Annotated in this window: 52 protein-coding genes (1 of these 52 running past the window's edge); 20 read left to right on the top strand and 32 right to left on the bottom strand. The window is 40.7% G+C overall.

Annotated elements, in window-relative coordinates; genetic code table 11:
- The 4 genes from Aso01_RS06205 to Aso01_RS06190 all read left to right on the top strand — a co-directional run.
- Window positions 1-638 carry the 3' portion of an SDR family NAD(P)-dependent oxidoreductase gene (locus Aso01_RS06205; RefSeq protein WP_004937420.1) on the top strand. It extends 367 nt beyond the left edge of the window, so only the last 638 of its 1,005 coding nucleotides appear in the window; its start codon lies beyond the left edge, outside the window; it ends in the stop codon at window positions 636-638.
- Between the two features lie 122 nt (window positions 639-760).
- A complete protein-coding gene (gene fumC / locus Aso01_RS06200; protein ID WP_004937423.1) occupies window positions 761-2,155 on the top strand; it encodes a class II fumarate hydratase in 1,395 nt (464 codons plus the stop codon).
- Window positions 2,156-2,252: 97 nt separating this feature from the next.
- Window positions 2,253-2,744 (top strand): hypothetical protein, encoded by a 492-nt coding sequence (locus tag Aso01_RS06195; RefSeq protein WP_004937427.1) that lies wholly within the window; start codon window positions 2,253-2,255, stop codon window positions 2,742-2,744.
- A gap of 130 nt (window positions 2,745-2,874) precedes the next feature.
- Entirely contained in the window at window positions 2,875-3,477 is a 603-nt protein-coding gene (locus tag Aso01_RS06190; protein ID WP_004937430.1) for a nitroreductase family protein, read from the top strand.
- A gap of 64 nt (window positions 3,478-3,541) precedes the next feature.
- On the opposite strand, the gene Aso01_RS06185 is transcribed toward Aso01_RS06190, so the two are convergent.
- A complete protein-coding gene (locus Aso01_RS06185; protein ID WP_004937433.1) occupies window positions 3,542-4,471 on the bottom strand; it encodes a LysR family transcriptional regulator in 930 nt (309 codons plus the stop codon).
- A gap of 87 nt (window positions 4,472-4,558) precedes the next feature.
- Between Aso01_RS06185 and Aso01_RS06180 the strand changes: the two genes are divergently transcribed.
- Genes Aso01_RS06180 through Aso01_RS06165 form a run of 4 tightly spaced genes read left to right on the top strand, consistent with a single transcriptional unit; the run spans window position 4,559 to window position 8,397 of the window.
- The gene (locus tag Aso01_RS06180) at window positions 4,559-5,803 is read left to right on the top strand and encodes an acyl-CoA dehydrogenase family protein (RefSeq protein ID WP_004937435.1); all 1,245 of its coding nucleotides are present in this window, start codon (window positions 4,559-4,561) and stop codon (window positions 5,801-5,803) included.
- A 16-nt stretch (window positions 5,804-5,819) separates the two neighbouring features.
- A complete protein-coding gene (locus tag Aso01_RS06175; RefSeq protein WP_004937438.1) occupies window positions 5,820-6,941 on the top strand; it encodes a phosphotransferase family protein in 1,122 nt (373 codons plus the stop codon).
- Window positions 6,938-7,636: a histidine phosphatase family protein gene (locus tag Aso01_RS06170; protein WP_004937441.1), complete on the top strand. Its 699-nt coding sequence runs from the start codon at window positions 6,938-6,940 to the stop codon at window positions 7,634-7,636. The genes Aso01_RS06175 and Aso01_RS06170 overlap by 4 nt, the downstream gene beginning before the upstream one ends.
- Window positions 7,637-7,650: 14 nt before the next feature.
- Window positions 7,651-8,397 carry an SDR family oxidoreductase gene (locus Aso01_RS06165; protein WP_004937442.1) on the top strand — a complete coding sequence of 249 codons (747 nt, stop codon included), beginning with the start codon at window positions 7,651-7,653 and terminating at the stop codon, window positions 8,395-8,397.
- A gap of 60 nt (window positions 8,398-8,457) precedes the next feature.
- Here the strand turns inward: Aso01_RS06165 and Aso01_RS06160 are convergent, their stop codons facing one another.
- Complete coding sequence (locus Aso01_RS06160; protein WP_004937445.1) at window positions 8,458-8,901, bottom strand: GNAT family N-acetyltransferase; 444 nt, start codon at window positions 8,899-8,901, stop codon at window positions 8,458-8,460.
- Window positions 8,902-9,022: 121 nt separating this feature from the next.
- Here Aso01_RS06160 and Aso01_RS06155 point away from each other — a divergent pair, with 121 nt between their 5' ends.
- Window positions 9,023-9,622, top strand: a complete 600-nt coding sequence (locus Aso01_RS06155; RefSeq protein ID WP_004937447.1) for a uracil-DNA glycosylase family protein — start codon at window positions 9,023-9,025, stop codon at window positions 9,620-9,622.
- Window positions 9,623-9,624: 2 nt separating this feature from the next.
- Here Aso01_RS06155 and Aso01_RS06150 read toward each other — a convergent pair whose 3' ends face one another.
- A complete protein-coding gene (locus Aso01_RS06150) occupies window positions 9,625-11,109 on the bottom strand; it encodes a phospholipase D family protein (RefSeq protein ID WP_228127997.1) in 1,485 nt (494 codons plus the stop codon).
- 262 nt (window positions 11,110-11,371) lie between these two features.
- Between Aso01_RS06150 and Aso01_RS06145 the strand changes: the two genes are divergently transcribed.
- Together Aso01_RS06145 and Aso01_RS06140 are read left to right on the top strand one after the other, a co-directional pair.
- Window positions 11,372-11,647, top strand: a complete 276-nt coding sequence (locus Aso01_RS06145; RefSeq protein WP_004937454.1) for a metal/formaldehyde-sensitive transcriptional repressor — start codon at window positions 11,372-11,374, stop codon at window positions 11,645-11,647.
- Window positions 11,648-11,660: 13 nt separating this feature from the next.
- Window positions 11,661-12,770, top strand: a complete 1,110-nt coding sequence (locus Aso01_RS06140; RefSeq protein WP_004937456.1) for an S-(hydroxymethyl)glutathione dehydrogenase/class III alcohol dehydrogenase — start codon at window positions 11,661-11,663, stop codon at window positions 12,768-12,770.
- Window positions 12,771-12,818: 48 nt separating this feature from the next.
- On the opposite strand, the gene Aso01_RS06135 is transcribed toward Aso01_RS06140, so the two are convergent.
- Window positions 12,819-14,402, bottom strand: a complete 1,584-nt coding sequence (locus Aso01_RS06135) for an ATP-binding cassette domain-containing protein (protein WP_004937460.1) — start codon at window positions 14,400-14,402, stop codon at window positions 12,819-12,821.
- Between the two features lie 573 nt (window positions 14,403-14,975).
- On the opposite strand from Aso01_RS06135, the gene Aso01_RS06130 reads away from it, so the two are divergent.
- Window positions 14,976-16,031 (top strand): 3-deoxy-7-phosphoheptulonate synthase, encoded by a 1,056-nt coding sequence (locus Aso01_RS06130; protein WP_004937463.1) that lies wholly within the window; start codon window positions 14,976-14,978, stop codon window positions 16,029-16,031.
- Window positions 16,032-16,083: 52 nt separating this feature from the next.
- Here Aso01_RS06130 and gcvH read toward each other — a convergent pair whose 3' ends face one another.
- The 7 genes from gcvH to Aso01_RS06095 all read right to left on the bottom strand — a co-directional run bounded on the left by gcvH (window position 16,084) and on the right by Aso01_RS06095 (window position 23,004).
- A complete protein-coding gene (gcvH, locus tag Aso01_RS06125; protein ID WP_004937465.1) occupies window positions 16,084-16,458 on the bottom strand; it encodes a glycine cleavage system protein GcvH in 375 nt (124 codons plus the stop codon).
- Between the two features lie 73 nt (window positions 16,459-16,531).
- Window positions 16,532-17,557, bottom strand: coding sequence for a helix-turn-helix transcriptional regulator (locus Aso01_RS06120; RefSeq protein ID WP_039909924.1), 1,026 nt, complete (start codon window positions 17,555-17,557; stop codon window positions 16,532-16,534).
- A gap of 91 nt (window positions 17,558-17,648) precedes the next feature.
- Window positions 17,649-18,101, bottom strand: a complete 453-nt coding sequence (locus tag Aso01_RS06115; RefSeq protein WP_004937471.1) for a MaoC family dehydratase — start codon at window positions 18,099-18,101, stop codon at window positions 17,649-17,651.
- On the bottom strand, window positions 18,101-19,948 hold the full coding sequence (locus Aso01_RS06110) for an ABC transporter ATP-binding protein (RefSeq protein ID WP_004937474.1): 1,848 nt from the start codon (window positions 19,946-19,948) through the stop codon (window positions 18,101-18,103). Before Aso01_RS06110 ends, Aso01_RS06115 begins: the two co-directional genes overlap by 1 nt.
- A 152-nt stretch (window positions 19,949-20,100) precedes the next feature.
- Window positions 20,101-20,919: a formate/nitrite transporter family protein gene (locus tag Aso01_RS06105; RefSeq protein ID WP_370685126.1), complete on the bottom strand. Its 819-nt coding sequence runs from the start codon at window positions 20,917-20,919 to the stop codon at window positions 20,101-20,103.
- A gap of 381 nt (window positions 20,920-21,300) precedes the next feature.
- A complete protein-coding gene (acuI, locus tag Aso01_RS06100; protein ID WP_004937481.1) occupies window positions 21,301-22,278 on the bottom strand; it encodes an acrylyl-CoA reductase (NADPH) in 978 nt (325 codons plus the stop codon).
- 81 nt (window positions 22,279-22,359) lie between these two features.
- Window positions 22,360-23,004, bottom strand: a complete 645-nt coding sequence (locus Aso01_RS06095; RefSeq protein WP_004937485.1) for a TetR/AcrR family transcriptional regulator — start codon at window positions 23,002-23,004, stop codon at window positions 22,360-22,362.
- A 254-nt stretch (window positions 23,005-23,258) separates the two neighbouring features.
- Here Aso01_RS06095 and Aso01_RS06090 point away from each other — a divergent pair, with 254 nt between their 5' ends.
- The gene (locus Aso01_RS06090; RefSeq protein ID WP_003651786.1) at window positions 23,259-23,495 is read left to right on the top strand and encodes a VF530 family protein; all 237 of its coding nucleotides are present in this window, start codon (window positions 23,259-23,261) and stop codon (window positions 23,493-23,495) included.
- Window positions 23,496-23,612: 117 nt separating this feature from the next.
- Here the strand turns inward: Aso01_RS06090 and Aso01_RS06085 are convergent, their stop codons facing one another.
- The 7 genes from Aso01_RS06085 to Aso01_RS06055 form a co-directional block, all read right to left on the bottom strand.
- Window positions 23,613-24,965, bottom strand: coding sequence for an MFS transporter (locus tag Aso01_RS06085; protein WP_004937491.1), 1,353 nt, complete (start codon window positions 24,963-24,965; stop codon window positions 23,613-23,615).
- Between the two features lie 77 nt (window positions 24,966-25,042).
- On the bottom strand, window positions 25,043-26,104 hold the full coding sequence (locus Aso01_RS06080; RefSeq protein WP_004937492.1) for an enoyl-CoA hydratase/isomerase family protein: 1,062 nt from the start codon (window positions 26,102-26,104) through the stop codon (window positions 25,043-25,045).
- Window positions 26,105-26,129: 25 nt separating this feature from the next.
- Window positions 26,130-26,903, bottom strand: a complete 774-nt coding sequence (locus Aso01_RS06075; RefSeq protein ID WP_004937494.1) for an enoyl-CoA hydratase — start codon at window positions 26,901-26,903, stop codon at window positions 26,130-26,132.
- 22 nt (window positions 26,904-26,925) lie between these two features.
- Window positions 26,926-28,053, bottom strand: a complete 1,128-nt coding sequence (locus tag Aso01_RS06070) for an acyl-CoA dehydrogenase family protein (RefSeq protein ID WP_004937496.1) — start codon at window positions 28,051-28,053, stop codon at window positions 26,926-26,928.
- Window positions 28,054-28,099: 46 nt separating this feature from the next.
- On the bottom strand, window positions 28,100-29,749 hold the full coding sequence (locus tag Aso01_RS06065; RefSeq protein ID WP_004937502.1) for an AMP-binding protein: 1,650 nt from the start codon (window positions 29,747-29,749) through the stop codon (window positions 28,100-28,102).
- 85 nt (window positions 29,750-29,834) lie between these two features.
- Complete coding sequence (mmsB, locus tag Aso01_RS06060; protein ID WP_004937505.1) at window positions 29,835-30,725, bottom strand: 3-hydroxyisobutyrate dehydrogenase; 891 nt, start codon at window positions 30,723-30,725, stop codon at window positions 29,835-29,837.
- A 10-nt stretch (window positions 30,726-30,735) separates the two neighbouring features.
- A complete protein-coding gene (locus Aso01_RS06055; RefSeq protein ID WP_004937509.1) occupies window positions 30,736-32,265 on the bottom strand; it encodes a CoA-acylating methylmalonate-semialdehyde dehydrogenase in 1,530 nt (509 codons plus the stop codon).
- A 174-nt stretch (window positions 32,266-32,439) separates the two neighbouring features.
- Between Aso01_RS06055 and Aso01_RS06050 the strand changes: the two genes are divergently transcribed.
- Entirely contained in the window at window positions 32,440-33,324 is an 885-nt protein-coding gene (locus tag Aso01_RS06050; protein WP_004937514.1) for a LysR family transcriptional regulator, read from the top strand.
- Window positions 33,325-33,386: 62 nt separating this feature from the next.
- Here Aso01_RS06050 and Aso01_RS06045 read toward each other — a convergent pair whose 3' ends face one another.
- Window positions 33,387-33,686, bottom strand: a complete 300-nt coding sequence (locus Aso01_RS06045; RefSeq protein ID WP_004937517.1) for a DUF1330 domain-containing protein — start codon at window positions 33,684-33,686, stop codon at window positions 33,387-33,389.
- Between the two features lie 201 nt (window positions 33,687-33,887).
- On the opposite strand from Aso01_RS06045, the gene Aso01_RS06040 reads away from it, so the two are divergent.
- Window positions 33,888-34,613, top strand: a complete 726-nt coding sequence (locus Aso01_RS06040; protein ID WP_004937520.1) for a DUF1826 domain-containing protein — start codon at window positions 33,888-33,890, stop codon at window positions 34,611-34,613.
- Here the strand turns inward: Aso01_RS06040 and Aso01_RS06035 are convergent.
- From Aso01_RS06035 to Aso01_RS05990, 10 genes are all read right to left on the bottom strand, one after another.
- The gene (locus Aso01_RS06035) at window positions 34,599-34,910 is read right to left on the bottom strand and encodes a helix-turn-helix domain-containing protein (protein ID WP_004937522.1); all 312 of its coding nucleotides are present in this window, start codon (window positions 34,908-34,910) and stop codon (window positions 34,599-34,601) included. The two genes, Aso01_RS06040 and Aso01_RS06035, sit on opposite strands and share 15 nt — an antisense overlap.
- The gene (locus tag Aso01_RS06030) at window positions 34,907-36,238 is read right to left on the bottom strand and encodes a type II toxin-antitoxin system HipA family toxin (RefSeq protein WP_004937525.1); all 1,332 of its coding nucleotides are present in this window, start codon (window positions 36,236-36,238) and stop codon (window positions 34,907-34,909) included. Before Aso01_RS06030 ends, Aso01_RS06035 begins: the two co-directional genes overlap by 4 nt.
- Window positions 36,239-36,404: 166 nt before the next feature.
- Window positions 36,405-37,799, bottom strand: a complete 1,395-nt coding sequence (locus Aso01_RS06025) for a methylenetetrahydrofolate reductase C-terminal domain-containing protein (protein ID WP_004937528.1) — start codon at window positions 37,797-37,799, stop codon at window positions 36,405-36,407.
- Window positions 37,800-37,935: 136 nt separating this feature from the next.
- Window positions 37,936-38,412: a winged helix-turn-helix transcriptional regulator gene (locus Aso01_RS06020; protein WP_004937531.1), complete on the bottom strand. Its 477-nt coding sequence runs from the start codon at window positions 38,410-38,412 to the stop codon at window positions 37,936-37,938.
- 135 nt (window positions 38,413-38,547) lie between these two features.
- Window positions 38,548-40,344: an acyltransferase family protein gene (locus Aso01_RS06015; RefSeq protein ID WP_004937532.1), complete on the bottom strand. Its 1,797-nt coding sequence runs from the start codon at window positions 40,342-40,344 to the stop codon at window positions 38,548-38,550.
- A gap of 268 nt (window positions 40,345-40,612) precedes the next feature.
- Entirely contained in the window at window positions 40,613-41,977 is a 1,365-nt protein-coding gene (locus Aso01_RS06010) for an MFS transporter (protein ID WP_004937537.1), read from the bottom strand.
- 94 nt (window positions 41,978-42,071) lie between these two features.
- Complete coding sequence (locus Aso01_RS06005) at window positions 42,072-43,415, bottom strand: DcaP family trimeric outer membrane transporter (RefSeq protein WP_004937541.1); 1,344 nt, start codon at window positions 43,413-43,415, stop codon at window positions 42,072-42,074.
- 291 nt (window positions 43,416-43,706) lie between these two features.
- Complete coding sequence (locus Aso01_RS06000) at window positions 43,707-44,399, bottom strand: class I SAM-dependent methyltransferase (protein WP_004937543.1); 693 nt, start codon at window positions 44,397-44,399, stop codon at window positions 43,707-43,709.
- A gap of 62 nt (window positions 44,400-44,461) precedes the next feature.
- Window positions 44,462-46,156, bottom strand: a complete 1,695-nt coding sequence (locus tag Aso01_RS05995) for an AMP-binding protein (RefSeq protein ID WP_004937549.1) — start codon at window positions 46,154-46,156, stop codon at window positions 44,462-44,464.
- 108 nt (window positions 46,157-46,264) lie between these two features.
- Complete coding sequence (locus tag Aso01_RS05990) at window positions 46,265-46,882, bottom strand: TetR/AcrR family transcriptional regulator (RefSeq protein ID WP_004937551.1); 618 nt, start codon at window positions 46,880-46,882, stop codon at window positions 46,265-46,267.
- A 145-nt stretch (window positions 46,883-47,027) separates the two neighbouring features.
- Between Aso01_RS05990 and Aso01_RS05985 the strand changes: the two genes are divergently transcribed.
- The 5 genes from Aso01_RS05985 to Aso01_RS05965 are packed head-to-tail and all read left to right on the top strand — an operon-like array spanning window position 47,028 to window position 53,534.
- Window positions 47,028-48,200 carry an isovaleryl-CoA dehydrogenase gene (locus Aso01_RS05985; RefSeq protein WP_004937556.1) on the top strand — a complete coding sequence of 391 codons (1,173 nt, stop codon included), beginning with the start codon at window positions 47,028-47,030 and terminating at the stop codon, window positions 48,198-48,200.
- Between the two features lie 24 nt (window positions 48,201-48,224).
- On the top strand, window positions 48,225-49,826 hold the full coding sequence (locus Aso01_RS05980; protein WP_004937560.1) for a carboxyl transferase domain-containing protein: 1,602 nt from the start codon (window positions 48,225-48,227) through the stop codon (window positions 49,824-49,826).
- Window positions 49,827-49,835: 9 nt separating this feature from the next.
- Window positions 49,836-50,639, top strand: a complete 804-nt coding sequence (locus Aso01_RS05975; protein ID WP_004937562.1) for an enoyl-CoA hydratase/isomerase family protein — start codon at window positions 49,836-49,838, stop codon at window positions 50,637-50,639.
- 13 nt (window positions 50,640-50,652) lie between these two features.
- The gene (locus Aso01_RS05970; protein ID WP_004937565.1) at window positions 50,653-52,644 is read left to right on the top strand and encodes an acetyl/propionyl/methylcrotonyl-CoA carboxylase subunit alpha; all 1,992 of its coding nucleotides are present in this window, start codon (window positions 50,653-50,655) and stop codon (window positions 52,642-52,644) included.
- A complete protein-coding gene (locus Aso01_RS05965; RefSeq protein WP_004937566.1) occupies window positions 52,641-53,534 on the top strand; it encodes a hydroxymethylglutaryl-CoA lyase in 894 nt (297 codons plus the stop codon). The genes Aso01_RS05970 and Aso01_RS05965 overlap by 4 nt, the downstream gene beginning before the upstream one ends.
- Before the next feature lie 142 nt (window positions 53,535-53,676).
- On the opposite strand, the gene Aso01_RS05960 is transcribed toward Aso01_RS05965, so the two are convergent.
- From Aso01_RS05960 to Aso01_RS05950, 3 genes are all read right to left on the bottom strand, one after another.
- Window positions 53,677-54,600 (bottom strand): hypothetical protein, encoded by a 924-nt coding sequence (locus tag Aso01_RS05960; RefSeq protein ID WP_004937568.1) that lies wholly within the window; start codon window positions 54,598-54,600, stop codon window positions 53,677-53,679.
- A complete protein-coding gene (locus Aso01_RS05955; RefSeq protein WP_004937570.1) occupies window positions 54,600-56,102 on the bottom strand; it encodes a hypothetical protein in 1,503 nt (500 codons plus the stop codon). Before Aso01_RS05955 ends, Aso01_RS05960 begins: the two co-directional genes overlap by 1 nt.
- The coding region (locus Aso01_RS05950) for a DUF2345 domain-containing protein (protein WP_042065253.1) at window positions 56,102-57,671 on the bottom strand (1,570 nt) is incomplete at its 5' end. The genes Aso01_RS05955 and Aso01_RS05950, both read right to left, overlap by 1 nt.

The following is a 57,671-nucleotide window of genomic DNA, read 5'->3' as shown; positions in this document are numbered from 1 at the left end:
GCTTAGCGGTGTATGGCGCTTCTGGATTAAATCTTACAGAAGATACGTCTTTTAATACCACTTATCCCAATCCATATATTAAATCTCAGCAAATGATTGAAGAAATCATACGAGATACGTATAAAACTGATCATGAATGGAAAATCGCCATCTTGAGACTTTCCAATATTGCCGGTGCTTTTGAACATGGGGTACTCGGAGAAATGGTGCCTCAATTACCAAAAAATATTATTCCACTCGCGATGCAGGTTGCCGCCATGCAACGGGATTATCTGGAATTACAGCATCAGGCTCTTACCGATGATCAAACTGTAGATCGAAGTTTTTTGCATGTGCTCGATGCATGTGAAGCCGTACTTGCAAGTTTATACTGGCTCAACCATCAAGAGCATACGTGTGAAGCATTTAATATCGCACATGATCATGTGACTTCAATTCAATCTCTACTTGAGCAAATAAGTACCATTACTCAAACTCAGATTAATACACACGATGCCATGTTTCCTATAGACGAATTGGCACAACTTGGTGCAGATATCAGCAAAGCTGAAAAAACATTGAACTGGAAACCGAAACGTACTCTACAGCAAATGCTTGAGCACCAATGGCAGTTCTATCAAAATACACTTAAAATGTAATAAAAATGATTCTTATTTACAAAGTGAGCTGGCTTTATTAGTATTTCATGACCAGCCAAGTAATCGTATCGGTTGCTCTAGCCCGTACTTGTCATTAATCATTATGGATAATAGAGGTTTTTATGCAAACTCGAATTGAACACGACACGATGGGTGAAGTCGAAGTCCCAAACGATGCAATGTGGGGAGCTCAAACGCAACGTAGTTTGCAAAACTTTAAAATTGGTCAAGAGCGTTTACCTCGTGCCATGATTCGTGCGATGGGTTTAGTGAAAAAATCTGCAGCCATCACCAATGCAAGCTTGGGCCAATTACCTCAAGACTTATCTGCTTATATTGTTGATGCGGCAGATGATGTAATTGAAGGGAAGTGGGACTCACAATTTCCACTGGTGGTCTGGCAGACAGGATCTGGTACGCAAAGCAATATGAACTGCAACGAAGTGATTGCAAATATTGCCAATCAAAAATTGGGAAATGCATTAGGATCACAGTCACCTGTACATCCTAACGATCACGTCAACCGTGCTCAATCGACCAATGATTCGTTTCCAACCGCGATTCATGTGGCTGCAAGCCTTCAGATCAATGAATTGCTTATTCCTGCAGTAACACGACTAAAAGCGACGTTGCAACAAAAGTCTGATGAATTCAATGACATTGTTAAAATCGGACGCACTCATTTACAAGACGCAACCCCACTCACACTCGGGCAAGAGTTTTCTGGTTATGTTTCTCAGCTTGAACATGGTTTGCACCGTTTAAAACAAGCACTGGAAGGCTTATACGAATTACCTTTAGGTGGAACGGCTGTAGGCACTGGCTTAAATGCTCATCCTGATTATGCAGTTCAGGCTGCTGCCGAGTTGGCCAAGCAAACAGGTTTACCTTTTGTCACTGCACCAAATAAATTTGAAGCACTCGCAGGGCGCGATGCGGCTGTATTTGCATCGGGTGCGCTTAAAACATTGGCAGTGAGTTTAAACAAAATTGCCAATGATATTCGCTGGCTGGCGAGCGGTCCACGCTGTGGTTTTGGTGAAATTCGTATTCCAGAAAACGAACCAGGATCAAGTATCATGCCAGGTAAGGTTAATCCGACACAAAGTGAAGCCATGACTATGGTGGTTGCTCAGGTACTTGGTAATGACACTACGATCAATGTAGCAGGTGCATCTGGTAACTTTGAGCTGAACGTATTTATGCCAGTAATTGCATTTAACTTATTACAGTCTATTCAGCTTTTAGGCGATGCATGTAATAGCTTTAATGATCATTGTGCGGTGGGTATTGAGCCAAATCGAGATAAGATCGATCACTTCTTGCATAATTCATTGATGCTGGTCACTGCATTAAACCCTGTAATTGGATATGAGAATGCAGCGAAGGTCGCCAAAACTGCCTACAAAGAAAATAAAACCCTTAAACAAGTGGCAGTTGAACTTGAATTGGTGAGCGAACAACAGTTTGATGAAATTGTTCGTCCAGAAAAAATGGTTTCACCTAATGCAAAATAACTTGCAATTGCACTGAAATCACACATCAGCAGTTTTTATCTGACGAGCAAACACGTACAATGTGACATCCTGATAAAGACTGCTGATGAAATTTCCCATGCTTGACGTGTATTTAACAGATATTCAAAAAAATGTTCAATTTCGTGATTATCCGAGTGATCAACCTGTTAAATTTTTAATTAATCTAAAAAAAATATTTCCAAGTACCGCTGATTTACTACTTCCTGTATTACCCGAAGACAATAATCTTGAAAATGTTACATGGGAATCTACATCGAAAGATTTCACCACATTCAAGAAACTTGTAGAGGCATGGGGTGTAATCGAATTACGCCTTAATGCATTAACAGCATATAAAGATAAAGAATTTACCAATCAGGTGCTTAAACAAGCACAAACCAAACGTAAGCAAATGGGCGGCAGTCATACAAAACTAAATATGGTCGAGCTGGACTACATTTTTATTCATGAAGTACACACTTTAATCGATGCAGAACTATCCGAGATTGGTGAAAAATTTTATTTACCAACATTACGCGAACTCTGGAAAGATGAAGTGAGCTCGAATGTTCTACTTGTAAAACTTTAATCGTTGAACAAAAAGTAAAAAATATATCGTATAAATTCAAATACCTTGTGCAGCGATCTGGCATAAATCATGCTATAAAAATAGTGGTTTTTCCATTTATTACCATTGCTGCAGCAAGGAATTTGAGCACATGACCAATCCAGTAATATCCTTACTTCAAAATCGTCGCACCATATACGCTATCGGCAAAAATATTCAGCAAACGCCAGAACAATTAACTGAACTCATTCAAGAAGCAATACGCCAAAGCCCATCTTCGTTTAATTCTCAGTCTTCTCGAGCAGTTATCTTATTTGATGCAGAACATGAAAAATTTTGGGGATTCGTCAAAGAAAAACTCAAAGAATACGCCACAGATGAAGCCGCAGCAGAAAAAACCAGCAAAAAAATGGATAGCTTTGCAGCAGGGGTGGGAACTATTTTATTTTTTGAAGATCAAAATGTCATTCAGGAGCTTCAAGAGAAATTTGCCTTGTATGCAGATAATTTTCCGGTTTGGTCCGAGCATTCGACTGCTATGGCGCAACTTGCAGTATGGACAGCACTTGCAGCTGAAAATGTGGGGGCATCTTTACAGCACTATAATCCTATCGTCGATGACAAAGTCCATGCTGAATGGGCTGTTCCATCGAGCTGGAAACTACGTGCACAATTGGTGTTTGGTTCAATTGAGGCACCAGCTGCCGAAAAGTCATATATTGACGATGAAACACGCTTTAAAATTTTCAAGTAACTGATCAAAATGATAAATCGAGATAGTTGAAATAATCTATACTCGATTTATCATTTAAAATAGCCTAAGTAAATAATGAAATAATTTCTTTTTTTAAAAACTCATATCTCAAATTATCAATCAATGCATCTGACCAATAAATACCAATCGTAAAAGTGGGCAATTCAAAAGGTATTGAATGAATCGTCAAATTGGTTGCGTAAGACAAATGGCTCAATACTGCACTTGGTAAAGTTAATATTGCATCGCGGTTATATTCTAAAATTTTGAGTGCTGTCGAATAATGCTGGCAACGTAAAAAAATTTCACGATGAATACCTTGCCGATGAAGATACACATCTTCAAGCAATGTACCTGTACGGCGTGAAGACACCCCAATATGTAGACCAGATCGGTAAATCTCAGCATTCATGACAGATTGTTGGCTGCAAATAACATAATGATCTTTCAGTAAAGCTTGAAAACCAATGCTGTCATGCGTTGGCGACTCTACATCAATAATAAAATCGAGCTGTTGATTTAATAGATCATTTTGAATGGTATTTCGATTGAGTTTGATACTACTAAATTCAATATTTTGATCGATCTGCTCAAAATGCTGAATGATTTTAGGCAAAACAAGTGGTTCAATCTCGTCATGGATAGCAATTCTTAATGTTTTAATGAGGCTCGGATCAAAACTCTTTTTTTGTTGACTAATATTTTGAAAAAGAATCAGTGCGTTTTTAATGACAGGATAGATATGTTCTGCAAATGGTGTAGGTTGCATGCTATTGCCGAGACGTATAAATACCTCATCTTCAAGTTGAACTCTTAAACGCTGTAAAGCATGACTGGCAGCCGATTGACTAATGGATAAACTTTGCGCGGCTCTCGAAATACTTTTTTGTTCAAAAATTGCAACAAACAGTGGATATAAGTTGATATCAATGCGATGAAATAAGCTTAGATCTAGGTAGGGTTGCGCAGTATCAAACTTATGAATTTCATTCATAGTGAAGTATTTAATAAAATCATTTCATGCATAATAAATTTACGTTTATGGTGAGTAAAGGATAAACACAACGAATTAGGAATAAAAATGTTTAAACTTTCAGAGCGTGCTCAAGATTTTGTGAATAGAACACGAGACTTCATTCATAACGAAATAGAACCGATTGAATTAAAGTTTTGGGATGATGTACATCAAATGAATCCCAACGGCGACTGGACGACTTGGGTTTGGCCAGAGCAGCTTGAAGTATTGAAAGCCAAAGCCAGAGCGGCGGGTTTATGGAATCTTTTCTTACCCGACAGTGAGCTTGGCGCAGGGCTATCTGTTCATGAGTATGCACACATAGCAGAGTTAACAGGTAGAAGCCTTTTGGCACCGATTGTATTTAACTGTAGTGCACCAGACACCGGCAACATGGAGTTGCTATGGCGCTATGGTACTGAGCAGCAAAAAAATGATTGGCTCATGCCGCTTTTAAACGGCAAAATTCGTTCCGTTTTTTGTATGACTGAACCTGATGTTGCTTCAAGTGATGCAACTAATATGCAAGCAACCGCGGTGATTGAAGGTAATGAAATTGTACTCAATGGCCGAAAGTGGTGGTCATCGGGTTTGGGTGATCCAAATGCAAAACTTATCATTTTTATGGCACATACGCCTGATACCAGTAAAGATCGACATCATCAGCATTCGATGGTGCTGGTACCGCTTGATACACCCGGTGTCAAAATCCAGCGAATGTTGTCTGTTTTTGGGGAGTATGATGCACCGCATGGTCATGGAGAAGTTATTTTTGATCAGGTGCGAGTCCCTATAGAAAATTTTATCGGCGGTGCAGGTCAAGGTTTTGAAATTGCACAAGGGCGATTAGGCCCCGGGCGTATTCACCATTGTATGCGATGCATTGGAGCCGCAGAAAAGTCACTCGAGTTAATGATTGATCGGGGTATGTCACGTAAGGCGTTTGGTAAAGAGTTGCTCAAACTGGGCGGAAATCTCGAACGCGTCGCAGAGGCACGCGTTGCAATTGATCAAGCACGCTTACTTACCTTATATGCTGCATTCAAAATGGATACTTATGGAACTTTGGCTGCGCTCACAGAAATTTCAGCCATCAAGTTGGTTGCACCCAATGTACTAGAAAAAGTAGTAGATATGGCCATCCAGATCCATGGCGGAGCTGGGCTTTCACGCGATACCATGCTATCTGCCTTTTTTATTCATGCACGAAGTCTAAGATTGGCCGATGGGCCAGATGAGGTGCATAAAGGCATGATTGCTCGGTTAGAGCTTGCGAAACATGGCTATGGCCGGTCGAAACCTTCACAATAAAAAATAAGGAAAATTTATGTCAGTTATTGATTTGGGTGGTTCGGTTCAAGAGGGAGAAGAGTTAGACATCCATGCGGTTGAATCATGGTTAAAACAGCAAGGAATCGTACTTGAAGGACAGGTAGAGCTGACACAATACACGGGCGGCGCATCCAACTGGACCTATCGGCTGAAATACCATAATGTGGATCTGATCTTACGGCGCCCACCCAACGGTACTAAAGCGAAATCTGCTCATGATATGGCACGAGAATTTTTTGTACAAAAACACTTGGCAGCCTATTATCCAGTAGTGCCTGAGATGATTGCATTGTGCCAAGATCCGCATGTGATCGGTTGTGACTTTTATGTGATGCGGCGTATCGAAGGAATTATACCTCGTGCAAAACTTCCGCCGGAACTTCAATTAAATGAAGAACAAATCAATCAACTCTGTCGAAATGTACTGGATCGATTAATTGAACTTCACCAAGTGCCTTATGAAGCGACTGAGTTAAAAGATCTGGGCAAAGGTGAAGGCTATTGCCAGCGGCAGGTCGAGGGATGGGATAAGCGTTATGAAAAAGCAAGAACCATCAATGTGCCATCGTTTGGATATGTTCGACAGTGGCTAAAAGACAACACACCTAGAGAATCAAAAATTTGCATTATTCATAATGACTGGCGATTTGATAATGTAATCCTTGATCCTGAGTCACCAACAAATGTGATAGGCGTACTCGATTGGGAAATGGCGACACTGGGCGATCCACTCATGGATTTGGGAAATGCGTTGGCTTACTGGGTAGAAGAAACAGACAACATGATTTTCAAATCGACTCGTCGTCAGCCCACACATTTAAAAGGAATGTTCACTCGCAAACAAGTGGTGGACTACTACATACGTCAGACCGGTTTAGATACAACGAACTGGACGTTTTATGAGGTATTTGGTGTTTTTCGCCTGGCTGTGATTGCACAGCAAATTTATTACCGATATTTTCATAAACAGACAAAAAATCAGGCTTTTAAGGATTTCTGGATTGTGATTCACGCACTTCATATCCGTGCTTTAAAATTAATTGCTGCCGAAAAGTTCAAACACAGCAAGATCAACACCAAATATCTTCACAAAGTTCAAGGAATCTTAAAGAAATGACCACAATTTATCTGGTTCGTCATGGTCAGGCTTCCTTTGGTAAAGCAAATTATGATGAGTTATCTCCTACAGGACAGTCTCAGGCAGAATTACTGGGCCAGTATTTCAAACAAATTTTAAGTGAAGCGCCTTATGTGGTGGCAGGTACAATGAAACGCCATATGCAAACGGCGCAAGGTGCGCTTAAGCAGTGTTTTCCTGAAGCGAATATTCATACCCATGCGGGCTGGAATGAGTTTAATCATCAACAGGTATTTGCAAATTACGACCCACGCTTTAAACAACCTGAATTACTTAAACAAGAGGTCACCAAAGCATCTAATCCGAGAGACTATCTAGGGCAAATTTTTGAAAATGCAGTTTCCAGATGGACAGATGGCGGGTTTCATCACGAGTACGAAGAATCGTGGCCAGATTTCAAATCTCGAGTTGAAACAACTTTAGCGCAACTATGTAATGAGCTTTCAGCTTTAAAGCCCAGATATGCTGTCGTATTCACCTCTGGGGGTGTGGTATCAGTTGCTGCTGGAAAAATTCTCGAACTCAATCCCAGCCGGACCTTTGCACTGAATTGGGCCATTACCAATGCCAGCATAACAACCTTAAGACTAGTAGGGAATGAACCACAACTTTTAAGTCTCAATGAGCATCATTTTATAAAAGCAAAAAATCGTGACTTACTCACATGGATATAAAGGATACTTTTTAAATGGCAAAAACAATACTGATTACAGGTGCAAGTTCAGGTTTAGGCGCAGGCATGGCGCGAGAGTTTGCAAAAAAAGGGTATAACCTTGCGATTTGCGCACGGCGGCTTGAGCGACTCGATGTATTAAAAGCAGGATTGGAGGCACAATACGGTATTATCGTAAAAACCCGATCACTCGATGTAACTGACTACCAGCAGGTATTTGAAGTCTTTAAAGCTTTCCAGCATGACTTTGGTCGTTTGGAGCGAATTATTGTAAATGCAGGTGTAGGAGAAGGACGTCGTATAGGAAAAGGACATTTTGAAGTCAATCGTGCCACAGCAGAAACCAATTTCATTTCAGCTTTGGCACAATGCGAGGCTGCAGTTGAAATTTTTAGACAGCAAAATGCAGGACACTTGGTGGTGATTTCATCGGTCAGTGCCATTCGAGGGCTTCCAAAGCATCTTTCTGCTTATGCTGCCAGTAAGGCGGGTATTGCACATTTAGCAGAAGGTATTCGAGCTGAGTTAATTGATACGCCTATTAAGGTTTCGACCATATTTCCGGGATATATTCGAACAGAGCTGAATGAAGGCGCAAAACATTTACCATTTGAGGTTGATGAAGCAACTGGCTCACGCCTTTTAGTAAAGGCCATCGAAAAAGAACCGGTTAAAGCCTACGTACCGGAGTGGCCATGGCGACCAATTGCATTGGCTATGAAAGTATTACCGCTTAGAGTGGTAAATAAACTCAGTGGATAAATGAAAATACAAAAAGATCGCGCTGCTCATTGAATGCAACGCGATCGGTAGTTGATGAGTTTAATGAAATAATTTTCTGTATTGAATAAAGCCAGAATTGTCTGCGATTCGATCATAGAGCATTCGAGCTTGATAATTGGTTTCTTGCGTGAGCCAGTAAACGCGTGAGCATTTCTTTTCTTCTGCAATCTTATACACTTCTTCGATGAGTTTACGACCAATACCTGAAGCTCGTTGTGCAGGATCGACAAATAGATCTTGTAAGTAACAGTAATTGCCTTCTGACCATGTACTACGATGAAAAATATAATGTACAAATCCAATGATCTTTTGTGATTCATCTTCAATCACTAAACAGTACACCGGTTCTTGTTCTGAAAGAAAACGTGAGAAGGTGCTGCGTGTCACTTGATCATCAATCGATGATTGATAAAATGCTTGATAACCTTTCCAAAGAGTCAACCAAGTCTCAAAATCATTGGCTTCAACAAACCGAATTGTCATTTTAAAGTTACTCACTTTCTTGTATTAACGTATTTAAGACTAAAAATTACGATTTGAACTTGAGAAAAATAAGGCGATGATCAGTTAAAATACCCAATAACTTACTTATATCTTAAGCTTTATGAGCATAGACGAAATTTCACAGATTGAAACACATCCGCTCGCGCCATTTTTACCCGTCAACGCAAATTTATTGATGTTGGGTAGCTTCCCACCTCCAAAGGAACGTTGGAAAATGGACTTTTATTATCCTAATTATCAAAATGACATGTGGCGTATTTTTGGTCTAATCTTTTTTAATAATAAAGATTACTTTTTAAATCTTGAACATAAAAATTTTCATGAAGATAAAATCCGGCATTTTTTGACAGAAAAAGGAATTGCCATTTTTGATACGGCCTATCAAGTAAAACGATTGAAAGGCAATGCTTCGGATAAGTTTTTAGACATTGTGACACCCACTGATCTTGAGCAGTTACTGTGTCAGATTCCAGTGTGCAGCACTATCGTGACCACTGGAGACAAGGCCACCGACACCTTGATGCAGTCTTTTGAGCCATCTACCACAAAACCTGTCATTGGTACGCCCAGTCAAACGATATTTTTACAGCGTAAATTCAATTTATATCGAATGCCATCATCTTCTAGAGCATACCCACTGGCATTAGAAAAAAAAGCACACGCTTATGCAGCACTATTTGAAGCTACAGGCTTGCTCTAGAGTTACATCATCCACTCAATTGGTAAATAAGCCACCCATTTCATAATCCAGCGCTGAAAGCGAGTGGTTTGCGGGTCATGACGATAAACGATAGTCTGACCATTGGCTTGGTGATCGAGCCAGATCAATTCACCTGAAGCATCTAATTTAAGCTCATAGGCAATCACGGGTAAATACTCATCTAAAACCTGTTGAATTTGGGCTTGCAGTGCTTCCGACTCAACCACTAGTCCGACCTCTGTATTGATATAGGCAGATCGAGGATCAAAATTAAATGATCCAATAAAGACTTTCCCATCTACATCAAAAAATTTGGCATGCAAGCTTGAGCTTTTTTTGCCTTTTGCCGGAATGACGCGGCCGGTCATTTTTTCGTACCATGTTGGGCGTGTACGCTCAATAATCGGTTTAAACTCATAAAGTTTGATGCCGTTTTGAAGCAACTCCCGACGATACTGACTATAAAATGCATGCACAATCGCCACGTCGTTGGCGGCAAACGAATTGGTCAGCACGCGTATATCGACCCGCTTCTGACTCAATTGACCCAAATAATCTGCACCGGCTTGAGTAGGGACAAAGTAAGCCGATACCAGCTCCAGATGCTGTTTTGGATGGCCCATGAGTGCAAAAATCTGATTATAAATCAGCTCTTGACCTTTGGCCGTCCGTGAGATTTTCTTGGGTGAGTCGGCTACAAAATGTGCTTTGGCCCAATTTACAGTATAACCTTGTTTTAAGAGCTGATTTAGCTCTGCTTGCGCGTCATTGATTTTATCTTCAGTCGGCGTATCAATACGTTCATTTTCTTGGTAGGTTTGACGTAAATTGATTAAATCTTGAGGTGTAGACGTTTTTAATATATGTGTTGCATTGACGGAGCGGGAAGACGTCCAAAAATTTTCAAAAGTCTGCTTTGCTTGCGCTGCTGCCGTGCCGTAAAACAGAATATCTAGATCAGTGAACTGAAACTTGTAGCTGGCTTCAAAATATTCACTACTGATATTGCGTCCACCTGTTACAGCAATCAGATCATCAGCAACAATGAGCTTGTTGTGCATGCGGTGATTAATCTCATATGGCCGCAAGACAAAATCTAAAGCTCTAAAACGTCGAAATCGATAGGGATTAAAAAATTTAAACTCAATGTTTGGATGTTGTGCCAGCGCCTGAATTGTTGAATCAAGCTGTGTACCGTTTTGATCATCAATCAAAAGCCGAACTTTTACACCGCGATCTGCTGCCTTGAGTAATTCGTGAAGCATTAACTGACCCACAAAGTCATTGTGCCAAATGTAATACTGCAAATCGATCGTATGTTTGGCCTTTCGAATCAGATAAATCCGTGAGGCAATACTAATAAAGGCATCATCGAGTGCAACATAGGCCGTGAGGCCTTGCTGAATCTTTTGTTGGGCAGATGGATCGTTAAGCCACGTACTTTGTTCAATCAAATTTTTCTCGCTTTGTGAAGCTTGTGATCCCATCGAGATCAAGCTAAAACTTAAAATCAAAAAATATCTTAAAAAGTTTTGAGTTTGATGAATCCACCACATGATATTTTCCAGAATTAGAACATCAGTTTATATTTTTATTGTCAATTCAACGCTATTTTCATCTTAAGCATATCAAGTCAGACATCAAGGATCAAAAATTTCCGTTCTTCATAAATAAATTTCTTACAAGTTTTATATTTTACTTATTACTATACTTGGGTATAGTATATGAATCAGTGCAAAGTGATTGTTTATGCCAAAGCAAATTGAAGACAAGAAAAAAATTATTCTTCGTGTAAAAAAAATTCAGGGCCAAGTGCAGGCCATTGAGCGCGCGCTTGAAGGCGATACGGCTTGTGCCGATATTCTTCAGCAGATCTGTGCGACACGTGGTGCAATGAATGGCTTAATGAATGAAATGCTCGAGGTACATTTGAAAGATACGCTGGTTGCTGGCGATACCACCGAGCAAGAACGAAGTAACGAGCTTGTCGAAATTAGTAAGATCTTAAAATCCTATTTAAAATAATCAGGAGATACACATGAAATCACGTGCGGCCGTAGCGTTTGGACCGGGACAACCTTTACAGATTGTAGAAGTCGATGTAGCACCACCTCAGGCAGGGGAAGTGCTAATTAAAGTGACACATACAGGCGTGTGTCATACCGACGCTTTTACTCTTTCAGGTGATGATCCTGAAGGTGTATTTCCTGCCATTTTGGGGCATGAAGGTGCTGGTGTGGTAGTCGAGGTGGGAGAGGGTGTCACCAGTGTAAAACCGGGAGATCATGTAATTCCACTTTACACAGCAGAATGCGGTGAGTGCCTATTTTGTAAATCGAATAAAACCAATCTGTGTGTATCTGTTCGTGCAACACAAGGTAAAGGTGTTATGCCAGATGGCACCACGCGTTTTTCTTATAATGGAGAGCCAATCTATCATTATATGGGTTGCTCAACTTTTAGTGAATATACGGTGGTGGCTGAGGTTTCACTGGCGAAAATTAATCCTGAAGCCAATCATGAACAAGTGTGTTTACTTGGATGTGGCGTCACAACTGGAATTGGTGCCGTACACAATACAGCAAAAGTACAAGAAGGTGATTCTGTTGCCGTATTTGGTTTAGGCGGTATTGGTCTGGCTGTGGTTCAGGGTGCACGTCAGGCCAAAGCTGGACGAATCATTGTTGTAGATACCAACCCAGATAAATTTGAATTGGCTAAAGAATTTGGTGCAACAGACTTTTTAAACCCAAAAGAATACGACAAACCGATTCAGCAAGTGATTGTTGAAATGACAGGTTGGGGTGTAGATCACTCGTTTGAATGTATTGGCAACGTCAACGTAATGCGTTCTGCTCTAGAGTGTGCACATCGTGGCTGGGGACAGTCTGTGATTATTGGTGTTGCGGGTGCTGGGCAGGAAATTTCAACTCGACCATTTCAGTTAGTGACCGGCCGTAAATGGATGGGAACTGCCTTTGGTGGTGTAAAAGGTCGTAGTCAACTGCCAAAAATGGTTGAAGATGCGATGAAGGGTGATATTCAACTTGAACCTTTTGTCACTCATACCATGCCACTCGATGAGATTAATCATGCATTCGATTTGATGCATGAAGGTAAATCTATTCGTAGTGTCATTCATTTTTAAGACTTCTGGTCTGTTAAATCCAACTCAAGGCTTAGGTACAAAATGTACTTAAGCCTTTATAACATCTGACATATGAATTTCTTGGTGAATACTACATTGACGAACGAAATCCACATCATGTGAGACTAAAATAACAGCACCTTTAAAATCGCGTATTGCACATGCAAGTAGCTCCCTTGATACAATATCGAGATAGTTTTCGGGTTCATCCAATAGTAATAGATCAATTGATTCAGCAGGATAGGCAAGAGCCGTCAGTGCCACTTTGAGTTGTTCTCCGCCACTTAATTGGCCAATAGGTCTGAGTGTGCTATCTCCCCGCAGACGCAACTGACCTAACTTGTTTCGCCAGAATCCTTCGTCATATTCAGAATTCAGTAAACGTAAATTTTCTACGGCAGAATATCTTGAATCGAGGAAACTAAATCTTTGGTCAAGGTACAAACAGCGCGCCCGTTTAAAAAAAAGAGAATCATCAGAAGTATGAAGACGAGCAATCAAATGTAATAAGGTCGATTTGCCAGCACCGTTCTCACCACATAGATGCAATTTTTCATGTGCTAGTAATGCAAAATGAAAGGTTAGATTGCAGTGGTATGGATGTAACACACCATTAAGACGTACCAATTCTCCTGATTGGGGTTGGGTAGATGAAAATTCGAATTGCTGCGCTTTGATGACTTCAAGTCGAGAAGTTTTGTCTCGTAGCGCCTCTTTCTGAAATTCAAGCTGACGATGCTGCTGTCGAGTGATCTGTCCTAACTGTTGATCGGCCTTATTTTGTTTAAAATCTAAAATTACTTTTGCTTGGGAGCCGCTATTACGTTTTTTCTTTGCAGTGCTTTGCTTTTTTTGTTGCTTCATTAATGTTTCATGCTGCTTGATCGTTTGCTGCTTAAGCTCTCGTTTGTGTTGATTAATCGAAAGCTCAAGTGCAGTTTCAACTGTATCTGTAATTTGCTTGTAATGGGCATAATTTCCACTATGTGCATGCAGGCCAAAATTATCCAATGCCAATATATGTTGCATTTGATTGAGTAGTTGTCGATCATGACTCGCTACAAGTGCTCCCATAGGATGCGCCAGTAAGCTGGAAATTAACCAATCGCGACCAGATGCATCGAGATGATTACTCGGTTCATCCAATAGCAAATAGTGATCTTTTAAATTAAAAAGTCGACATAAGGCCAGTTTAGTTTTTTGTCCTTCACTCAAAGCTGTGACCGGAAAGTCAAATGCTGTGGTTAAACCCGCTTTACTCAATTGCTCTTGCCAGTATTGAGGCAAATTCCAGTTACCTTCAGCCAGATCATAATCTTCAAATGTTGCTTGCCCGCACTCGATACGTTTTAAGGCTTTGAGGGTATCTTCAATCTGTAATACTTGCGCGATCGTTTGATTAGTGAGTTGATGTTGTTGAGGTAAAAAAGCATAAGCACAGTTCCAAGCGACTTGTCCGGTAATATTTTTTTGAGTTAAAAGACATTGTAAAAGTTGACTTTTTCCCTGCCCATTACGTCCAATTAAGCCTGTTAGCTTGTGTCTATTCAATTGGAAATCAAGTTGATCAAAGAGAACTGTAGAACCAAGTTCAAAATGAAGTTGATGAATAATACATGCCTGTTGGGTCATAAGACCTCCAAAAAAAACAGGATGTACAAAAGTAGAGCCAAGTGAACCATGAATAGATATAGCGTTCTATTTTGTACATCAAATAAAAATGACGTTAAACAAAAAAGAACTTAATTCATCGGCAGAGACTCGAGATAAAGAAGGGTATGGCTAGATATTAATCAATTAAGAACATGCTCGTCAATTAATTATTTTTTACTAAAACACTTGTCAAATGTTTTGAGTCCGCGTATGTTAGAGGCAAGATACGTTTTACCTGATTGAAACAGACATGTTAAAACAACCTGTACATCACACTGCTTATTTTTATTTTTGGCAATATAGATAGTTGCCTGTTTGCATTCGGGCAACAAAAAGGTTGCCCTTCAAGTTAATACCTGATCGGCAACCCCGATCAGGTTTTTTTATGGCTGTTTTATTTAACTTTTTTGGAGAATACATCATGTTTAATTTCAACTCGACTTATTTTAGCAACGTTTATTGGTTTTACTTTAGCCAGCAATCTCAATCCAATAGTCCCACATCGCTCAAATAAAAGATCGGACTGAACGACTCAGTCCAAAGGAAGTTACAATGAACGCGCTAAATAATCTGATTGAAAAAACCACTTCAAAAGAAATCGAACTTCGTTTACCACAACAAATAAAAGCACAATATCCGCTCTCATCGCCACTTGTGAAGCAAATTGCCGAGCACCGTCAAACCATTGAAAATATTTTATCGGGTCAAGATCCAAGACTATTGGTGATTACTGGGCCTTGTTCGATTCATGATCCAGTTTCTGCATTGGACTACGCATCACGATTAATTGAATTACAACAACAAGTGAAAGACCAGATTTTTCTGGTGATGCGTGCGTACATCGAAAAACCGCGGACCACAGTAGGTTGGAAGGGTTTTATGTACGATCCGGATCTCGATGGATCGGCTAATATGCAGCGTGGTATTGAGCAGTCACGTGCTTTATATCTTGATATCATTGAAAAAGGTCTACCAATTGCCAGTGAAATTTTAAATCCAATGGCTACAGCATATTTTGATGATTTGTTGGCTTGGGGAGCAATTGGCGCACGTACCAGCGAATCACAGATTCATCGAGAAATTTCGAGCCATATGCCATTTGCAATTGGTTTTAAAAATGGCACTGATGGTTCAATTCAAATTGCATTAGATGCGATTCAGTCGGCGAAAAATGAACATCAATTTTTTGGGATGAGCCAATCAGGTTTACCTGCGGTGTTGATGAGCAATGGAAATCGTTTACCCCACCTGATTTTACGTGGTGCAAACAAAGGACCAAACTTTGATCTTGACGCAATTGATCAAATGAAATTAAAGCACAATGGCACATTGCCTGCGTTGGTGATTGACTGTAGCCATGGCAATAGTTCAAAAAATCCATTGAATCAGCCACAGGTATTGGAACAAATTATTTTAGAGCGTTTAGAAAGCAATGTACGTGGCGTGATGCTTGAGAGTCATTTAGTGGATGGTCAGCAGAAAATCTCTTGTGACATGACGTATGGGCAATCAGTAACGGATGGTTGCTTGGGGTGGGACAAAACCGAGCGCCTACTTTTGCGCGCAGCGCAGCAATTGAATGCACAGCAGTTACTCGAATCGGCATAAGCAATAAAATGCAAGGCAGGCACTACTTTAGAAGAAGTGCCTGTTTTTTATGTTATAAACCTGCTTCGTAATCTGTATTCGATAAAAGATTATCTACATCCGACAGGTTGTCTGGTTTGATTTTATAAATCCAGCCTTTAGCATAGGGCTCATCATTAATAAAATCAGGATCATCTTCAAGTGCGGTGTTGACTTCAACCACAACACCAGACACCGGCGCATGAATGTCAGAAGCCGTTTTAACCGACTCAACTACACCTGCCTGTTCACCAGCAGTAACACGGCTACCCACTTCAGGAACTTCAACATATACAAGATCACCTAGTGCATCTTGAGCGTGATCGCTAATTCCTGTCACAACCAAATCGCCTTCGATTCTGGCCCATTCATGAGTACGTGCATACTTTAATTCAGAAGGATGGTTCATAACAGCTCCTCACAATCCTAAAGTTCAATATTTTTGATAGCGGTTATACAGGTTTTTTAAGCAAATGAAAAGCTTATAGATAGGGGTCTTTGCGCCAGTTACTTGGACTTCGTCCACTCCAGCGCTTAAACGCACGGCTAAAATTGGCAACATCTGAATATCCAAGTTCATCTGCGATTTGCTCAAGACTGTAATCGGTTCGAGACAGTAGCGAGGTCGCGTGTCGATAACGTACTTCATCAACCAGTGTCGAAAATGACGTACCTTCGGCTGCAAGTTGTCTTTTAAGGGTACGATCAGACATGTGCAACAGTTCGGCCACACTCTCAATACTCAAATAATGTTGTTCGGAGTTGGTCAAAATATCACGTACACGCATGGCTAAACGACGACGTTCACCCAGAGCAGACAATTCACTTTCGCATTGATTAATCGCGATTTGACTGGCAATCGGATCTGCATTGACCATTTTTAAACCAAGATATTGTTTATCAAAGCTTGAAATCAGATGTGGTTGATCAAATCGCATGTTGATGGCCATTTTATTTAAATATTTTTCAAATCCAAAGGGCTGTTCAAAATCCAGATCAACTTCACCGGTTAAATCATCACGCCCAGTGAGTGCTCTGGCCATGCTCATAATACCGATGGTCAAACTTAAAATAATTTCTGTGCGTAAAGGCTCTAAATCAAAATCACATTGCAATTGAAGAGTAGCCTTTGGGCCGAAGGTAGAAAAGTAAAGCTGTAAAAAGGGCATACGAAGCTGAATAAATCGCGTTGCCAAAGCCAGTGCATCGGTAATGTCATTTGCAGTCATGATGGCATAACCGATAAACCCATGAATAGAGATACGCATCTGATGGCCAAGGTGGTATCCCAGTGTATTTTCACCGGTAAGACGTAATGCATGTTTCACCAGTTCATTGGCGATATGAATGGGAATACGATACTCCGGATCTGCAAGCTGCTCACTGGTCAGATGAAAAGGAGCAAACAATGTCTGATCGTTGTATCCCCATCGAGACACAACGTCTAAAAGTAATAGGCCATAAACACCAGGTATTCCTTGATCCTGACGCGCTGAATTTATTTTCATTCCTAATCCGTTATGCGTATAGACTACAGTCATCCGTTTGTTATAGTTACATGAAAATTATTTTAAAAAATAAAAATTGTCAGACAAAATTTTAACTAATGACTGAATTATCTCGTTTGAAGACAAGAATTTTGGTGGTTGAAATGAGTAATACATCGCCATGTTGATTAAGTGCTTGTGTGATGTAGCTCACGATACCACGATCTGGTTTGGATTTTGAAGGGGTAATACTGGCGATTTCAACTTCGACATGCACCAGATCACCCACACGCGTAGGACGTGGCCAGCGCAAACTGGTTTCAGAGCCAATGAGACCACCTGCAACCTGAAAGCACTCAGTCCATAAACGCATCACCACCGCAGAGGTGTGCCAACCACTGGCTGCCAACCCCTGAAAGACAGGATGCTTCTGTGCAGCTTTTTCATCGAGATGAAAAGGCTGAGGATCGTAAAGCTGGGCAAATTGTGTGATTTCTTCAAGGGTCATTTCATAATCACGACTAATAAAACGATCACCCACTTTAAGATCTTCCAGATACAACATTATTCTTTTTCCTCTGTTTCTAATTCATCGACCAAGAAGCCACCTGTTTGTCGTTTCCACAAATGTGCGTATAAACCATTTTGGGCGATCAGTTCGTCGTGGGTTCCTTGCTCTACAATATGTCCTTGATCTAAAACAATCAAACGATCCATTTGGGCAATTGTAGATAATCGATGTGCAATTGCAATCACTGTTTTATCTTCCATGAGCGCATCTAAACTCGATTGAATGGCTGCCTCAACTTCCGAGTCTAGAGCACTCGTGGCTTCATCTAGAATTAAAATCGGTGCATCCTTTAAGAATACACGGGCAATTGCAATTCGCTGACGCTGTCCACCAGAGAGTTTAACACCACGTTCACCGACATAAGCCTCATAGCCCTGACGGCCGCGTAAGTCACTTAATTGTGGAATAAATTCATCCGCTTGCGCTTTAGATACAGCATGGAACATTTCTTCATCTGAAGCATCTGGCTTGCCGTATTTAATATTTTCAGCAACAGTACGATGCAGTAACGAAGTATCTTGCGTGACTAGGGCTATGTTGGCGCGTAGGCTGTCTTGAGTAACGTCGTTGATATCTTGGCCATCAATTAAGATTCGGCCTTGATTCAGCTCATAAAAATGCAGTAATAATTGAATCAAAGTCGATTTACCCGCACCAGAGCGGCCCACCACACCTATTTTTTCACCCGGACGAATGGTTAAATCAAATTGGCTGATCACGTTTTTATCTGAATAGGCAAAACTGACATTTTCAAAACGAATTTCACCTGATTTTACCTGTAATGGTTTGGCATCTTCTTTGTCTTGAATACTTACCGGCCGACCCAAAGTACGCATACCATCTTGAATGGTGCCTACATTTTCAAATAGCATAGACATTTGCCACATCATAAACTCAGACATGCTGTTGAGTTTTAAAATCATGGCTGTGGTGGCAGCAATCACACCCAGTGCAGCTTGACCATTGAGCCATAACCAGACAGCTGTTCCAATCACACCAATAAATAAGACTGCACTTAAAAACGTGGTACTGATTTCAAACTGTGTACCCAAACGCATCTGACGAAATACAGTCTCCATAAACTCGACCATGGACTGTTTCGCGTATTTGCTTTCACGGCCCGCATGTGCAAATAATTTAACCGTTTGAATATTGGTATAGGCATCGGTTACACGGCCAGTCATCACTGCGCGTGCATCCGCCTGTTGTTGAGATACTTTAGATAAACGCGGAATAAAGTACCATGCACTCAAAATAAAAAGCCCTAACCATAGCGCTAAAGGAATCAGTAAAATTGGTGAAATAGACCCAAGTACTACACTGATGGTAATAAAGTAAATGGTGACATAAACCAGCATATCACCCAAAATCATCCAGAATTCACGAATAGCCAATGCAGTTTGCATCACTTTGGCAGACAAACGACCAGCAAAGTCGTTATGGAAAAAATCGATACTTTGCTGAAGTAACAGATTATGAAACTGCCAGCGCAAACGCATAGGAAAGCTGCTGTATAGAATTTGGTGTTTAACAATCGACTGTAAACACACAAAAAAGATATTGGCGAATAAAACACTGGCCAAAATAGTCAGGTTCTCAGTGTGCCGGTCTAAAAAATTACCTGGCGTACTGGTACTGAGCCAATCGACCAGATGACCAATTTTTGAAAATAAAATTGCTTCAAAAGTTGCGGCACCGGCGGTACACAAAATCAAAATAAATAGAAAAGGACGTACGCCTTGTGTCGATTTCCAGATAAATGCAAAAAAACTGCTAGGCAATGGTTCGTTTAAACCACGAGTAGGATAGGGGTCTACGAGTTTTTCAAACCATTGCAACATATATGTTCCTAAATATTAGCGTTACATGAGCTTATTATAAGTAATATCGATTATTTTAGATATAAGCAGCTAAAATTGTTATACATACTTTAAAATTACAGTATTTAATGATTTTAAGCTGACTTATTGATACTTAAGATTGTAAGTAATTATTATTCCTCTAATTCTTCATTTACTTGACCATAAATTAACAGGGTGAAAACACCTGTACCACCTAAAATATTACCAAGCGTGGTTGGAAGTAAGAACTGAAAACAAAACTCACTCAGAGAAACCTGACCTTGCCAAACCAAATACGCAACTTCAACAGAGCCAACAACTACATGGGTAAAATCACCTAAACCAATCAGATAGGTTAATAAAAAAATCAATAAAATCTTATTGTTAACAGAAGGTAACATCCAAACTAGTGCAGCAATGAGTAAACCAGACATTGTACCTTTAAGAAAGTTTTCCCAAGCAGAAAATGAAGCAACATGATGCGCAATCTCATTTAGTGCATGATCTACTTCAGGCGTAAATAGTGCTGTTGTGAGAAAAAATAGACTCGATAAAAAAGTTCCGACCACATTGGCAGTAATAACAATACTCCAAAGCCGACCCACGGCTTTAAGTTTTGCGAAGCTAAAGGGTTTAAATAACGGAATGACAGTTGTGATGGTATTCTCTGTGAAAAGTTGCATGTGTCCTAAAATTGCAATAATAAATCCGATGGTATATCCAATATTCGTGACTAAATCTTTCCAAACAGCATCTACCGGTAAATAAGAACCAATTACAGCTTTAAACACGAAGGAAAAACTCATGACTAATCCAGCTGTGATACCAGAGAAGATGAGTGCATTTAACGGACGACTCAATTCTTCAACACCATCACGACGGATAATTTCATAGACCAGCCGTGGTGATAATTTTTCTTGTTCCTCAACGGCTAATTTTTCTTGCCAACTTAGCTTAGGATCAATTTCCATTTCAGCTTTAACTTGTTTTCGTTCAGCATCACTCATTTTTTTCATCCTTGTATTTAGTCATATACTTATAGTTGGTCAGCGCAATTTGTGAAGCGTTTCAATTTATAGATTAAACCAAAAAAGAAGGAATTACGTGAGGAAATTAGAACGTATAGATCACAGAAAACTCTAGGATAATAAAATACATATGATTTCGCATAATGTATATTATGTTAAATAGAATATCTAAGACTGTGGCCTACACAATACTGTTTGTTGCCACAGATCAGCAACGTGAATTATGATCGTATAGATTCACGTTGCTGAGTATCCTAATGAACATAGTACAAGTTATGCAGAAATCCTTTGACCAATATATCTATAACTACAAATAAATTCGAATTATAGTTTTACAACAACTCTCCCTCGAACTTTTCCATCTAAAATATCATTTGAAATATTTAAAGCTTCTGTTAACTGAATTTCAGTCGTTACTGTTTCCAATTTCGTTTGATCTAATTCTATAGCTAAACGTTCCCATGCTTCTTTTCTTAATTCAATTGGTGCCATCACACTATCAATTCCATATAAGGTAATCCCTCTCAGGATAAATGGAGCAACTGTCGCTGGAAAGTCCATTCCACCTGCCAAGCCACACGCAGCGACCGCACCACGATATTTTGTACTAGCACATGCATTGACTAAAGTTTGGCTTCCAACAGTATCAATCACACCAGCCCAAATTTCTTTGTTTAATGGCTTTCCTTGTGAAGATAATTCAGCGCGATCAATAATTTCACTTGCACCTAAATAGGTTAAATACTCTGACTCTTGAGGTCGACCAGTTGAAGCTGTAATCTCATAACCAAGATGGTTCAAAATAATAATCGCAATACTACCGACACCACCATTTGCACCTGTTACTAAAATTTTCCCATCACTTGGTTTAAGACCATGCTTTTGCAAAGCCATAACACACAACATTGCGGTATAACCTGCTGTACCAATAATCATGGTATCTTTAAAAGAAAAAGCAGAAGGTTTCTGTATAAGCCAATCGCCTGAAACAGTCACTTGTTCAGCTAATCCGCCTGAATATTTTTCACCAACACCCCAGCCATTTAATAGAGCTTCATCGCCTTTTTTCCATGCTGGATGTTTTGATTCAATTACAACACCTGAAAAATCTATCCCTGGTGTTAGTGGAAAACTACGCACTACTGGAGAGCGCCCAGTAATGGCTAAAGCATCTTTATAATTTAGTGTTGAATATTTAACTTCAACTCTAACCTCTCCTTCTTCTAAAGTCTTTGATGCAATCTCTGTAATTTTTGATGTGTAACCTGCATCATCTTTATTAATTACGATACCTTGGTACATAGAATTTCCTCTCTATTTAATTAGACTGCTTGTCTAGAATTAATTAAAAAATAAATACAGACGTCTGCATTTATTTTTTAATTAAATTTTTACGTGATTTTGTTGTTTTACAGCTAAAGTAAACAAGCGATAAAATGCATCTAAGGGACTTGTTGATTTGACCAAACGTGCTCTTAGAACTGCACCTTCCCACCCAATCCAAAACTGATAAGCAGCTTCATCACAATCAGTTACGCTATATTGTGAATTTGACCGATATAAAGAATCTGAAACCAGTTTCTCCCATACCTTAAAGATACTTTCAATTCGAGCGATGATCTCTGGTGGCAAATACGAAACTTCTTGTCCTAAGTTACCTAAAATACAACCTCGTTTAAAATCATATTTTTCCAGTTTTTCACCGGCATCTTTTACAAAATTTTGCAGTCTTTCTAATGGGGAAAGATCAATTTGACTTAAAAACTTATTCAACCGCTTCACAAAATAAAGTTCATAAGTATCTAGAACTTCTAAAATAAAAGCTTCTTTATTTGCAAAATAATGATAGAAAGATCCTTTAGGAACTTGGACTGATTTCATGAGATCGTCCAAGCTCATAGCATTCATTCCACGTTCGGTTAGTAACTCGATACCTCGGCGGATTAACACTTCTTTAGTGTCTGCATAGTTACAACCGTGTTTGGTTGGTCGACCACGTGGTCTTTTGGGTAAGGAAGAATAATTCATAAAATAAAAATAGACTATGTGACTAGAAATATCAACAATAAAATTATTTGATTGAAATTTTATCTAAATAGCATCTGTTTCTTTTCTGGGAGAACTTAATCTTTATGTAAATGTACTCAAAAACTCTATGGGTTTATGAACTCATTTTTGAGAAGCTCTAATTTTCTATGTTAATTACGTTTAAATTCTAAACCTCTCATTTTTCTATTTGCTCAGGTTATAATAATAGCCTTCCCAAACGTGATTGATCTATTATGAACGCCTCCAATGACCCTCTACATGGCAAAAAACTTGCTGACATTCTGGATGAATTATTGGATTACTATGGTGGCTTTGAGGGTTTGAGTCGTAAAATAGAAATTAGATGTTTTTGTATAGATCCAAGTGTTAAGTCATCATTACGATTCTTACGTACTACTCCATGGGCGCGTGAAAAAGTTGAAAGCTTATATTTGTATGTCTTACGCCAAAAAGCCAAACAGAAATCGTAACTATCAGAATTGTAATGCCTTCACTGATCTATTTATAACAATGTCTCAGCAACGTGAATCTCCACAATCATCATTCACGTTGCCAAACATTCAAAACGACATAGTGCGTGTTTTGTATTAAGGTCGAGATAAGTCAGTTTTTGTTGTATTGTTTATAGTTGCTTTAGTAGAACGAATAGATAACTTGTCACGCTTCATAAAACAAGTACAGAAAATCGCAAATATTGCCATACCTATAATATAGTTAATAATTAAATGAGGACTTCCCTCGCCTATACTCAAAAGCTTGGTCGCAATTAAAGGTGCTAAGCCTCCACCAATAACGCCAGCAAACTGCACAGAAATTGAAATACCACTGTATCGGATTTCAGTTGGAAATTGTCGAGCAAACAACTGAGATTGCGGTGCGTACATGAGTGGGAAAACCACACCAATGGCCAATACAATTGCAAGCCAAACCAGAAAAGGATCTTTGGTATCCAACATACTAAAGAATGGATAACAATAGAGTGCGAGTACCAATAAGCCAGACATAAACATATTTCTTTGGCCTACTTTATCAGACAGATGTCCAAATAAAGGAGTCATTATCATAATCAAGCCACCTCCACAAATTGTGGCAAATAGAATATCTTGACGCGCAATGCCAAGTTTAGTGGTGGTATAGGCAAGTGCGAAGGTAGAAGCTATATAGAACCATGCATTTTCAGCAGCGCGGGCAAAAATAATGGTAAGAAGCTCTTTAGGATGATTTTTGAAAACCTGCAAAGCCGGTACTTTAATTTCTTTTGCCTGATCCTTCACTTTTTCAAAATCAGGGGATTCTGGTACTTTAACTCTTATATACCAACCCACACCGAGTAAAACAATACTGATCAGAAATGGGATTCTCCAGCCCCAACTAAATAATGCAGCCTCTGGTAGCATAGATACCAGTCCTAAAGCAATTGATGCAAGCATGAGTCCACCACCTGCACTGGCTTGAGGTAAGCTTCCCCAAAATCCTTTGCCGCCTTCGGGTGCGTGTTCAACTGCCATTAAAACTGCGCCAACCCACTCTCCTCCCATAGCCATACCTTGAATAAAACGCAATATCACCAGACACACTGTTGCCCAGTAACCGATACTTTCATAGGTAGGTAATAGACCAATCAGCACAGTGGGAATACCCATCATTATTAAAGTAGTTAACAACATCGCTTTACGGCCAATTTTGTCTCCAAAATGGCCAAATACAATTCCTCCCAAAGGTCGACCAATAAAACCGACGGCATAAGTGGCAAATGCAGCCATGACTCCCATTAATGGATCTAGATTTGGAAAAAACAGTTTGTTAAAAATTAACGCAGCCGCAGCACCGTAAATGAAAAAGTCATACCATTCGATGGTTGTTCCCACCATACTCGATATACCCGCCAGACGATGTGAAGGCTTTTTACTTTGAGCAGATGATTCTTGTACGTATTTCATTGTTATTTATCCCTCTTATTCTTTGAGCGGTGTCATCCGTGACTCGCTTTGTTATTTAAAATAAATTCCATCTATTTTTAACAAAGCGAATCTTTATGTTGCTTACTCCATACTGGCCAGAATTTTTCCAGTGTTTTTTTAAATTCGGTATTATCAGTTTGCCACTTCGGATTTTTGTCTTTATCGACAATCAATGCTCTTACGCCTTCAATAAAATCTCCTTGCTGTAACCAGATATCCTGCAAGCCGCGTTCTAACTGCATACATTTTTCAAGCGAAAGATTTTGACCAACCTGCTGTAACTTCAAACTGATTTGTTTTGCCATTTCAGGACGTTGCTCTAAAATCGCTTGCATTTTCTTGATCCAGTCCTGATGAAGAGTATCGTTGGCATCGGCTAAGCCCTGCTCAATTTCATTAATGTCAGGATAAGAAAAATACTCATTAATCAGGTCGATATGTTGTTGTAATTCGCTTTCTTGCGGATGAGTGATAAATGAGCTAATGATGGTTCGGATTTCTACCGGATTGAGAATGGGTGCAACACTTAATGCGTGTTCTAGCGCGACAAAATGCTCACTTGGCACATGATAATCCACCAGATCCAGATATAACGCATCACTGCTACTGATCTGTGCTCCAGTGAGCGCCATATACACACCAACTTCATCGAGTCTGGATAGAAAATAAGTCGCCCCAACATCTGGGAAAAAGCCAATCGCCGTTTCCGGCATAGCGAAACGCGATTTTTCACTGGTAATTCTGATATGACAGGCCTGAGCAAGCCCAAAGCCACCACCTAGCACATAGCCATCCATCATGACGATGACAGGTGTTGAATAATTACGTATTGTACTGAGCATAGTATATTCAGTAGCAAAAAAATCTTGGTATTGCGTATTTCCAGCCTTATAACTGTCATACAGATAGCGTATATCACCTCCTGCGCAAAATGCTTTCGCAGCGTTGGATTTGATGAGCACAGCTTGTACTTGCGAATCCTCTCGCCATTGATCGAGCTGCGCCTGAATACCACGAATCATCTCTAGAGTTAAAGCATTTAAATGGCTACTACGGTTTAAACTTATAATGCCTAAAGCACCTTCGCTTCGAATTTCCAAATCGTCATGATCATTCATTATTTTTTTCCTATTCGAATATTTATTATTGATGGATAAATTTGGCAGGACGTTTTTCCACAAAGGCCTGCATGCCTTCTTTTTGATCATTACTGGCAAAAATGGAATGAAAAACACGCCGTTCAAAACGTAAGCCTTCAGCCAAGCTGACTTCAAAGGCTCGATTGATCGATTCTTTAATCATGAGCAGAGCTGGCAAAGATTTTTCAGCTATTTTTTCTGCCGCTTGTAAGGTTTGTGGTAAAAGTTCTTCTCTGGTAAATACTCGCGCCACCAAGCCGCTTTGCTCTGCCTCTTGTGCGCCCATTTGCCGTGCAGTCAAACACATCTCCATGGCTTTGGCCTTGCCAATGGCCAGAGTTAAGCGCTGAGTACCACCAATACCGGGCAATACACCTAAAGTGACTTCTGGCAGACCAAATTTTGCATTATCGGCACAGTAAATAAAGTCACACATCAGTGCCAACTCACAACCACCGCCTAAGGCATAACCACTGACTGCGGCAATAAGAGGCTTACGTCGCTGAGCAATTCGATCGGCCAGACTAAAAAAATCATCGAGATAAATATCTGGAAAAGTTAAATCGGCCATTTCTTTAATATCGGCACCGGCAGCAAAGGCTTTTTCCGAACCTGTAATCACGATACATCCGATCGTTGGGTCTTTTTCAAGCTGATCCAGCGCTTGATTGACTTCGATAATCAGTTGGTTATTGAGTGCATTAAGTGCCTTGGGCCGATTTAATGTAATCAGTTCGACCCCATTTCTTTTTTCGAATAAAATCGTTTGCCATTGCATGATAAAAATCCCTTTTTATTTGTTATAAGCTGCGTGCAATTACCAAGCGCTGAATATCGCTTGTCCCTTCGTAAATCTGACAAATTCGGGCATCACGATAAATGCGTTCTATTGGAAAATCCTTTAAATATCCATAGCCACCAAAAATTTGTAAGGCTTTAGAACAAACTCGTTCAGCCATTTCCGATGCAAATAATTTGGCCATAGAGGCCTCAGTTAAACAGCTTTCACCGGCTTCTTTTTTTCGTGCAGCAAAATGAACCAGTTGGCGCGCCGCCTCGATCTCGGTGGCCATACTGGCCAGCCTGAAAGAAATGGCTTGTTGCTCAATAATGGCTTTACCAAACGCTTCGCGTTCATGTGCATAGCGTGTGGCTTCTTCCAAGGCAGCTCTAGCCAAACCGACTGCTTGTGCAGCAATACCAATCCGACCGCCTTCCAGATTGGCAAGTGCAATTTTCAGTCCTTCGCCTTCTGCCCCTAATCTTAAGCTTTCATGAATTCGCACATCGGTTAAAGCAATCTGACAGGTATCTGACGCATGTAAGCCTAACTTTTCTTCGACTCGTATCACTTCATAACCAGGGGTATCGCGAGGTACCAAAAATGCACTCATTCCCTTTTTGCCTGCTGCCGGATCGGTTACTGCAAAAACAATAATTACGCCGGCGTTATTTCCAGAGGTAATAAATTGTTTGGCACCATTAATCACATAGTGATCGCCGTCTTTTATTGCACGGGTCTTAATTGCAGCAGCATCTGAACCAGTGTGTGGTTCGGTCAAGGCAAACGCACCGATCATTTCACCTTGGGCCAACGGCTTTAAATATTGTTGCTTTTGTTGTTCTGTTCCAAATTTATAAATCGGTACACAACCAACCGAATTATGCACACTCATAATGGTAGACGTTGCGCCGTCCGCTGCTGCAATTTCTTCTAAAGCCAGTACATACGCTAGCGTGCCTGTATCAGAGCCGCCCCATTGTTCTGGAATAAGCATTCCTAAAAATCCTAACTCACCCATTTGGGCGAGTGTAATTTTAGGAAATATACTTTTTTGGTCCCAATCGCTTGCGTATGGCTTGATCTGTTCTTGAGCAAAATCTTTTGCCATGTTTTGAATCAGTTGCTGTTCTTCCGTAAATTGCATAGAAGAGTATCCTGTAATTTAAATTTTTTAATATTGCTTAGGCTATTTAGGCAGTTTGTGAATGTGATTTATTCAATTCTTGATTACGTAACAAGAAACGCTGAATTTTTCCACTTGGCGTTTTTGGAAGTTCAGTTACAAATTCAATCAAACGTGGATATGCATGTGCAGACAACCGTTTTTTGACGAATAAGCTTAATTCCTGTTGTAATTCGGCTGATGCAGTATGGTGATGAGCCAAAATCACAAATGCTTTAATAATTTCAGTCCGCTCTAAATCAGGTACGCCAATCACCGCTGCTTCAATCACGGCGTCGTGTTCGAGCAATGCACTTTCGACATCGAATGGCCCCACCCGATACCCTGAGGTCGTAATAACATCATCGCTACGGCCAACAAAACTCATACTGCCATCGTCATGGATTTCAGCCGTATCGCCTGTTAAATAATATTGTCCAACAAAAGGTGATTTTCGGCTTTCTTCATAGCCTGAAAACCACATCATTGGAGACTGGGCAATATCAATTGCCAAAATACCCGGAACATCAGTAGCTAGTTCATTCCCCTGCTCATCTATAATCGCAATTCGATAACCCGGGCTAGCAAAGCCTGCCGAACCCGAACGTACGGGATGCGCTAGCGCATGATGGTTACATACCACCATCCCGACTTCAGTTTGACCATAATGATCATAAATCGGCACATCTAGTACCTCTTTAAACCAGCGAATCACTTCTGGATTTAAAGGCTCTCCCGCACTACTTACCACACGCAGCTTACCGCGAAGCTGGGCCATTTGTGATGGGTCCGCTGCCATCATCATTCGATAGGCAGTTGGGGCACCCGCCAAATTGGTGATGCCATACTCATTAATAACATCGCATACACTTTCGGCATTGAAACCACCTTCATAAAACAGTGTTGAGTGCCCGAGCAATAAAGGCCCTGTAATGGCGTAATACAACCCATAGGCCCAACCTGGATCTGCAATGTTCCAAAAAATATCATCTTGGCTCAGGCCAATTGCATTTTTCATATAATCACCAAAAGCGATCAGCGCTTTTAGCGGCACTTTTAATGGTTTAGCTGGCCCTGTGGTGCCTGAAGTAAACATGAGCAAAAATGGATCATTGATACTCAACATTTCAAGTTCGACGGTTTCTGTTTGTCGATTTAACTCACGCCAGAAGTCGAAATCTTGCGGATAATTTTGCGTGTGTAACTCTGCCTGCACGGTCACAATCGGAGGACAACTACTGATCTCAGATAATTTTTCACGATTAGCAAGATCTGTTATTACCAACTTGCTTTGCGCCAGTTGGATGCGATGCTCAATTGCTTTGGGTCCAAATGCGGTAAATAAGGGCTGATATACGGCGCCAATCCGCCAAGTGGCTAAAATAGTAATGATCAGCTCTGGTGTTCTTGGCAGTAAACCAGATACTCGATCGCCTTTACGCACGCCCTGTGACTTTAAAAAGCTAGCAAATTGGGTCGAGTATTTTTTGAGTTCACGAAAGCTATATTGTTCTTTACGGCCATCTTTCGCATACCAGTACAAAGCAATCGCGTCAGAATCGGCATGCCGGTCACAGCATTCATAGCACGCATTTACTGCCTGCATAGAACCAGATAGATACTGCTTTGCTACCGTCTCTAAATTAAAATTTTCAATTGTTTTTTGATAATCGAACATATTCAACCTCAGCCTGAGTTTATCGTTATTACTGACAAGTTATTTTGATGAAGCGAATCCTTGCTTCATTGAATCATGGTGTGCTTTAAGTGGGTGTCGTGGTGTATTGATGCATAATGCTGGAAAAGTCCAGATGAGCATGACCGTCTTGACATAACTTTTGATAAAGTTGTTGTACCATGCTACCCAGCACCACAGGTTGCGCAGCCTGTTGAGCGGCATTGACTGCCAAGCCGAGATCCTTAAGCATCAGTTGCGCAGCAAAACCATCCGTATAACCACGCGAAGATGGCGCATTGGCGCAAATATCCGGCCATGGATTATAGATTTCAGAGCTCCAGCAACGTCCAGTTGAACTATTGATCACACCGGCCAGCGCCTGTGGATCCATACCCAGTTTTGCTCCGAGCGCCATCCCTTCTGCCACGGCGGTCATGGAAATGCCTAAAATCAGATTGTTACAGATTTTGGCGACCTGTCCTGTTCCTACAGCACCACAATGCACCAGATTTTTACCCATACAGTTCAGAGGCAACTTGACCGCTTCAAAGGTGGCTTCATCGGCACCTATCATGAAAGTCAAAGTGCCATCTTTTGCGCCCAAGGTACCACCCGATACGGGTGCATCACACACTCGGATTTGTTTAGCTTGAGCAGCGGCGGCAATCTCTTGAATTGTTTGCGGATCAATCGTACTGCTGTCGATACACAAACTACCGGCTTGAAGTACTTGCAAAATGCCTTGTTCACCAAGATAAACATCACGAACATGTTTAGCTGCGGGCAACATAGTCACCACAACTTCTGCATGCTGAGCAGCGTCCTGCGGATGATCACAGACTACGCCACCCGCTACTGCAAAATGATCTAGCGCTGTTTGACTTAAATCATAACCAAACACTTGATGACCTGATTTGAGCAAATTTTGTGCCATGGCACCGCCCATATTCCCCAAACCAATAAATGCGATCTTCATACCATTCCCCTTAGCGCAGACTAATCGTTGTATTTACACCACTGGTTTCTTGATCATCTTCAAACCATCGGCTCGTAATGGTTTTGGTTTGGGTGTAAAACTGCACTGCCTGTTTACCGTAAGGCCCTAAATCTCCAAGCTTTGAACCACGTGAACCGGTAAAGCTGAAGAAAGGAACTGGCACAGGAATTGGAATATTAATGCCCACCTGACCGATATCAATCTGATGCTGGAATATACGCGCTGTATGGCCATTTTGAGTAAATAGACCAACACCATTACCAAAAGGGTTGGCATTGATCAGTGCAATCGCCTGTTCCAACGTATCAACATGCATAATGGCAAGTACAGGGCCAAATACTTCTTCCTGATAAATCCGCATATCGGTGGTGACCTGATTAAAAATCGTTGGGCCAACAAAATTACCCTGCTCATATCCAGACACCTGCACATCACGCCCGTCCAGTAACAGTTTTGCACCTTGTTCAACGCCACTATTGATCAGATCAATCACACGCGCTTTAGCACGGGTAGAAATGACTGGCCCCACATCGGTATTCGGCTCATGTCCGGCATTAACTTTCAATGTTTTAGCTTTATTGACAAGTTCATCTACCCAATGCTGGGCTTCTCCTACCATGATCGCCACAGAAAGCGCCATACAGCGTTGTCCTGCTGCACCAAACGCTGCACCTACTAAAGCATTTAATGTTTGTTCTTTATTGGCATCTGGCATGACCACAACATGGTTCTTTGCACCCATCATCGACTGTACACGTTTGCCATGCTGACCAGCCAGTTGATAGACATGCGTACCTACAGCAGTTGAACCCACAAAAGAGATGGCTTTGATATCGTGATGAGTACACAGCAGATCGACGACTTCTTTACCACCATGTACCACATTCAGTACACCAGCAGGGATACCCGCTTCAATTGCCAGCTCTACAAGCATCATGGTCGATAATGGATCTTGTTCTGAAGGCTTTAAAACAAAGGTATTTCCACACACAATCGCCATTGGAAACATCCATAGTGGAATCATGGCGGGAAAATTAAAGGGTGTAATCCCCGCACACACACCAAGCGGCTGCTGTACGGTATAGGTATCGACACCACGTGCAACACCTTCTATATACTCTCCCATTTGCAAAGTACCAATCGAACAAGCATGCTCGACAACTTCAAGACCACGCTGAATATCTCCTTCGGCATCGGCCAAAGTTTTTCCTTGTTCTGCTGTCAACACTTGCGCAATACTTTTTAAGTTATTGCGAATCAGATCTTGCAGCTTGAGCATAATACGCATACGTGCCTGAATAGGTGTTTGGCGCCAACTGGCCAAAGCATTTTGTGCAGCTGCAATCGCAGCATTGACTTCTTCGGCTGTCGCAAAAGGCACTTGTCCTAAAACTTCTTGTGTCGCTGGATTGACAATATCTTGCCAATGGCTTGTTGTTGACTCGACAAATTCACCATTGATCAGTAGTTGTGCTGTGGTGAATCCGGTACTTTGCTGTGGATGATGAATCGCGTTCATGATCGCTCCGTGCTTGTTTGTTATTGTCGTTGTAATCGCCTTTACTGGCTTCTTTAACGCATTTTTTTACGCTGTTTCAGCAGACTAACAAAGAACACTTTGACCACCAATAGAAATTGATGCACGATGATTGTGCAAATATGCACAGGAATTTAACAGGATGTTAAATAAAAAATGAAAGTAGATTGGGATCATTTACGCTTTTTTTTGGTTTTGGCACGCGCGAAAACACTGACCAATGCGGCTCGTCTAATCGGGGTTGAACACAGTACAGTGGCACGGCGTATTCAGGCGCTAGAAAGCACTTTAGGAACACAGCTGTTTAAACGTGAAGCCACTGGTTATGAGCTCACCTCTGAAGGTTTGGCGTTGGTACCACGTGTGGAGCAGATGGAACAATCTTTCATTCAGATAGAAAAACGCCATGACCCGTTACAGGGACGGGTGCGTATTGGAGCACCCGAAGGTTTCGGTACGGCATTTCTGGCGGGTTTACTGGCTGAGTTTTCAAAACATTATCCGTTACTGACCATCGATCTCATACCGGTACCAAAAACAATTAAACTTTCACATCGTGAAGCGGATATTGTCATTTCTATCGATCGCCCTAAATCTGGGCCATATATTATTACCCGGCTCACCAATTACTGTTTAAAGCTCTATGGTAGTCGGCACTATTTAGAGCAACATCCGCCTATTGAAAAGCTAGATGATTTACGACAGCATCGTTTTGTCGATTATATCGATGATCTGGTGTATAGCACGGCGTTGTATTCGTTAGAACGTTTACCTCTGCAAGTGAGCGCTTGTTTTCGCAGTAACAGTATTTTGGCACAGGAAATTGCAGTGCGTGCTGGTGCTGGACTGGCCATTTTGCCAAGGTTTCTGGTTCGTGATAAAACTGAATTGGTGGAGGTGCTGAGCGATCAGTTAAGTTTTTCTCATACGTTTTGGATGCTTACGCTGGTCGATTTACAGCACGAACCCAGAATTAAGCTGGTATGGGATTTTTTACGTAAGCAGGCCGATGTACAGCAAGAACTTTTAATGGGCGGATAATCAGACGTACCCTATTCATAAAAAAGCGCCTTAATTGGGCGCTTCTTGTTCATTAGAGTGAATTAGACTGGCTCTTTGAGACCTTCAATAATAAACACGCGGTAATTCGCCCCTTTAAGACGATGTTGTAACGCATCTTGATACTCTGGACTGTTATACCATTCACGTGCTGCTGCCATATCTGGAAAACGTAAAATCACAGCACCTTCAATATCACTACCTTCAAGTACTTCGAATTTGCCATAAAACGCAAGCGGCGTAAGGTCACGACCTTCACGTGCAAGTGGTGCCTTTTCTGCATACTGTGTCATTTGCTCAGCGTCTGAGGTGCTTTCACGGGTAAATACAACATAGGCAGACATTGAAAAGTCCTTATTTTAAAAATTGAAGTTATATTGTTTTAACTGAAAGGATCGGCTTTTGCCTAGTGCTTTTCAGTTAACGATACACAATAGAAAAAATATTTATCATTCGCTTACCCATAGAGACCAAAAGTTAAAGCTTTAGCGTGATTACCACTTATGCTTTAAACTATATCCCAGTTTAAATGTACGTGATCCAAGATGGCCCAACACTTGCCAAACCCTCAAATCAACACAGAATTTTCTGGTATAGATCAAATTAAAGTCGTTAGCAATTTTGCAGACCTAATGAAAACTCGATTCCACGGCGAAATGAATGCAGTTTGCTGGCACAGAGCATTGATAGGTAACTTTCAGGAAATTGTTGAACATCTTGAACTGAAAGACAATATCACCGAAGTGACACCTAAAGATCTTTGGGCATTGGATTTGTCTACTCAGGGGAAATTGGCAAGAACGCTTATTCTAAATGACTTACAACAATTAACCGATGCGGGTGCATCGCCTACTTTGAACTTGCTTAAATGTTACGAACGCGATGAAGAGCTAGATTTTATTGCGACCGATGTATATTCATATCATGTCGATCGTTCACCTATTGAAACAGATACCATCTTATGCACGTACTATGGTCCGGCCAGCGATATTATATCTAATCATCAAGTACAGCAGAAAGTCAGCATTCCGGAAATACGTGAAAAACTGAAGCAGCTTCATGATGGCCCAGCGTCTGAGTTTGAGCAATTTTTAGAAGAATATTTTTTTGACTTGCACTATGCCGAACTGCCAAATGCTCAACCGATTCATCTGGGTTTAGGTCATCTTTGGCGCTTGGCAGTAGATCATCCAACTCAGCAGGCTTTACCTTGTGTTCATCGTGCTCCTATGGAGTATCTAGATCAGTATCGTCTTTTACTCATTTGCTGATGAAACAATCTTTTTCACCACATGATCATGGGTTGGCACCAAACCTGCTTTTAATCCTAAAGGCTTAAAAACCTTATCTAACACCGACTGCGTGAGTTTACCTTTATCCTGCTCGATATCGGTGAGCGTGCGTCGGCTGATACCCACCAGTTTGGCATATTGTTCTTGGGTGACGCCCAATACATTTTTTCTTAAATGCATTAACAGTTGCCCCAAGGTAATTTTACCCAACAGATACTGGGTATATAGGTCGATCAGGATCTGCTGACGATCTTGTGCTGGAGTATTCGGCTTCATAGCAGCTCCCAACGTTTTAGTTTCGCTTCAATATAGTCAAATGACAGAACAGGCATATCCACGATTTGCTGCGGTACGCCCTTATCGATCAAGCGTTGTTTAAGATGTACGAGCTTGTGTGCCAAACGCTGCAATGTTTCAAAGGCAAGTTCAGGTGGGCACCATGGCGCCAGTTTTTGCGTAATCAGTGCCCAGCGATATTCTCCGCCTTCTTCATATGGGCTTCCCCACGTCGTCGAGCGAACAACTTGTTCTGGATCGGCTTTCATCGGCGCAAAATCATAAATAGGTGCCAATGTGATGCTGCCAAATTTCTTTAAAAATGAGGTGTTTCGTCCGTGGTTGTCGGAATTACCAAAAATAATATTGAGTAAATCACGCTGTAACCACTCACACACAAAAGCGGAGCCATCAAAATTTGGATCAATCGAAGTTAAGATCGAACACAACTCCTCAATGACTTCAAAATGATTGAGATGGCTACCAGCTGATTTATTAAGTATTGAATAAACCGACTCAAGACCATACCGTTGCCAATACTCATTTTGCCATTCAGTGTCAAAGCGTGGTAACCATAAGGACGGATACTGACGACCTTCGATCAATTTCATTCGATTAACGTCAATGGTATCGAAGCCCAAATCGTGTAATTCGCGATAGTAATAATATTCTGCCCTTAAGATATTACAATCAATTTCACTACGATTATTCCTCGGGAATTTAACCAGATAGTATTGATCTGGCTGCTCAAAGTTTTGTTGATAGGTATCAATCCAGACCTGTTGTTCAGGCGATACGCGAATTAAAAGCTTGGGCGCTTCACCACCTGCACCGGTAGCTCCGCCACTAATGGCACCCATCTGCTGCGCATATTCTAAAAAGTCGATATTGCGGTCGGCAACATCAGCTACAGTAAAGTATCTAAGATGTAAGGTTGAATCTGGATTGAGTGGCTCAAGCGCATCTTTAATGCGTAAATTCCCAACAGGTGCAATTCCCCCTTTTTCAAGCAAGATGCTATCTTGCTCGGCTTGAGGCAAACGTTGCAAATCGAGATAATTAACCCAGTAACGGCGCGCTGCACCCGATGGAACAATATCGTCTAGAAATCCAAACCAGCTTTTAGATTCATGTTTAATTAACAACTGTACAGGAAGTGAGAGACTACAGGCATGTTCATCGCGCTGCTCTAAATGCTTAAGTGCATAGTCGAGTTCATATTCCAGCTCACAGGCTCCCGCTACACCAAGCTGTGGCTGAAGCAATGTAAGCGTCGCAATATCTAACCATTGAGTATTTAGCAAGGCCTGTAATGTGAGTATTTTCATTTTTATAAATGAGCAATTATTTTCTCAAAAATATCACAATAACAATTTAATGTGAATATATTTGCGCATAATTAAAACTTTTAAGCATTTTTGAGCAATTTTTTGCACAATACTATTTATACAATATCATAAGGTATTTTACACATCTTTGGATTCAGTCTTAAGGTTAGACCTCTACGGCCAAGTACCAGTTTTTCCAAGAACTACTGCCACGTGTTGCAATGGGAACAGTCGGAATCAGCTTATCTTTTAAAATTTGAGTTTGTTCTACTGCCTTGGCTAAGCGCGCCTTGACTGAATGTATGCACTCCCGATCGCCAAATTCACAGCGATCCAGACTGGTGCCCCCACATGGGCCATTGGCCAGTCCTTTAGGGCAGGTTTCAGGGCAGATATAGAGTGTATCGGCCAGACGACATTGACCACAGCTTTCACAGCCAACTAATCGATGTTTACTGAATGATTCAGTTTTCAGTAACATCTTGGTCATTAGATGCGTATTCCAAAAGGCTGCCTTAAAAATAAAACGTCCAGCGTTTTTAGCCGGCTTAGACATAAACAAGGCATCGTGCATAAATTGCAAATGACGATACTTCACCATCTCAAGGCGACTCGGCTTTCGTGCACTTGGTAAGCGCTCGGGCTGTAACTCAAGCCCCGTTTGAATATGCCATAAGCGTTTATAATGCTGCTCTAGCGCAGCCAGATCCAAATGACGATACTCTTCGATATATTCAGCTAGGCGTGCCTGTTCATCTGGCTTATGGCAGGCAGACAAATGAACACCTGCAAAACCCAGTTGCTCACAAATTAATATCTGTAATGCACAGCGTGCATACACATGGGCTGTCTGTCCTGTTTGTTTTTCATGTTTAAGTACATTCAGCATATGCGGTGTAATTACAATACCCGCCACTTTATGCTTGATCATGTAATTGGCTCGCGCCAATGTTAGAGGCATCACACAGGCCACAATCTTTTGAGCGTAATCATGGCTGGTTAAAAATGCTTTGGCCTGTTGAAGTGCTTTAATGTCGTAGCCGAGTTGGGTAATGATGAAATCTGCACCCGCTTTGAGTTTTTTATGAAGTTTTAAATACTGCGCATCGCGCTCTGCCTCAACATATTTAAATGGATTAAGCGCAACACCGATATGAAAAACACCAACATGTTGAGCGGCAGCCACCGCATTTACAGACTCTAAGTAGCGTGTACGTGGTCGACCATTTGTGCCGTCGCTGTGCGATTTGAGCTTATCTCCACTTAATAACAGCAGATTTTGAATATTGGCAGCTTTTGCTTGTGCAAGAAAAGCTTCGAAATCTTGTATATCACGATCTTTGCCGGAAAAATGCAGCAATTTTTCCACAGCAGAATCATATGTACGACTCGCGTCTAAGGGTGCAAGATCATGGTCTGAATGAACACGATCTGCAAGTGCCATTACGGTGGGATAACCGGCAATTTCAGTTTGAAGCGGATGATATGGTGTCAATGACGTTAGGTATTCGACCAAAACACAAAACTGACGTTGCTGAAAATAAGAAGCAAGTGATGACATGAAATCGCGTGTAGCAAAACATAACGTAAACAGGCTGCATAGTATACGCGATCTGGCTATGCAATCCAAAGCATCAGATCAATTGATGCATGAAAGACATCATCCAAAATAAGGTTTAAAGCGTTGGTTAAGTTGATCATGTGCCAGTTTGACTGATTACAGGCACAAATCCTTTTCCAGGCACAGGTTGGACGTGCTTCGCACGAAGTGGAATTTTACAATGCGAACAAACCAAAACGGGTTTAAACACATGACCACATTCTTTATGAATATAATCTATAGGTGCGCCGTGACCTTGATCCATCCAAGTATTTCCCCATTGTGCCATGCTCATCAAGATTGGGTATAAATCGAGCCCTTTCTCGGTAAGTTTATATTCAAAACGTTTATTCGACGCGGTGTACGGTACTTTAACCAAAATCTCTGCATCTACTAGATTTATCAAACGTTCCGTAAGTAAATGACGAGTGACACCCAAGCTTTTTTGAAAATCTTCAAAACGACGAATTCCTAAAAAGGCATTGCGCAAGATTAACAGCGTCCATCGATCTCCAATCACGGACAGTGTTCTGGCTATTGAACACGGCTGTTTACCGATTTCTTCCCATTTCATAGCAGCAATATCTGTAGTATCGTTGATCCTACTATAGAATATATTGCGTTAAAAATCCTGTTGTGATCTATGGCATATGCCAGTAACTATCTAGTCATCTAGTACCCATCTTAACTTGTACTTCTATCTCGACTATTACCTTGAAGATTCAAATGCTTGACGAATGACAGGAACCATCAACTGGCTTCCTGTAAGCGTGAGATGGTCATCATCAAAATAATACGGACGTTTGTCTGCTGTGCTGATCTGACATACAGGTGTACAAAACGTCTGAACGACTGGTAAGGTTTGAAAATTAGGATATCGAGCTTCGAGTTGCTTCGCCTGCTGTATCAGCGTCTGATTACGTTTAAGATAATCTTGCTCAGTGATATGAGAACTGCGCCCATAGTAAAGTGTGGCCGGGATTGATTTATAATAGTAATTGCCATGTTCATACACCGGAACAGGCATGATCAGGCTCAAACGAATCTGATGCTTTGCTGCTAGTTCAGCAAGACGATCTAGTTTTTTAGGGTTTAAGGTATCGACCTTATAGTGAATAAAAATCCATTTTGCATGGCGTTTTAAGGTTTCTTGAATAATAGCCTCTGGTGGCAAAATCTCTCGTGTCATCGGGTCATTGACCGCGAATAAATAGGTATTGAATCCACGCTGTACTGCAATATCGGCAAAGACGTTCTTGATTGAATCTGAATGGCTATTACCTAACAACACCACAGATTGCTTTTGTTCGTCGGTATTAATACGGCAAGTGAGTGTGTTGGGGTGAATAATCGGGAAGAAAAGACCGCATCGATATACAGAGCGATCGGTTAGACCAGAAAATATGTTTTTTTCGACTTGTGTATACTGAGTTTGGTAAATGACTTTCGAGCAACCGATCAACCCAAATACTGTAATACATCCAATGATATAAACTTTGAAGATGTGATGATATTTCCGCGTTTCGATCAATTTGTAAAGCAGCACAGACAAAAGCATGATCAATATCAAGAGCGTGACTTGCTCCTGAATATTTGCAGGGTGCATGATGGTCCCTGAAAAAGGCTTGTACAAGTACAAAACAATCACAGGAAAATGCACCAAATAAATAGAATAAGAATATTTGCCAAGATGGACAAAAAGTTTAGCTATGGGTGAATTGATTAAAAACTTAGGTAAGCCAAACACTAAAATAACAGCGGTTGCGAGGCAAACGAGTAAAGCAAATAAACTAGGATGTGCTTCAATACGGTTAAAACTGTTACCGTTGACATGCATAAACGGAATTGCAACCAGCAAACATAAACCAATTAATCCGATCCAGGATTGATTGAATTTTAAGTTACCTTGCTCTGTGAAGTACTTGGCAACCATAAAACCAATCAAGAACTCCCAAAGCCGAAGTGGCATCATAAAGAATGAGGTTTTAGGTGATATGCCGACTTCGTATATACATAAGCCCAATGAGATCAGCGTGGTTAAGAGAAGCAAAGCCCGATTTTTATTGAAAAACCAAACCAATAATGGCACAAATAAATAAAACTGTATTTCGACACCCAGCGACCAAAGATGCAGTAAGGGTTTAAAATTACTTTTGTCGAAATAGGTATTGAGCGTCCAAAAGCTTAAATTATTGGCAAAAAAGAGACTAAAAAAAGCCTGCTTTTCAACTTGTATCATTTCTGATGGAAGCAACAGCAGCATAGATGCCAACAGCGTACCGATCACCACAGCAAAATAGCTTGGTAGTAAGCGTTTTGCACGGCGCTCAAAAAAGTCGTGTACATTGCCGGTTTTATACAACACAGCCATTAAGAAACCGCTAATCACAAAAAAGATATCGACACCAAGAAAACCACTGGCCAATTGAGAAAACTCAAGATGAAACAGCACCACGAGGCTCACAGCGATGCCCCTTAAAATCTGGATATCATGTCTAAATTGCATAGCGGGAGATACAAGAAAATGTGCGCTATATAGTATTGAATCGAAATAATTTTGGCTATGCTTTTTCCATCTTTGCAGCACGATTACCACTCACCTGTTTGTGGGTAGGTTTCACCACTCAAAACCTCTGGTGTATTGTCAGCTCATAATCCAGTTTAAGTGTTTTAAGTCGTTTTTCTTCTGGCCAATGAGTATTTGTATCAAAAAAAGCACATCAGCGTATCTAATGTGCTTTTCGTGTTTTGGGGAGCAATCAAGTAATGGTAGATTAGGCACTACTTGATTCGTTCAAACTTGTTTTTACTTCTTGTACTTGTTGCTCATCATCAAATTTATGACGTTTTAAAGTTAATATCGCGCAGATTGCTAACATTGCAGGGATAGAAATCATCACAAAATTCATGGTATGCGGTAAGTTCAAGGTTAATAACAAACCCGTCAAAATCGGACCGACAATCGCACCAATTCGACCTACACCCGAAGCACAGCCAATTCCAGTTGAGCGAACACTCAATGGATAGTATTGAGCAACATAGCTATAAAGAAGGATTGAAGTTCCAATCGTCGCTGCACCAGCCACAGTGACTAAACCATATAAAACATAAGCTGGAGAGTTAAATCCTAAGCCGATCAGTGCCACTACACCTGCCATCAGCATTCCCATAATTACAGGTTTTAAATGGAATTTGTCTGAAAGAATACCGCCACCAATTGAACCCATCATGGCACCCACATTTAGGGCAAACAAGAATAAGATACTCTTGCCGAGTGAATAACCTGCTGCAAGCATAAGTTTTGGCAACCAACTACTTAGTGCGTACACCATTAATAAGCACATAAAGAACAACACCCAAAACATAAGCGTATTGAATGCACGTCCTTGTTGAAATAAGCCTTTTACAGAACTACCTGCTGGAACATGATCTTCATTCAGCACTAAACGTGTATTGATACCGATGCTTTGTTCAGGTGAAATTTTTTGAATGATCCTATGTGCTTGATCCGTTTTGCCAGTTTTAACCAAAAAGGTTAAAGATTCAGGCAAGAATTTCCAAATCACAGGTAATAAAATCAAAGGAACACCGGCAATCAAGAACATGATTTGCCAACCCTGACTTTCAACTAAATAACTTCCGATCAGTGCTGATAAAATGCCACCGATGGCATAACCACTAAACATTGTGCCAACTAAAGTACTGCGAATACGTTTGGGTGCGTACTCTGATGTGAGTGCGACGAGATTTGGCATCACCCCGCCTATTCCTAAACCTGCTAAAAACCGTAAAATACCAAATTCATAAGGATTAGATGCAAATGCACCTAAAAAAGTAAACCCACTAAAAAACGTCACACAAATTAAAATAACATTTTTGCGTCCGATTTTATCTGCCAAAGCACCAAACGACATTGCACCAAACATCATCCCGCATAACGCCGTACTGGCGAGCATGCCTGCTTGTACAGAAGTGAGAGACCATTCCTGCATGAGTAAGGGTAAAACTACGCCATAAATGACGAGATCGTAACCATCAAAAATAATAATCATTAAGCACCAAAGTAAAATACTCCAGTGAAAAGGTGTAAATTTTGCTTGATCAATTACTGCATTTACATTAACTGTAGATGTTGTCATTCTGCATCTCCTCAATGAGAAAAATTCCTAATTAATATTTAAAACGACATAATGCAACTTAAAGAAAACACTGTTATTCAAGGCTTTATCAGTATTAAAAATCATAAATCGCCATTATATTGATACGATTATCCGTCCCTGTGCGACCATCAAAGGTTTCACGTTCACCGTAGACATATTCCATCCCCAAAGTAACTGGGTTGTAAGGTTTGTACATGCCATTGATCCAGCTTTGCCATAGTTCTTTATTTTGAGTTGTGTTGTCTTGATTGATTCGTGCAAAAGCATTGTTGTCCTTGGCTTTCATGTAGCCATAACCCAATGTTGAACGAAATTGAGTATTAAATTGATGGGTAATCCCTGCTGAAATTGAATCAAACTCATTGCTTTGAATATGTTTTTGATCATCAATTACATAGCTGCTATTGCTCCATAACAGGAAGCGTCCGTCACCTTTAATATGGTTATAGTCTGCTTTGAGGAAAGTTTTTGGTGTTAACTGATACTTTCCACCAATCCCGACACCCCAAGCCCATTGTTCATCTTGACTGGTTTTCTTTTCAGCGACAAAGCTACGTCCTGACAGCATAGAACCATTGGCAAACTTATGATTTATACGTCCAACAAAGGCAGGTAAACGCATTTCATTATCAGGGTCAGAGCTTGTTGTATATTTAGGATCTTCTACTGCTAAAGCAAAGCTGGTATTTGCCGTAATATTGTCACTATAACGAACCAATGGTGAGCGCTGTAATGCTCCGCCTACATAGGTCGCCGCATCGACCGTTTCCGGGTAATATTCAGGTGCGATAAACGTTGACCATGTCTGACCTAATAACCATTTATCAAAAGTTAAGTAGGCATGGCGGATACGGAATTGATCGCGTGATGCACTACCAAAGAAGTCCATTTCTAATTTTCCACCGACATCACCCATAGCAGTCGGTGTTTTAAAATTAAGACCGATCCGAGAAACATTTGCAGTGGTATGCAAGCGATCTTTTTGTTGCGCTTCTTCAGCAGTTCCTTCTAGTGGTACGCCGCTGATATTGTTGTACATCGTTGATGCGCCTTTGGCTTGATACGATGCGTCTGCACGCAAATATCCATATAAATTCACCTCTGCACCAGATTTGGTGAGTGATAATTTCGGCGTTGCGGATTGAACGGGTTCAGTTTTAGGTGCAACCATGACCTGAGTAACGGGCTGAACAGGCGGAGTTTGCTGAATATAATTTTGCTGCATTGCACGCAATTCTTTTACTTCTTGACGAAGTTTATCTATTTCTGAATTTTGCTGCATTGCGCGCAGCTCTTTTACTTCTTGGCGAAGTTTTTCTATTTCTGCGCTTTCTGAGCCTGCATAACTTCCAGACATGACAGCAAGTACAGACAGCGCTAAAACACTTTGCCGAATTGTGAAGATGAATCTTTTCATTAAAATCAATTTCCTTATTTCATGAACTTTAGCTTTTAAGTTCATTTTGTGTTTGCGTTGTATCCTTTGCAGTACTTGATGACTGCAACGCATTTCTTGTTTTAAAACCTAATCATTTGATTTTTATTTATTTAGTCTCCTTTGATTATTTTCTATAGCAATTTATTTAGACAAAAAGAACCTCACAATCACTATGAAAGTCACTGTGAATTGAACGTTTGGTAAAAATAAAATCTAAATTGTTCTTCTCATCATTTTTTCATTATGAATGCGTCTCTTGGGTTATGGGGCTTAAGCAGACTCGGCAATTTCTGCCTTTTTGGCAATCAAACCCTGATACATTAAGATTTGACTGTATGAATGTACGTCTTTAAAACCAATGTCTTGGAGTCGTTGCTGATATTCACTGAATGAAATAGTGAAAAAGTCATTTTCCATGCGATCTAACATTTTCTGGCATTGCAATTCAGTTAGGCCTTGAGTCATACATAAATAACGTAAAGCTTGTAAATGCTGAGGGTTGCTGCAAGGCATTAAATCATAGGTCAATAACAGTCCACTCCTTTTTAAGCAACGATGGATACTGCTATAAAATTCATTTTTTTGTTCATCAGCAATAAAGTGCGCGACTAAAATAGAAAGTGCAGCATCAAAAACAGCAGCTTCAGTTAAAGTAGAATGATCGCCATGTACAAACTGTACCTGAGCTGACTTTCCCATGTGTTTAACACGTGTTTCTGCCATTTCAAGCATGGCTAAAGAAGGATCAAGTGCAGTAAATGTCCAATCAGGATGTTTATTGAGTAAATATTCCAACTCATAACCTGTTCCACATCCAACAATAAGTATGTGTGCGGTTGGTTGAAGTACAGACTGCAAAATGGCATCCACTTGTTGATGAATGATTTCATATCCGGGAATTAATTTACGGATATGTTCATCATATGCTTCAACGATCTTTGGACTATTAAAATCTTTTGCCATTGACGAAGATCCTTTGCCTTATAACTTTAAAATGCTGTTTTTCTATATGATGTAAAACACATTTAGTCGAATACGCTTCCAGTTAAATTTAGTTCAGCACGCATGATTTCCTGTAACTTGAACTTCTGCGCTTTGCCTGATGCGGTCATCGGAAATTCATTTAAGAATTTTACGTAGCGTGGCACTTTATTGTGTGAAATGTGTTCCTTGCAGAAACTACGAATACTTTCTTCATTGATCTGATGATGTTCATGCAAAATAATACAAGCGCATAGTTCTTCACCATAACGCATATCAGGCAGGCCAATCACTTGCACATCACAGATTGCAGGGTGGGTATATAAAAAGTCCTCAATTTCTTTAGGAAATAGATTTTCTCCACCACGAATGACCACATCTTTAATACGGCCTTTGATTTTGACAAACCCTTCAGCGTCCATCTCCGCAATGTCACCTGTATGCATCCAACCTGCGGCATCAATGACTTCACGGGTTTTTTCTTCTTCGCCCCAATAGCCAGCCATTACCGAGTAACCTCTAACGCACAGTTCGCCTAAAGTTCCTTGTGGTACAAGTTGTCCTTCAGGATCTACGATTTTGATTTCGACATGAGGATGAACTTGTCCAACCGTACTGACACGTTTATCAATCGTGTCATTCACGGAGCTTTGTACACTTACGGGTGAAGTCTCGGTCATGCCATAGCAAATCGTGATTTCTGACATATGCATACGATCAATCACCCGCTGCATAATTTCACGTGGGCATGGGCTTCCCGCCATAATTCCTGTGCGCAAGCTAGATAAGTCAAATTCATTAAATTGTTCATGCTCTAAAGTGGCGATAAACATGGTGGGTACGCCGTATGCTGCCGTACAACGCTCGTTGTGAATGGTCTTTAGTGTTTCTAATGGATTAAAAACAGCTGATGGATACACCATAGTAGAACCATGTGTGATACAGGCCAGATTTCCCATAACCATACCGAAACAGTGAAATAAAGGTACTGAGATACACACTTTATCTTGTGGCGTTAAACCAATGCCCTCTCCTACAAAATAACCATTATTCAAAATGTTATGATGAGTAAGCATTGTGCCTTTCGGATTACCCGTTGTACCTGATGTAAATTGAATATTAATGGTTTCATCAAATTGCAATTGCTGCGTCACTAATTGTAATTGATCGAGTTGTTGTTGACTTGGTGCAACAACTAGATCATTAAAACGATGAATACCTGTATGCTGTTTTTCATCAATTTTGATCACAAATTTTAAGGAAGGCAGACGCTCTGAATGAATCATTTTGTCAGTACAGACAACAATTTCTGGTGCAATTCGCGTCAAAAATTCTTGATAATCAGTCGTTTTGAATTGTGAAGCGATGACCAATCCTTTGCAGGAAACTTTATTCAATACATACTCTAACTCATGGCTTTTGTAGGCAGGATTTAAGTTCACTAGGATAATTCCTGCTTTAAAAGCTGCAAACTGAGTGATCGTCCATTCCACACAGTTTGGTGACCAGATACCAAGTCGATCGCCTTTCCTTAAACCGAGCTGGAGCAAGCTACAGGCAAAAGCATTCACTTCATCCTGTAGCTCTTTATAGCTCAACCGTCTGTTCTGATGTGCACTTACAATCGCTTCTTGATCGGCATATTGCTGACAAGCTTGATCAAATTTTTCTCCAATCGTCATTCCCAATAAGGGCTGTGCACTTGGTCCAGAGGCATAGCTTAACCGTTGTTGTTGCATTGAATCATTCTCCTTGATTCTTTCTAATTCTGTTCCGATTTCATCTCTTGTTATTACTGCAACTACTTTTCAAACTGCCTTGTTTTGATTTTTACTACTGTTTATGTCCTATTTTTTCCTCACGGCATTCACACAAAAATCAGCAATCTGTTTTGAAAAATAGTCTTTATGTTGCTGATCGAACTTTGTATTTTGAGCTGGGTCTAGAGGTTCTACGGCGACATAAGTCATCGCGCCAACCACACAAAGTGCTGTGGTGTTTAAATCCTCCAACGCAAACTCTCCACTCGCATTTCCATCTGCGATTATTTTAATAATACTTTGTTTAATCAACTGCTTAACACGAAAACGCTCATGCTCTACCAATGAATCAACAGGCTCGAACATGAGTGAATATGCAAGCTGAGGGCTGTTTAGTGCCCTTTTTACAAAGGTAGTTACCGCTTTATGTAGCTTCTGCTCCGCCGTTAGATCACTTTCTGTAATCGCATCAATCACCAATAATTCGGTATTGATCGCTTCTGACAAAACTTCGATCAGCACCTGACTTTTATTATCAAAATAGCGATAAACCAACCCACTCGAAACACCTGCTTGCTCAGCAATTGTTTGTATCTGTGCGTCTTTAACCCCTCTTTCTGAAATTAACTTTCTGGCTGAATTCAAAATCGACTTACGATTTTGTTCCATCCGTTCTTGCATTAAAGATGATCGTTTATAGTTCATAAGATTTATTCTCTAACAAATAAAATGAATTGTAAATCATTTTATGAATCTGTATTCACTTTTTCAAAAATTCATTGTATGGTATATCTTAAGCACAAACAAGAATGCTTATGGAACAACAAATATAATCAATAGGATGAACACAATGAACCTACGTAGCTTGAATTTTGGTCTGGATGAAACATTGATTGCCCTTCAAGATTCAGTTGCCGCATTTTGTGCAAAAGAAATAGCACCAATTGCTCAGCAAGTAGATCAAGACAATAAATTTCCGAGCCATTTATGGAAAAAGTTCGGTGATATGGGCTTATTAGGCCTAACGGTTTCTGAAGAATACGGCGGTACAAACCTCAGTTATCTTGCTCATATTATTGTTATGCAAGAAATTTCTCGTGCTTCAGCTGCAATTGGACTTTCATACGGCGCACACTCAAATCTATGTATCAATCAAATCAATCGCAACGGCAGTGAGCAGCAAAAGCAGAAATATCTTCCGAAATTAATTTCTGGTGAATATGTCGGTGCCTTGGCGATGTCTGAACCGAATGCGGGTTCAGATGTGGTCAGTATGAAATTACGTGCTGAACATAAAGGTGATCATTTCGTTTTAAATGGTTCCAAAATGTGGATAACCAATGGCGGTGATGCTGATGTTTTAGTGGTATACGCAAAAACTGACTCACATGCAGGCGCTAAAGGCATGACTGCTTTTTTAGTTGAAAAAGACATGAACGGTTTTAGTCATGGTCATCATCTAGACAAACTTGGTATGCGCGGCTCAAATACCTATCCATTATTTTTTGATAATGTAGAAGTCCCGGTTGAGAACGTGTTGGGTGGTGTCGGTAATGGCGCCAAAGTCCTGATGAGTGGCTTGGACTATGAGCGCGCAGTTTTAAGCGCAGGCCCTCTTGGCATTATGGACGCCTGCATGGATGTTGTGATTCCTTATTTACATCAACGTGAACAATTTGGACAAGCTTTAGGTGAGTTCCAGCTGATGCAAGGAAAACTTGCTGATATGTATTCAACTTGGCTGGCTTGCAAAGCGCTTGTATATGCAGTTGGTACAGCCTGCGACAAAGCAGATCATGACCGTAGCTTACGTAAAGATGCCGCAAGTGCCATTTTATATGCAGCCGAAAAAGCGACATGGATGGCAGGTGAAGCAATTCAAACTTTAGGTGGCAATGGCTATATCAATGAATTCCCTACAGGTCGTTTATGGCGTGATGCAAAACTTTATGAAATTGGTGCAGGCACATCTGAAATTCGTCGTATGTTGATCGGACGTGAATTGTTTAATGAAACCAAATAATAACGATAAATCAGGATGCATCATATGAATCAATTACAAAGCAAAGTGAATGTGCGAAGTGAAGACTTTAAAACAAACCAACAAACTATGCAGACTTTGGTTAATGATTTAACACAAGTTGCCCAAAATATTGCATTAGGTGGCGGAGAAAATGCACGTCAAAAGCATTTAGCACGTGGAAAATTGCTTCCACGTGAACGTATAGATCAACTGATTGATGTTGGTACAGCTTTTTTAGAAATCGGACAACTTGCTGCGTATAAAGTTTATGAAGATGATATTCCTGCTGCGGGTGTGATTGCGGGTATTGGACAGGTTAATGGTGTAACTTGCATGATCGTTGCCAATGATGCAACGGTTAAAGGTGGCACGTATTATCCGCTTACGGTTAAAAAGCATTTACGTGCTCAAGAAATTGCTGAACAAAATCACCTACCTTGTATTTATCTTGTAGATTCAGGTGGTGCGTACTTACCAATGCAGGATCAGGTATTTCCTGATCGTGATCACTTCGGGCGTATCTTCTACAATCAAGCACGTATGTCGAGCCAAGGAATTGCTCAAATTGCGGTTGTGATGGGTAGCTGTACCGCTGGTGGTGCTTATGTTCCTGCGATGTCGGATGAAACCATTATCGTACGTGATCAAGGAACTATTTTCTTGGGTGGTCCTCCTCTAGTTAAGGCTGCAACAGGTGAAGTCGTAAGTAGCGAAGATTTGGGTGGTGGTGATGTACATACGCGTCTTTCAGGTGTTGCGGATCATTTGGCAGAAAACGATGAACATGCAATTGCGATTGCACGTAATATCATTGCCAATTTGAATAAAAAAACAAACGAACTCAATAAGCAGATTGATGAACCTTTGTTCGATGCCAAAGAGTTGTATGGAGTAGTTCCTAGCGATGCGCGTAAGCCATTTGATGTACGCGAAGTGATTGCACGTATTGTCGATGGTTCTCGTTTTGATGAGTTTAAAGCTCGTTTTGGTTCAACCTTGATCACAGGGTTTGCATCACTTTACGGGATGCCTGTAGGAATTATTGCCAATAATGGCATTCTATTTTCTGAATCAGCACAAAAAGGTGCGCACTTTATTGAGTTATGTACCCAACGCAATATTCCGTTGTTATTTATTCAAAATATCACGGGCTTTATGGTGGGTCGCCAATACGAAAATGAAGGTATTGCCAAACACGGTGCAAAACTGGTGATGGCGGTTGCAACAGCAAATGTGCCAAAAATCACACTCATCATTGGTGGCTCGTTTGGTGCGGGTAACTATGGTATGTGTGGACGTGCTTATTCTCCACGTTTCTTGTGGACTTGGCCAAACTCACGTATATCCGTCATGGGCGGTGAGCAAGCAGCCAGCGTACTTTCGACTTTGAAACGTGATCAGATCGAGCAAAAAGGCGCAGAATGGTCAGCACAAGAAGAAGATGAATTTAAACAACCGATTCGTGATCAGTATGAACGTCAAGGGCATCCTTACTATGCTTCTGCTCGTTTGTGGGATGATGGCGTAATTGATCCAGCTCAAACACGACAAGTACTGGGATTAAGCCTTGCAGCAGCTTTAAATGCACCGATTCAACCGACTAAATTTGGCGTGTTCCGCATGTAAGAGGTGTTTATGAGCTATCAATTTCTACAACTGGAACAGCATGGTTTAGTGGCGTATGTGTGGCTAAATCGCCCTGAACTACACAATGCCTTCAATACAACGGTGATTGAAGAATTGCATAGGTGTTTTAAGCAACTTGCTATTCGTGATGATATTCGGGTTGTGGTTTTAGCGGGTCGTGGTAAAAGCTTTTCAGCGGGTGCAGATTTGAACTGGATGAAACAAGCGGGTCAAGCTTCTGCCGAAGAAAATGAAGCTGATGCTTTAAAACTTGCACAGATGCTTGAAGCACTTGCAACTTTAAAACAACCAACGATTGCACGTGTTCATGGCATTGCTTTTGGTGGTGGGATGGGTTTGGCATCTGCATGTGATATTTGCATCGCTAGTACCGATGCAAAGTTTGCAACCTCCGAAGTTCGACTGGGTCTTGCCCCTTCTACGATTAGCCCATACGTGATTCGTGCGATTGGCGCTCGACAAGCTTCACGTTATTTTTTAACTGCTGAACGTATTACTGCGCATGCAGCAAAACAAATTGGCTTGGCACATGAAATTGCAGATGCGGAAGATTTAGATAAAAAAGTTCAAGAGATCATTGATGCTTTATTGCTAGGCGGACCACATGCTCAAGCTGCTTCTAAGCAACTGATTCAGATGGTCAGCAATCAAAGTATGGATAATCAATTACTTCGACAAACTGCTCACCACATTGCGCAAGTGCGTCAAGGCAGTGAGGCAAAGGAAGGCTTAACCGCTTTCTTAAGTAAGCAAGCTCCAGCATGGACTTCAAATTCTAATAACAACAATTAAGGATGACCAAAAAATGTTTGAAAAGATTTTAATTGCGAACCGTGGTGAGATTGCTTGCCGTGTAATTCGAACAGCAAAAAAATTAGGTATTGCGACGGTTGCGGTTTACTCAGATGCAGATGCACATGCACAACACGTTAAACTTGCAGATGAAGCGGTTTATATTGGTCAATCTCCTGCAACACAAAGTTATTTACAAGCTGATCGCATTATTCAAGCGGCGATCGATACAGGAAGCCAAGCGATTCATCCTGGTTATGGTTTTCTTTCGGAAAACGATCAATTCGCTTTGGCCTGCCAGCAGCATAATATTTGCTTTATTGGTCCTCCGGTCGATGCCATTTTAGCGATGGGCTTGAAAGCCACCTCAAAAGCCTTGATGGAAAAAGCAGGTGTACCTCTAACGCCGGGCTATCACGGAACAAATCAAGATGCTGAATTTTTAAAACAACAAGCAGATGAAATTGGCTATCCTGTACTCATCAAAGCCAGTGCTGGCGGTGGTGGTAAAGGCATGAGTCTGGTAGAACGTAGTGAAGACTTTCTCTACTATCTCGCGCTGTGCAAACGTGAAGCCAAATCGAGTTTTGGTAATGATGACGTACTGATTGAACGTTATGTGACTCAACCACGTCACATTGAAGTACAGGTGTTTGGTGATACACATGGCAACTATGTGCATTTATTTGAACGGGATTGTTCTGTTCAACGTCGTCATCAAAAAGTACTAGAAGAAGCGCCTGCTCCACAAATGCCAAGTGAAAAGCTCGATGCAATGCGTCAAGCTGCAATTGATGCTGCGCGTGCTGTGGATTATGTTGGCGCTGGTACGGTTGAGTTTATCGTTGAACAAGACGGCACAGCATATTTCATGGAAATGAACACACGCTTACAAGTCGAACATCCTGTGACTGAAATGATTACCGGAGAGGACTTAGTCGAATGGCAATTACGAGTTGCCTATGGTGAGCCATTACCCAAATTACAACATGAGCTACAAATTCATGGGCATGCACTCGAAGCACGTATTTATGCCGAAGAACCAGACAAAGGCTTTTTACCTGCAATCGGTAAAATTGACTATCTTCGCTATCCAACGCAAAACCAATATGTCCGTGTAGATAGTGGCATTGTTGAAGGTGATGAAATTACCACTTTCTACGACCCAATGATTGCCAAATTGATTGTATGGGGTAAAAACCGTGAAGCTGCTTTAATTCAGATGCAACATGCGCTTAGTCAGTTCCATGTCGATGGTTTAGGCAATAATATTGCCTTTTTGGAAAAGATTGTACGTTGTGATTCATTTAAACAAGCAAATTTGGACACCAACCTCATCCAGCGTGAAGAACAATTTTTGTTTAGCCCAGCGAATATCAAACCTGAGCTTGTTGTTGCGACGGCATTCATTGAATTTCTCAGCAAAATGCAAAATAACCAATCGACTCAAAAGCAACTGTGGTTGGCACAACCTTTATGGCGTAGTAATGTCACATATCAACACAGTATTAAATTGAACTTTATAAACCAAAATATTCAAATTAAGTTTTCTGCTGCTGAACACGGATTTAACGCAGAATTTAATGGTCAGCAGTATCACATCACAGGTCAATTAACTGATTATCATACTGCAAATATTCAAATTGGTGGAATTCAACAAAAACTCGCTTTTAACCGAGGTTTGCAAGGCATTACTCTATTTAACGCTGGACAAAGTTATAAATTCAGCTACTTGCGTCAGGATTATAATCAAACTGATAGTCAATCTGAGCAAGGACATCTCAAAGCTCCAATGCCTGGCGTAGTAACACAACTACTTGTAGGCGCAAATCACACCGTGAAGAAAGATGATGTGCTTTTAACGCTTGAAGCGATGAAAATGGAATACACCATCCGCGCGCCTAAAGATGGTGTAATTTTAGATGCCTATTTCCAAGTAGGTGATCAAGTCAAAGCTGGTGATGAGCTTGTGGACTTCCAAGCTACTGAGGGGGAAGTTGCATGAATGACTATGTAAAAATAGTAGAAGTTGGCCCACGTGATGGTTTGCAAAACGAGAAACAAGCTTTAAGCATTGAACAACGATTGAGCTTTATCAATGATTTAATTGACGCAGGTTTAAAGTTTATTGAAGTGGGTTCATGTGTATCAGCTAAGTGGGTACCACAAATGTCGCAGAGCGATGAGTTATTTAAATTGTTGCCACAACGCGATGATTTAAACTTGAGCTTGCTGACGCCAAACCTTAAAGGTTTCGATGCTGCCCTAGCAGTAGGATGTAAAGAGGTTGCGGTCTTTACTGCAGCTTCTGAGAGCTTTACTCGAAAGAATATCAACTGCTCGATTGATGAAAGTCTGGAGCGATTCTCTGAAATTTTTCAAGCCGCGCAAGCAAATCATGTGCGCGTACGCGGTTATTTATCTTGTATGGTGGATTGTCCTTATGAAGGTGCAATTGATCCCAAACAGGTCGTAAATGTCGTCAAACGTTTATATGAGATGGGATGTTATGAAATTTCATTGGGTGAAACCATTGGGACTGCAACACCAGATCGAGTGCAGAAAGTTTGGCAGGCATGTTTAGCAGAACTGGACAGCAACATTTTGGCTGGACATTTTCATAATACTTATGGCATGGCAATTGCCAATATCTATCAATCTTTACAGCAAGGGATTCGAATCTTTGATTCTTCAATTGCTGGACTGGGTGGTTGTCCATATGCCAAAGGTGCATCAGGGAATGTTGCAACTGAGGATTTGTATTATTTACTGTCTCAAATTGGACACGAAACAGGGATCAATCTAGAAAAGCTGATGTTAGCGAGCCAAAATATCAGTCAGACATTAAAGCGAAAAAATTTATCAAATTATGCAAATACTTATCTTCAGCAGTGAAAATTGATAATTTTTAAAAGCGTTCGTTCATCCTAAACAAAATGGCAATGTTGCATTGAGCTTATTGCCTAGTAATATTTTAAACATTATTAAGATGACCTTAAAGCAATCTAAGGCCTTATTTTAACTTTAAATTACTTAATCATTGCTTATTCGTCACTTCTAAATACCAAATCGTTTCTCCCCAACTATTATTTTCAATTTCAGGGAATACTTCCCCCTGTTCAAAATAACGGGATTGCAATTGATTTGCAGGACTCCACCAATTGCCTGTCCGTTGGCAAATCTGACCAGAAAATCCTTTTAAATTTTCTATTTGAATTGTCTCAGATGATCCACCTTCGTCTGCAATTCGTTTCACTAGTAACCATGTTGTACTTTCTTCTCTAGCATATTGCAAACCACTACGACTTAATCCTACCAGAGCTTCAATAGCATCATGCCCTTTAAGTAACAGCTGTGCGCTTGCCTCTGGTATTTCAGGAATGTAAATACCATTCTGTGGCACTGTTTCTCCTGTCTCCACTTTGATATCAGAACTTAAATGATAAATAGGTAAAGAATCTGGTAAATTTAATTCCCCTCTAGCTTGAATATTATATCTATAGCTAAGATTTCCTGTAACCCAATTACCGAAAACCGTGGTTTTTATATTAGATGACAACGTACTCGCTTCATTTTGCCAATCATTAAATTTTTTATAATTTTCCTCATCCATCCAATCAGCTGGGTAGTCAGTAGTTTGACCTCTAAAGTCAGTCACCACATTCCCAGCATATTGCAAAGCTGATAAATCACCCTCTAATAAACGTTTATAGCCATAATTTAGAGAAGCCATTGTAGACCTAAAGTTAGGTAATACATGTTCTCCCCAAACCACATCAGGCTGTTGCGAAATATGTCGGTTTCGATAATCATAAGGTAAATCCCTCATAAATAGCTCAAGTGCATTTTCTGCCACATCTAGCATATTTTTAAAAGCATCTACCAATTCGTTAAAGTATTCAACCGAACTATAGCGTTCAAGTAAGTAAATTTCCTGCGGACGAATTTCAAATTGCGGCATTATTTTTTATCTCCATACCAATTCTGTTCTAAACGGGGCACACCTACCATGCTGGTTTTCGCCTCACCAACTAAATCACTGTCATAACCCCACGGAGTTGCTTCACGCTTACTGACATTTGCTCGTACTAAATCTTTCGGGTCTAGAACAATCTGTATGCCACCACCCTCTAGTACAAATATCTCGCCTTTACTATTCTTTTTTTCAATTTTACCCGCACTATTTTTAAAAGTCTGACTTGCAGCCGGACCTTCCCATACATTGATCCCACCCCTTGGCACTCGATATTTAACAAACTCACCATTATGATTCCATGAGGCGAATACCGCAAAATAGCGTCGCCAATCAGCTTTACTTTTTAATTTCCTATATTCAGATTCTCTCATCCAACAGATACTATTATCTAAACTTCGTGGATCTAAAACACGATATAGAACTTCTCCCTCTTTTATATGTACAGATTCTAAATCATGAAAAGTTTTATAGGCATCCCGTAGAGGTCCATCTTTTGCACCTATATTTGGAAAATTTGAAGGAATTTTTGGGCACTCTGTTAAGGCCTTATATTTTTCTTTCGCTGCAACATCTACCCAATTCGGTTTATTATTTAAAACACTTTTTAACTCGGCATCTGTTCCTACTTTTTTAAAATTATGAATATTCTTAATATTAGTCGTCGCTTTAAAAGCCTGATTACTCTCTTTCTCGATTCTAACCGCTAATCTTTCTAAAAAGTCTTGTACAGGTTTTAAAAACTCACCAAGTTTTTGATTAGCTAAGTTACGAACATCAATTACGGTTTGCAACATTTGTCGTGCTTTTGCACCAATCGCCTTACTTGCGTATTTATCAATAAATTTAACCGTATCTCTTAGATAGCCTATAAGTTTATCAAATACACTTAACAATTCCTGCTTGGTCAACATGCTTTTAACTTGTCGAATTTTGTTCGCTGTTGCTTTATAAATATTGGTAATCTTTGCATTTTTAATGGCTTTTTTTACCGCTGGACGTGCAAGAAATTTATTTAACTCTGTAATTCCACTTTCAATCGCAGGTTCAGCAAGCTTGTAAATATTTCCACCTGTAAATTTTAAACCTTTGGTTGCAGGCTTAAGCATGAAGCGTCTAATAGGTGCCAGAATAACTTTAAAAATCCCTTTAAATAGTGAACCCAATACAGGAAATAAACCAATCAATGTCAAAATCAGTCCAACCCATGCCCACGGATTATTACTGTCTTCTTTAATCTTTGTTGCATTCGCACAAATATCCCGAACATCACAAATCTGATCTACAAAGGGGATCATCGAAATCACGGTACCTGTGACAATTTGTGCAGTCGTTTGATCTTCAGCAAAGTCACCTTGTAATACAACCCAGAGCCATTCTGCGATATCAGCCGCAGTTTCTTTTCCTTTCTTGATTGCATCATTTACTGGAGCTGTAAACCATGCCAAAGCATTCGTTAACTCTTTTTTAGATGGTAAAAAATCCGGCATTAAAATTGCCCCTTATTCTTATCAATCTTATTCAACTCTGCCATGACGGTATCAAACTTATCCCAAGGTTTATCTTCTTCCATTTTGGGTTGTTCATACTCAACTCTAATTGCTTTCTCTGGAACATTGTCATGATGAGCCTTACCATGCTCATCTAACCTTCCTTCAATAATCTGATTATTTTCAAAAAAGATTTTATAACCCAAATTTGCGAATGGCTGCTGATCTGCATCAAGATGTTCTAAAGCAATCCAATTTTTATTATCAAATTTAGGCAAAGCTGGCGATTGTACATTCACCTTCTCCCCACCCACAAACACATGCTGCCCCGCTTTAAATTCTGCTTTACCACCTGTTCTAAGAATGATGCCTTGCTCATTAATTTCAACCTGAGACGTTTCTGCGGTAATCAAAATCCGTTTTGGAGCAGATATATTAATTACATCCTCCGTAGAAATAATCTGAATATCCTTACGTGCAATCAGATCCGCCCCATCGCCCTGTGCCTGTAACTCGATCTTGCCCTTGCCGGTATACAGGCGAGCGCCTTGCTGTGCTGCAAATAAACTGATCTTGTCACTGGCGTGTGCAATCAGACTTTTTTGCGTGCTTATGTTCAGGCTGTCTCCTGCATGCTGGCTCAGTTGTCCGTCTGCACTCAGGTGGATGTCTTGATTACTGCTCATGGCAATGCTGCTAGGCGCACTTAAGATCATCAGTGCTTGCTTAAATGCGGCAGCCTTGTTCTGGTCTTGTTGTTCGATTTGTTCTAAGAACTGTTTAAGGTTGTCTAGTACTTCAAGCGGGTCAGTCTGCTGATTTTTGGCCACTTCACTTAAGGCTTTGGCATTGTTCAGGCTGCTTTCGAGCTGCTGGCTGGCCTCTTTCGCATCTAAATGCTGGCCCTGTGCTTGTTCTTGTTTGTGGGTGCTGAGGTGTAGCCCTTCACCTGCCCGTACGGCTCCCCACTGGTCGGTACGTAGTTCGAAACCTTCGCCTCGGCCTTCGCTTTCCAGTTGTTCTTTGGGATGGCTCAGATTACCCAGATTAAGCTGGGTTGCACCATGGCTGCTGTGGAGCTGGCTACTGATCTGCCCTGTGGTGTCATCAAAGCGGAGCTGGTTGTAGCCACTGCCCTGAATTTCTTCGGAGCGGATGCCACTCAGGTGTCGGGTATGCGGTAACTGCCCTTTGATGTCGAATTTGGTCGGACTTCGCTGGGCTTCGTGGATGCGTCCAAGCACAAAGGGCCGGTCGATATCGCCATCAAAGTAGTCGATCACCACAATCTCGCCGATACGGGGTAAAAAGCGGGCGCCATAACCTTCGCCTGCCCATGGGGTCAGTACATCGACCCATGCTGAATCAGTGTCGTTGTCGTTACTGCCTGCGCCACCATCATGGCTGTGGTCTTCACTTCGGGTAAACAGGAACCGGACTTTGATGCGTCCCCATTCGTCCACATGTACCTGTTCGCCTTCTGGCCCCACCACTTTGGCGCGTTGCGGATGTGCCGGTGGGCGGTGTTGCTGCGGGTGGTACTCAGGTACGATTTTGATGTTGCGACGG

The organism is Acinetobacter soli, assembly GCF_000760595.1.
In the GTDB taxonomy this organism is placed as follows: Bacteria; Pseudomonadota; Gammaproteobacteria; order Pseudomonadales; family Moraxellaceae; genus Acinetobacter; species Acinetobacter soli.
This window is presented reverse-complemented; position numbering and strand designations above follow the sequence as displayed.

Bases quoted from the DNA above. Each gene is read 5' to 3' on its own strand.
- Aso01_RS05980 (WP_004937560.1), top strand. From the start codon at position 48,225: ATGAATCAATTACAAAGCAAAGTGAATGTGCGAAGTGAAGACTTTAAA.
- Aso01_RS06165 (WP_004937442.1), top strand. From the start codon at position 7,651: ATGGCAAAAACAATACTGATTACAGGTGCAAGTTCAGGTTTAGGCGCA.
- Aso01_RS06045 (WP_004937517.1), bottom strand. From the start codon at position 33,686: ATGTCTGCCTATGTTGTATTTACCCGTGAAAGCACCTCAGACGCTGAG.
- mmsB (WP_004937505.1), bottom strand. From the start codon at position 30,725: ATGAAGATCGCATTTATTGGTTTGGGGAATATGGGCGGTGCCATGGCA.
- gcvH (WP_004937465.1), bottom strand. From the start codon at position 16,458: ATGAACCATCCTTCTGAATTAAAGTATGCACGTACTCATGAATGGGCC.
- Aso01_RS06075 (WP_004937494.1), bottom strand. From the start codon at position 26,903: ATGCAATGGCAAACGATTTTATTCGAAAAAAGAAATGGGGTCGAACTG.
- Aso01_RS06120 (WP_039909924.1), bottom strand. From the start codon at position 17,557: ATGAAAATAAATTCAGCGCGTCAGGATCAAGGAATACCTGGTGTTTAT.
- fumC (WP_004937423.1), top strand. From the start codon at position 761: ATGCAAACTCGAATTGAACACGACACGATGGGTGAAGTCGAAGTCCCA.
- Aso01_RS06020 (WP_004937531.1), bottom strand. From the start codon at position 38,412: ATGAAATGGGAAGAAATCGGTAAACAGCCGTGTTCAATAGCCAGAACA.
- Aso01_RS06050 (WP_004937514.1), top strand. From the start codon at position 32,440: ATGAAAGTAGATTGGGATCATTTACGCTTTTTTTTGGTTTTGGCACGC.
- Aso01_RS06160 (WP_004937445.1), bottom strand. From the start codon at position 8,901: ATGACAATTCGGTTTGTTGAAGCCAATGATTTTGAGACTTGGTTGACT.
- Aso01_RS06070 (WP_004937496.1), bottom strand. From the start codon at position 28,053: ATGCAATTTACGGAAGAACAGCAACTGATTCAAAACATGGCAAAAGAT.
- Aso01_RS06185 (WP_004937433.1), bottom strand. From the start codon at position 4,471: ATGAATGAAATTCATAAGTTTGATACTGCGCAACCCTACCTAGATCTA.
- Aso01_RS05995 (WP_004937549.1), bottom strand. From the start codon at position 46,156: ATGCAACAACAACGGTTAAGCTATGCCTCTGGACCAAGTGCACAGCCC.
- Aso01_RS06115 (WP_004937471.1), bottom strand. From the start codon at position 18,101: ATGTTGTATCTGGAAGATCTTAAAGTGGGTGATCGTTTTATTAGTCGT.
- Aso01_RS06105 (WP_370685126.1), bottom strand. From the start codon at position 20,919: ATGGAAATTGATCCTAAGCTAAGTTGGCAAGAAAAATTAGCCGTTGAG.
- Aso01_RS05960 (WP_004937568.1), bottom strand. From the start codon at position 54,600: ATGCCGCAATTTGAAATTCGTCCGCAGGAAATTTACTTACTTGAACGC.
- Aso01_RS05975 (WP_004937562.1), top strand. From the start codon at position 49,836: ATGAGCTATCAATTTCTACAACTGGAACAGCATGGTTTAGTGGCGTAT.
- Aso01_RS06030 (WP_004937525.1), bottom strand. From the start codon at position 36,238: ATGAAAATACTCACATTACAGGCCTTGCTAAATACTCAATGGTTAGAT.
- Aso01_RS06140 (WP_004937456.1), top strand. From the start codon at position 11,661: ATGAAATCACGTGCGGCCGTAGCGTTTGGACCGGGACAACCTTTACAG.
- Aso01_RS06150 (WP_228127997.1), bottom strand. From the start codon at position 11,109: ATGGGATCACAAGCTTCACAAAGCGAGAAAAATTTGATTGAACAAAGT.
- Aso01_RS06110 (WP_004937474.1), bottom strand. From the start codon at position 19,948: ATGTTGCAATGGTTTGAAAAACTCGTAGACCCCTATCCTACTCGTGGT.
- Aso01_RS06095 (WP_004937485.1), bottom strand. From the start codon at position 23,004: ATGAATTATTCTTCCTTACCCAAAAGACCACGTGGTCGACCAACCAAA.
- Aso01_RS06175 (WP_004937438.1), top strand. From the start codon at position 5,820: ATGTCAGTTATTGATTTGGGTGGTTCGGTTCAAGAGGGAGAAGAGTTA.
- Aso01_RS06085 (WP_004937491.1), bottom strand. From the start codon at position 24,965: ATGAAATACGTACAAGAATCATCTGCTCAAAGTAAAAAGCCTTCACAT.
- Aso01_RS06180 (WP_004937435.1), top strand. From the start codon at position 4,559: ATGTTTAAACTTTCAGAGCGTGCTCAAGATTTTGTGAATAGAACACGA.
- Aso01_RS06065 (WP_004937502.1), bottom strand. From the start codon at position 29,749: ATGTTCGATTATCAAAAAACAATTGAAAATTTTAATTTAGAGACGGTA.
- Aso01_RS06025 (WP_004937528.1), bottom strand. From the start codon at position 37,799: ATGTCATCACTTGCTTCTTATTTTCAGCAACGTCAGTTTTGTGTTTTG.
- Aso01_RS06080 (WP_004937492.1), bottom strand. From the start codon at position 26,104: ATGAATGATCATGACGATTTGGAAATTCGAAGCGAAGGTGCTTTAGGC.
- Aso01_RS06155 (WP_004937447.1), top strand. From the start codon at position 9,023: ATGAGCATAGACGAAATTTCACAGATTGAAACACATCCGCTCGCGCCA.
- Aso01_RS06135 (WP_004937460.1), bottom strand. From the start codon at position 14,402: ATGACCCAACAGGCATGTATTATTCATCAACTTCATTTTGAACTTGGT.
- Aso01_RS05990 (WP_004937551.1), bottom strand. From the start codon at position 46,882: ATGAACTATAAACGATCATCTTTAATGCAAGAACGGATGGAACAAAAT.
- Aso01_RS05965 (WP_004937566.1), top strand. From the start codon at position 52,641: ATGAATGACTATGTAAAAATAGTAGAAGTTGGCCCACGTGATGGTTTG.
- Aso01_RS06005 (WP_004937541.1), bottom strand. From the start codon at position 43,415: ATGAAAAGATTCATCTTCACAATTCGGCAAAGTGTTTTAGCGCTGTCT.
- Aso01_RS06040 (WP_004937520.1), top strand. From the start codon at position 33,888: ATGGCCCAACACTTGCCAAACCCTCAAATCAACACAGAATTTTCTGGT.
- Aso01_RS06145 (WP_004937454.1), top strand. From the start codon at position 11,372: ATGCCAAAGCAAATTGAAGACAAGAAAAAAATTATTCTTCGTGTAAAA.
- Aso01_RS06010 (WP_004937537.1), bottom strand. From the start codon at position 41,977: ATGACAACATCTACAGTTAATGTAAATGCAGTAATTGATCAAGCAAAA.
- Aso01_RS06055 (WP_004937509.1), bottom strand. From the start codon at position 32,265: ATGAACGCGATTCATCATCCACAGCAAAGTACCGGATTCACCACAGCA.
- Aso01_RS06195 (WP_004937427.1), top strand. From the start codon at position 2,253: ATGCTTGACGTGTATTTAACAGATATTCAAAAAAATGTTCAATTTCGT.
- Aso01_RS06170 (WP_004937441.1), top strand. From the start codon at position 6,938: ATGACCACAATTTATCTGGTTCGTCATGGTCAGGCTTCCTTTGGTAAA.
- Aso01_RS06190 (WP_004937430.1), top strand. From the start codon at position 2,875: ATGACCAATCCAGTAATATCCTTACTTCAAAATCGTCGCACCATATAC.
- acuI (WP_004937481.1), bottom strand. From the start codon at position 22,278: ATGTACCAAGGTATCGTAATTAATAAAGATGATGCAGGTTACACATCA.
- Aso01_RS06000 (WP_004937543.1), bottom strand. From the start codon at position 44,399: ATGGCAAAAGATTTTAATAGTCCAAAGATCGTTGAAGCATATGATGAA.
- Aso01_RS05985 (WP_004937556.1), top strand. From the start codon at position 47,028: ATGAACCTACGTAGCTTGAATTTTGGTCTGGATGAAACATTGATTGCC.
- Aso01_RS05970 (WP_004937565.1), top strand. From the start codon at position 50,653: ATGTTTGAAAAGATTTTAATTGCGAACCGTGGTGAGATTGCTTGCCGT.
- Aso01_RS06035 (WP_004937522.1), bottom strand. From the start codon at position 34,910: ATGAAGCCGAATACTCCAGCACAAGATCGTCAGCAGATCCTGATCGAC.
- Aso01_RS05955 (WP_004937570.1), bottom strand. From the start codon at position 56,102: ATGCCGGATTTTTTACCATCTAAAAAAGAGTTAACGAATGCTTTGGCA.
- Aso01_RS06090 (WP_003651786.1), top strand. From the start codon at position 23,259: ATGAACGCCTCCAATGACCCTCTACATGGCAAAAAACTTGCTGACATT.
- Aso01_RS06015 (WP_004937532.1), bottom strand. From the start codon at position 40,344: ATGCAATTTAGACATGATATCCAGATTTTAAGGGGCATCGCTGTGAGC.
- Aso01_RS06130 (WP_004937463.1), top strand. From the start codon at position 14,976: ATGAACGCGCTAAATAATCTGATTGAAAAAACCACTTCAAAAGAAATC.